Genomic DNA, 57,671 nt, shown 5'->3' on the forward strand with positions numbered 1-57,671 from the left:
TAGCAGATGTATGGACTCCTCCCCATTAACGGGAGAGTACGGTATAAAGAAATTGCAAAACATCTTTTACCAATTAAGGAGTCCATACATGACACAGTCTAATTTAATTGCTATTGATTTAGCAAAAAACATTTTCCAAGTTGCGCAGTTTCAAGGTAATAAACTTAAATTTAATAAACAAACCAACCGCAAAGCATTGCTTGAATTATTAGTTAAAGCAAAACCATCCGTTGTTGTTATGGAAGCATGCGCAAGCGCTCAATATTTTGCACGTACTGCGCAATCTTTTGGTCATAAAGTCATATTGCTTGACCCTTTATTTGTTAAAGCATTTAGACAAGGCCAAAAAACAGATGCAAACGATGCTATTGCGATAGCCATTGCTAGTAAAGTGCCTAATGTCCGCACCTGTAAAATTCTCTCTATCGAAGAGCAAGCATTGCAATCTCTTAGTAAGGTTCGGGCGCTCGCAGATAAACAAAAGATTCAATTATCAAACCAGATACGTGGTTTACTTCTTGAGTTTGGTATTGTGATTAACCAAAGTGAGGCCGCATTTAAAGCAGCCATACCCGATATTTTAGAAGATGCAGAAAACATGCTGCCATTAGAACTAAAACATGCGCTTGCGCTGAGTTACGCTCTTTATCAACAGCAGTGTGACAACAAAGTAGAGTTACAAAAACAAATCGAGCGTATTGCAAAACAAAATGATGGCTGTCAACGCTTAATGGCACTCGAAGGAGTCGGCCCAATCACTGCTATCGAACTCCTGTCTTTTTTAGGTGACACAACACAGTTTAGCAATGGAAGAAGTGCTGCGGCGTGTGCAGGTGTGACACCACTACAGCATTCGACCGGCGGTAAAGCAAAGATAGGCCGTATACCTAAAAGACGAGGTGGAGCATTAAGGCGAAATCTATTTTTAGGCGCTCGCTCGATAGTGAGTAAATTAAAAAACAGAGAGGCCTCGACTGAAAAAGAACGATGGATAAAAAGCCTTCTGGTAAGAAAAGGGGTTAAGTGCGCGGCGATTGCATTAGCAAACAAAACAATGAGAACCGCCTATGCCTTACTTAAAAATGGAACGGATTATGAGCCGACAATACTGACAGCATAAAGTAAAAGAATAAAAAATTAGTCAGCAGAAGAATTGAACAAGCCAAGATAGAGCATTAAGTGGTGAGACCTACCCTTGATAGCCTGAAAACCCGCTAGTGTACGAAGATACCGTGTAGCAGATAAGGCACAAGGGCGCGAAAACATCAAAGTGACCGAGGTAGCGCCTCATTAGAGTCCGTATATAAGTACGCAATCACATCAGCTTAATGTAAAAAGGCTTGTGCAATCGGAGGAGTCCATATAAGCGGGTTTACCCCGCGACTTTTACAAGATAATTTACCTAAACGCTGACACCTTAGTGTGATGTAAACGCTTTTCGCGATGTAAAATCGCGACTACTTATCATTAGCTACGGTAACAGATGTTGTGACAGTGAATGAGTTAAGTTGTACTTCAAACTGTTCGACACCTTTTTCACCTTTCCACATGCGAACCAACATGTAGTCCATTTCAGGGGCAAACCAAGCAAGGGCTTGACGTTTATTGTTGTCGTATAAGCGTTTTACTTTAATTGCATCTATATTACCGATTGGCAATGAAATCATTTCTGTACCAATGACTTCAAAGTCATAATTACGCAGGTTGCCTTTTTTATCTACTAGAGGATAAGAAAGCTGCGTTTTACCTTGCTTTAATTCTTCGCGAACCTGTACTTGATACGATAAAGAGTCTTGGAAATCATCTGACCAATCGAATTTCAGCGGGTATTTACTTTGGTTACTGTTGACCTGCTTGTGAACAGGATCGAACTTGAGCGTATATTCTTTATCTGGCCCTGTTCCTGTTCGCTCCATAGCGTAACTAAGAGGTGATATTTTATGATCTTGGTAACTAAATTCGGAGGTTTCTTTTCGTGAATCAGAAAAAATCATCCATTCAATTTCACTATGATAGGTAAGTACATAGTTGCCATCGTTGATTTTTTTTAGTTCACGTACCGCTTTACCATGGGTTTCACCTTTACGAAGTACATCGTATTTGGCTTGGTATTGAGTGAGGTCGCCAGCTAAAACACTGGTAGGAAGTAATAAAGTGCCCACACATGCGAGTAGGGCACTTCGTTTTTTATTCTGGGTAATGTGCGCCGTGTGCAGGAAGTTTCTTTTTGTCAAAAACTGCATAATCTGCTTCCATCTTGAGTCGTTGTTCACTGAACCACTTGACCACCAAAGGATAGATTATATGTTCTTGTTGATGAACACGTTGCGCAAGTGTGTCTGCGGTATCGTTTTCGAGTACCGGCACTTTGGCTTGAAGAACAACGGGACCGCCGTCTAGCTCTTCAGTTACAAAGTGAACACTTACGCCGTGAACCTCATCTTTTGCATCTATTGCTCTTTGATGGGTATTCAGCCCTTGGTACTTAGGCAACAAAGAAGGATGAATGTTCAACATTTTTCCTTTAAATTTTTGCACTAAGCTAGGTGTTAGAATACGCATAAAACCAGCTAATACAACCAGATTTGGTTCAAAACTGTCAATAATGTCCATTAACTCAGCATCATAGGCCTCACGCGAGTCAAAATCTTTATGGCTAAGTACACGTGTTTGTATACCTGCTTTTTTTGCTCGCTCAAGGCCATAGGCGTCGGCTTTATTACTAATTACAGCGGCGATGTCGGCCTTGATTTCACCGCGCGCGCAGGCGTCGATGATGGCTTGAAGGTTTGAACCGCTACCAGAAATTAATACAACAAGACGACAAGGGGTCATTAGTCACGACCACCTAAAATTTCTACTTGCTCTTCGCCTGCTTTTGCATCTTGGATCTCACCGATGTGCCATGCATTTTCGCCAAGATCTTTAAGAATTGTTAAGCTTTGCTCAAGTTTGTCAGCAGGAACAACTAAAACCATACCTACACCGCAGTTGAATGTACGGTACATTTCGTGAGTTGTGATGTTGCCGTTTTCTTGTAACCAGTTGAAAACAACAGGCCATTCCCAGCTGTCGCCTTTGATTACTGCTTTTGCAGACTCAGGAAGTACGCGCGGGATGTTTTCCCAGAAACCACCACCCGTGATGTGCGATAACGCGTGAACGTCAACCTGCTTGAATAACTCAAGTAGTTGTTTAACGTAAATGCGAGTTGGCTCTAAAAGGTGATCGCCAAGTGTTTTGCCTTCAAGCTCTGCGCTTGTGTCTGCACCAGATACTTCAAGTACTTTACGAATTAATGAGAAGCCGTTTGAATGAGGACCGCTTGATGCAAGTGCGATTAATTGGTCGCCTGCAGCCACTTTAGTACCGTCGATAATTTTTGATTTTTCTACAACACCCGTACAGAAACCAGCCATGTCGTAGTCTTCGCCGTCGTACATACCAGGCATTTCAGCAGTTTCACCGCCGATTAATGCGCAGCCAGAAAGCTCACAGCCTTTACCAATGCCTGTTACAACATCAGCCGCAGTATCTACGTCTAATTTACCAGTTGCATAGTAGTCAAGGAAAAATAGTGGCTCAGCACCCTGTACGATAAGGTCGTTTACACACATAGCAACAAGGTCAATACCCACTGTGTCGTGCTTTTTAAGATCAATAGCTAAACGTAGTTTTGTACCAACGCCGTCTGTGCCAGCAACCAGTACAGGCTCTTTATAGCCAGTTGGTAGTTCGCAAAGTGCGCCAAAACCACCGATACCGCCCATTACTTCAGGACGTCTGGTTTTTTTAACTACGCCTTTAATACGCTCAACAAGTGCATTACCGGCATCGATATCTACGCCCGCGTCTTTATAGCTAAGAGACTGTTTTTGTTCGCTCACAGGTTTTCCTCAAAAAAGTTGCATGTGGGTTGCTTAGAAACGCGCGTATTTTACAACAATTGCAATGGCGCGGCTAGTTGAAAAATCACTTTAACCGACTTGACAAGGACAGTTGTCCGCTAAAAAAGGAATTAGCTATTGGGTTTTAGGCTCTTGGTTTGTTCAGAGCCTAAAACCGAGAGCCAAGTTTGGCTTAAGCTTTCGCGGTTAAAATAGCGCGAAGAGGGGCAGGGTAACCTTCGATGGTTTTGCTGGTGTCATTTGGATCTAAAAAGTCAACCAGTGATTCGTTTTCCATCCACTCGGTTTTACGTTGTTCTTCAAGTGTTGTGATTGCGCAGTCTTTAACTTGTACATCTTTAAAGCCAACACGCTCCATCCATAGTTTTAATGCCGCGGTGCTTGGAATAAACCACACATTACGCATTTTGGCATAACGGTCGGTTGGCACTAAGACTGTATGCTCATCACCTTCAACAACCAGGGTTTCAAGTACCAGCTCACCACCTGGGCGAAGCTGCGCTTTTAACTGCGCTAAAAAGTCGATAGGTGAGCGGCGGTGATATAAAACACCCATCGAAAACACGGTATCGAATGCTTTTAGCTCAGGCAGAGCCTCTACACCTAGCGGTAATAAATGCACGTTTTCATCTTGGTGGTAGTGTTTAATCGCTTGGAATTGGCATAAGAATAAATCGGATGGATCAATACCCACCACAAAATTGGCGCCTTCACCACGCATACGCCATAAGTGGTAACCCGAGCCACAACCAATATCAAGCACAGTGCGGCCTTTCAACGGTTCGATATGCGGCAGTAAACGATCCCATTTCCAATCACTGCGCCACTCAGTATCAATCTCAATACCGTGCAAGCTAAATGGCCCTTTACGCCATGGCATCATGCGCTTTAATAAATGCGTTAACTGTTTTTGCTGACCTTCAGATAGCTCATCACCGGTGCCAATTTGTACTTTATTCTGAAGGTTTACATGGTTGGTGCTTACTTCAGGTAAGTTTTTCAGCACTTTTTGCCATTTCGGTAAATCGCCGTGGCTGGCTTCTAGTTCCCAGTGCTTTAATTGACCTGGCAAAGTTTCGAGCCAGTGACTAAGCGGGCTTTGTGCAATCGCAGCGTAAAATTGGTTAAACCATTGAGACATGAAATACTCTTTTATATCGTTGTGATGATTACTTGATTGCAATCATCGAGCAGAAGTTAAAACATTGATACCACACTTGCGTTTGGCTAAAACCAATTTCGCTTAATCGGTTTAAGTGGGTAGATAAATGATCAGGGCGCATGACATTTTCGATAGCCGTACGCTTTTGGCTGATCTCAAGCTCCGAATAGCCGTTATGACGCTTAAAATCATGGTGTAAATCAATGAGCAAATTATCGCATTGCTCATCTTCACCTTTAATTTTTTCGCTAAGCAACAAAACGCCGCCAGGTTTTAAATTTGCATAAATCTTTTCAAGCACCGCTTGGCGCTTTTCAGGTGGAATAAACTGTAGAGTAAAGTTCATCGCGACCACAGAGGCATTCTCGATGGCTAAATCGTTTATATCACCCAGCGTAACGGTGACCGGCACGTCAGAGCGAAAACCTTGTAAGTGTAATTTACAGCGTTCAACCATCGCTTGTGAGTTATCGACCGCAATGATATTACAGTTATCGGTGCGAATATTACGGCGCATACTTAACGTTACTGCACCAAGTGAACAGCCTAAGTCGTATAGGTTTGAATTGCTTTGCGCGTACTCGCCAGCCAGCTTACCCATGGTGCTTACTATGGTGGCATAGCCTGGCACCGAGCGCTGGATCATATCAGGGAAAACTTCTACTACATGTTGGTCAAAGCTAAAGTCTTTAACCGCTTGCTCAGTGGCATAAATACTGTCTTTTTGCGTCACGTGAACAGTCTCTTTAAAAAATAATACCGCTATTTTAGCATTTTTAACTGGATAGTCAGTGATAAATTCAGTAGCTTGGCTAGAATTATCAATAACAAGTACAAAAAAGAGAAGTTTAATGACAAAAAGCAAAGTGATCAGTACAGAAGATATCTTATCAACTCTGTGTCATTCAGTAACCGGCGTATTGTCATCAGCAAGTGGTAACAATATTAGTTATTCTGCGATGGTGCAAAAAATTACCCGTACCTGTATGCGCCCAGATATTGGCTGTTTTGTATTGTTCGATGGTGGCTTTACAGGCCTAGTTGTTACTAATTTCACAGCGCAAGCAGCCATGGAAATCTACCATGACTATATGCGTAATATGGGGATGCCAGAAGATGAAATTGCGCAAAGCCATTTATCAGATGATGTTGCTAATGTATTAGGTGAGCTGATGAACCAAATTGTGGGCGACTTTACCTCTAAGGTCAGAGAGCAGCTGCATACATCAATCACTCAAAACCAACCTAAAATGATGGCGATTAACAAGCAGGTGCAAATCTCTGTTGATACTACCATGGATAGACCACAAGCTCGCCGTGTAACATTCACTACAGCGAAGCAAAATATTTTCTATCTAGAACTAGCAATGGATAAAACTGAATTTATCAAACTACATGACTTTGATATTTCAGAAGCCGTTGACCCAGATGACATCATTGAAAACGAAGCTAAACAAAAAGCTGAAAAGCAAAAAGCATCATCACAAGCAGACGATGCAGATGATGATTTTATGGCAGAGTTAGGGCTGTAACTCAACGACTTTAGCTTTCAGCTGTCAGGGAAAATAGAGGCGCGGTCTAGACCGCGCTTTTTATGTTTAGTGTAGGGTGTTATAACACCTTCTGTAACCAAGTTTTGTCATCCACTTTAAGTAAATTGCGCTAGTATTTTTTGAAGCCAAGAATATTCCGTTAGGAAAATTAGTTACTCTAAAGTTAAATTGCTCGGTTTGCATCAATGAAAAAATTGAAACATATAAATCGTTTTTTGAAACTTGAACCTCTCCCTTAGACTCTAAAATAGTTAAGGTCATTTTAAATGCTTCATCGGGGCTCACTGATGAAGTTATTTTACTGGATGAAATTGCTTCTGCACCTCGACATTCTGAATGCAAAGTGGTGTCACCTAGTGGCATTGACTCTGCACATTGCTCTGCTTTTACATAACCAATAAAAAGTAATAGTGAAAATAGTGCGAGAATGTGTTTAATTTTAACCTTCATGAGCTACCTTATTCTCTTTAATTGATAAATAACCACCAATTTTGCTTCAACACTATTGTTCATTCATATTTGCATGGTTATTTTAAAGCGCAAAAAGCCACTATAAATTAAGCGAATAATGATTCGTAACAGAGGGGCTATTAACACGTATCGGAGAGCATATTGTTAATTGGTTACTTAAAGATATCTACTATATTGTATTAATTTGATTAAGCTTATCATCCAACATTCATCCAATTTATGCTTTAATCACATACTCTTAAACGGATTTTATGATTGCATGAATTACTTAAAAGACTTTATAACAAAATTTGTCATAGCAATGCAAAAGCGCCCAGGTCTGATGGCTGTGTTGGCTTTTTGCAGTGGGGTTGCAAGCTTTATATTCGTTGAGCGAAAAGAGTCATTCTCGCAAGTTATTTCTATACTTTTACTTGTAAGCTGGGTTTGGTTAATTCTAGATAACTGGTTACGGGATAAAGTTGAACAGCAATTTGGTTTGGCTGTGTCTCCCAATTTTATGCGTTTTGCATTACAGGTTGTGCAGCAAGAGAGTTTGTTTTTTGCACTACCGTTTTTTTTAGCGGTAACAACGTGGGATCACCCTCAGGCTGCATTTACTGGTTTAATTGCACTGTGCGCATTTATCTCTGTTGTCGATCCGCTTTATTATAAAAAACTCGCTAAACACAGTGTGTTATTTACTGTTTTTCACAACTTTTCGTTATTTGTTGTAATCTCAGTTACTTTACCTATTTTATTTCAACTTACCACCAGCCAGAGCTTTGAAATTGCGCTCATTACAGCTGTTATCTTTACCATACCAAGCTTAGGTAACTTAATGCCTAATGCAAAATGGTGGCGTTTTCCATTACTTGTCTTGCTATTAGGAGCGCTCAGTGCAGGTTTATGGCAGTTACGTAGCTTTGTGCCGCCTGCGGCACTGCGCTTAACCGATATGAGCATGTCGTATCAGCTTGACGAACAAGCCCGTAAACCAATAGAGCCGATTCAAAAATTAACCGAGCATGCTTTACATCAAAAAGGTCTATATAGCTTTAGCGCTGTTAAAGCCCCGAGAGGCTTGAATGAAAAAATTTACCATGTATGGGTGCATAACCGTAAAGAGGTTGAGCGTATTCCATTAGAAATATCGGGTGGACGGGAAAAGGGCTATAGGGCGTGGAGTCATAAAACGAATTTCCCTGCAGATTCATCTGGCAAATGGGTAGTTAAAGTGGTTACAGAATCAGGGCAGCTAATTGGTCAAAGAAGGTTTGAAGTTGAATAAAGCGCTGCCGATTTCACTTAAACTAGGCACTCTAGTAAGGATTTTTTCCTTCACCGACTAATACACTGAATATTCTTAAATCCAGTTCTAGTTGATGGTATTGCGGCTCCATGTGACAACATAGTTGATAAAATGCTTTGTTGTGATCTTTCTCTTTAAAATGAGCCAGTTCATGTACGACGAGCGCTTTGAGTAATGGCTCAGGTGCGCGAAGTAAATCGCTATTAATGGCTAGGTCGTGTTTACGGGTTTTACCTTGCATACGAAAAGTATGGGTACCTAACGCATTGGTGACCATATCGCCTTGTTTTTTGAACGCGGCACGGCCAAAAGGCAGGGCATTTTTAAGATAACGCTTTTTTAGCTCCGTAGCGTAATTGTATAAAGCTTTGTCGCTGGTAATGTTATGTGCGTCAGGGTATTTGCCCTTTAGGTAGTTTGCAGCTTTGTTGCCATTAAATAGCTGTGACACTTGCTCAATAATATGGGGCGGGTAACCTTGAAAATAACGGCTGTAATCTTTCATATGCACTCTGAAATTAAAATAAACTGCTTTGGCTTGCTTCGCGTTCACCTATAAAAGGCGCAAGCACGGGGTGATTGTAACCTAAATCTTGGCAAAACTGTCTTGCTAAAAGTGGCGACTGGCGATTATCTGCGGTATGAAAAAATACATAAGGTGATTTACCTTCTTCGAGCCACTGGTTTATTTTTTTAAGCCAAGGTTGGTAATAGGATTTGTATTCATGCTCTAAGCTTGCAATAACAAAACGCACCAGTGGATTATTGTTTGTAGCGATTGCATGCACAGGTAAATGAGGCTTTTTCTTTTGTGCATCAATCAATGCATCGTTATCGGCGGGTACAGCAAATAAAGCGCGAGTATCCATGCTGATGCGGTCTATATTATTTTCAATCAATAGCTGATTTAAACGAATTTCAGCCTCTCCTTTTTGGAAAAAGGCAGGGTGACGAACTTCTACGCCGTAATTAAGCTGTTTTGGTAATTGGGCAATAAAGTTAGTTAGTAGTGGCAGGGCATTCGGGCCAAAGGCACTGGGTAACTGCAACATAATTTGCCCTGTTTTGGCAAAAATTGGCTCAAATAAGTTTAGCCATGCATTCAGCTCACTATTTATATTAGTCAGTTGTAATTCGTGACTAAATCGCCGATGAAACTTAAAAGTAAATTTAAAGTCTTCGGGTACTGCATCATGCCAGCGTAACAATGACTCATGACTTGGGTCAGCATAAAAGCTGGTGTTGCCCTCAACTGAATTAAAGTATTGCGCATACTCACTGAGCATGTCGGCGCTTTTACAGTGACTAGAGAGTAAATTTCCTTTCCATGCGGTGCTAGACCACTGCGGACAACCTAAATACAGCATTAAATCAACCAATAAATTGAAACTGTGCTTAGTGTAACAAAAGAAATGTTTGCTCAGAAGTCGGGGTGTATATTTAGCCCCTGACAGGCACTGCTGGCACTCGCATTTTGCGATGGTTTGGGTATAATGCTCTGCCTTAAATGATTACTTTGTATAGTGGCTTTTGCTCTCAAAATAGCGAACTCTTAAGAGCAGGCGGCTATAAGTCTTTAACTGACAGGAATACTATGCGTTCTATATATTGCGGACAGCTAAATAAATCTCACGTAGATCAAGAAGTTGAACTATGTGGTTGGATCAACAAACGCCGTGACCTTGGTGGCCTTATTTTCGTCGATTTACGTGACAGAGAAGGTCTAGTACAAGTGGTATTTGATCCGGAAGTAGAAGGATTAATGGATACTGCTAATAAACTACGTCAAGAGTTTTGTGTGCAGTTAAAAGGTGTTGTTCGCGCACGCCCTGATAGCCAAGTAAATAAAGACATGGCAACAGGTGAAGTTGAAATTTTAGGCACAAGCTTAACTATCATCAACCGTTCAGAGCCATTACCACTTGATTTTAATCAGCAAAACTCTGAAGAGCGCCGTTTAAAATACCGTTACCTAGATTTACGTCGTCTTGAAATGAGCGACCGTATTAAACTTCGTGCAAAAGCGAGCAGCTTTGTGCGTCGTTTCTTAGATGACAACGGTTTCTTAGACATTGAAACTCCAGTGCTGACAAAAGCAACACCAGAAGGTGCGCGTGATTACTTAGTACCTAGCCGTGTTCACAAAGGTAGCTTCTACGCTTTACCTCAGTCACCACAGTTATTTAAACAATTATTAATGATGTCGGGCTTTGACCGTTACTATCAAATTGTTAAATGTTTCCGTGACGAAGATTTACGTGCTGACCGTCAGCCAGAATTCACGCAAATCGATTTAGAGACGTCATTCATGAGCTCTGATGAAGTGCGTGCAATGACTGAGAAAATGATCCGCGAAATGTGGCAATCATTACTAGACGTTGACTTAGGCGACTTCCCAGTTATGCCTTACAGCGAAGCAATGCGTTTATATGGTTCTGATAAACCAGACCTTCGTAACCCAATGCAGCTTGTTGATGTTGCTGATTTAGTAAAAGACGTTGAGTTTAAAGTATTCTCTGGTCCTGCTAATGACGAAAAAGGCCGTGTTGCGGTATTAACTGTACCAGGTGGTGCTGAGCTTTCTCGTAAACAAATCGACGATTACACTAAATTCATCGGTATCTATGGCGCGAAAGGCCTAGCATGGATGAAAGTTAACGACCGTGCTGCGGGCGTTGAAGGTGTACAATCACCAATCGCTAAGTTCTTAAATGAAGAGGTGATTAACCAGTTACTTGAGCGTACTAACGCACAATCTGGCGATATCATTTTATTCGGTGCTGACAAGCGCAACGTTGTAAACGAAGCGATGGGTGCGCTACGTCTTAAGATTGGTGTTGATTTAGGCATTACTGATCTAGATAGCTGGAAACCTTTATGGGTTGTTGACTTCCCAATGTTCGAAGAAGACGATGAAGGTACACTGCATGCGGTTCACCACCCATTCACTGCACCAAAAGGTATTTCTGCCCAAGAGCTTGAAGCAAACCCAGCAGGTGCATTATCAGATGCATACGACATGGTCTTAAACGGCTATGAAGTTGGTGGTGGTTCGGTACGTATTCACAATGCAGACATGCAAGAAACAGCATTTAGAATCTTAGGTATCGAAGCGCAAGAGCAACAAGACAAGTTTGGTTTCTTATTGGACGCACTTAAATACGGTACACCACCGCACGCAGGTCTTGCGTTTGGTCTTGACCGTTTAGTTATGCTGTTATGCGGTACTGATAACATTCGTGACGTTATTGCTTTCCCTAAAACTACTCAAGCATCATGTTTATTAACAGATGCACCAAGCAAAGCAAATGCAGATGCATTAACTGAGCTTGCCATTGATGTTGTAGCGAAAGACACTGAATAATTCATAATAAACTGAATTATAAGGTTTAATGAAAACCCTAAGGTGTATGCCTTAGGGTTTTTTTGTGCTTAAATGTTTATAAATATGTTCTTCAAGGAGTGGGCATGAGCGTAAGTGGAAGCTTCATCGGTTTTTTCATTTTGATTTTAATCCCGTTTTTTGCCGTTATTAGCTATTACTTAGGTAAACGTAAAACGACAACACCTGTAATCGTCGCCATAATCGGTGGGCTTTTAGGTTTTATGCCATTATTTGGCCTAATTTTTATTGCTGTACTGGCGCTTAAAAAAGATATTGAGACGAGCGCGTGATCAAAAGTCATTCACTTTATTTTGAACAAACCTTTGAGGTTAATTTAGCGGGAGAAACGTTTTCACATTGCGAGTTTGAGCAATGTGAATTTATTGACTGTGACTTTAGCAGTAGCCAGTTTGAAAATTGCCGATTTATAGAGTGTGAGTTCAAAAACTGCAATTTAGCTGCGCTTGGGCTGAGATACACCTCACTCGAAGAGGTCAGTTTTAAAGAGTGTAAATTAACCAGTGTGCGTTTTACTGATGTTGATTGGCCGCTACTCGCCAGCCGCGCCCCTGTGAGTTTTGTTGGCTGCGAGCTTAGCCACAGCAGCTTTTTTGAGCTTAGTTTAAAGGCTTTAAAAATGCGCAGCTGTTTTGCCAAAGATGTTGATTTTAGGCATGCAGATTTAACATCTGCTGATTTTACTGACACTGATTTTCGTGACAGCTTGTTTCAACAAACAAACCTCAGTAACGCTAATTTTATTGGTGCCAGCCATTTTACCATTGATATAACTGCTAATAATATCAGCAAAGCTAAATTTGAACGCTATGCAGCTTTGGATTTATTAGCAGGGCTCGATATAGAGCTGGTGGATTAAATATTATTGCTAATTAAGGTTAAGGAAAGTTATGGATTTAAGTCCCATCACCTTAGAAGGTCAATTTGTTAAATTAGTGCCGTTAACGCTTGAGCACCGTGATGCTTTAGTAAATGCCGCTTCAGATGGAAAGCTTTGGGAGCTTTGGTTTACCTCGGTGCCCAATGAAGAACGTGTTGACGATTATTTAAGTATGGCGTTTGAACAACAGTCACTTGGTCACGCATTACCATTTGCTGTCATCGATAAACACACCGATGAGGTGATAGGCTCAACTCGCTTTTGTAATATCGACAGTAAAAACCGCCGTTTAGAAATTGGCTATACCTGGTATGCCAAGCGTTTTCAGCGTACTGGGGTTAATACTGATTGTAAAAAACTGCTGCTGAGTTATGCATTTGAAACACTTAATGTGATTGCCGTTGAGTTTCGTACCCATTGGCATAACCAGGCTTCGCGCAATGCCATTGCTCGCTTAGGAGCGAAACAAGATGGGGTGCTTCGAAATCACCAAATAATGGCCGATGGATGCGTACGTGATACCGTGGTGTTTTCAATTATTGATGGTGAATGGCCTATGGTTAAACGTAGCTTAGAATTCAAATTAGAGCAGTTATAGTATGTTAAATATTAAAAAGGCGGCGCTAATGCTCGCGTTAACCCTTAGCGGGCAAACAGCTTTTGCAAATCAAACAGAGACGCTGTTTGATACTGAGCGGGCGCGCCATATTCCAGTGACCATTACAGCAGCTGATAGCACATGCACGGTAAAGAAAAAGTGCCCCGTGGCGTTTATTGGGGCAGGCTATGGTATGGCACATACAGACTATCAATTTGCCCAGCAAGTTTTTCATCAGCATGGTTATTTAACGGTTGAAGTTGCACATGAATTAAAAGGCGACCCGAGTTTAAATCCTGAGCCGCCATACATGACCACACGCATGGAAAACTGGCACCGTGGCGTGCAAACCCTTGAGTTTTTAGCCGTAGAACTTGCAAAGCATTATCCTGCGTATGACTTTAATCAGCTCACTTTATTTGGGCACTCAAATGGAGGTGATATTACAGCATTATATGCCGCTATTTATCCTGCTAAGGTCTCTAAGCTGATCACCCTTGATCATCGCCGTATGCTGATACCGCGGAACAAACATATTGCTGTGCTTACGCTACGTGGTAGCGATTACCCAGCGGATGATAGGGTGTTATTAACTGATGAGGAGCTAGCTGTGTATCCTGTAACGCAAACTGTAATTCCTAATTCTCGCCATAACGACATGTATGATGGCGGGCCGAAATGGTTAGTTGAAGAGATGACAAAGCAACTGACGCTTTTCTTACAATAAACAGTTAAGTAGAGTTAGCGCGTTATTTTTTAACGCGCTAATAGGTTATTTATTCACGAGTTCACTAATCACCAATGGATTGTTATGAAGTGTTTTATGCACGGGGCACTTATCTGCTATTTCGAGCAAACGCTGTCGTTGTTCATCCGTAAGGTCACCTACTAGTGTAATCTTACGCGTGATTGCTTCTAGCTTATTGTTGTGTTCACAATCATCGCAATCTTGGTGATAGTCACGTGTATGATTGAGCTCAACTTTAATATGTTCTAACGGTAAGTTTTTGCGGCTTGCGTACATTCTAAGAGTCATTGATGTGCAAGCGCCAAGGCCTGCAAGTAAGTGGTGGTAAGGGTCGGGTCCTAAGTTACTACCCCCTACCTTTAATGGTTCATCAGCAAGCCAAGTATGATCTTTTGTACTGACATATTGGGTAAAAACGTGATCTTTTTCTTCAACAAGCACACTCCCATTCAATAATTGAGCCGTGTAACTTTCTTTTTCATAATCAATATAACGCGTTGCCCATGATGCGATTACCCCTGCAGCATAATCAGCATCCACTTTGTTGCTGAGTAGGTGGTCGGCGTCATCTAAACTTATAAAGCTTTTAGGATGTTTCGCTGAGGCGTAAATTTTTTCTGCCTCGCTAATATCAACGGTTGTATCGATAGGGGAGTGCATCACTAATAAAGCACGTTTTAATTTACTGATATGGCTTCGATCATACTGTGCTATGTCATCCAAAAATTGCTTTTTAATGGTAAATTCACGACCTGCCAAGTTTACTTTTGCTTTTCCTTGGCTGTTAATTTCATCTATTTGGGCTGCAAAGTTATGACTTACATGCTGAGCATCTGATGGCGCACCAATAGTCACAATGGCTTGTACTTCATTAATTTTATCAGCGGCTGCAAGCACTGCAGCACCTCCCAAGCTATGGCCAATGAGTAACTGTGGTGCTTTAAAGTTTTCACGTAAATGCTCTGCGGCGGCGATCAAGTCTTGGATGTTGGAGGAGAAATTGCTGTTAGCAAAATCACCATCGCTATTACCTAAACCGGTAAAGTCAAAACGTAACACGGCAATACCTTGTTGAACTAGTGCGCGGCTTATTCTGGTTGCAGCTGCTATATCTTTTCCACATGTAAAGCAGTGAGCAAATAGAGCGTAAAACTTTACATCGTTTGCAGGGTACTCAAGTTGTCCTGCAAGTGTTAGCTCACCGCTTTGAAATGTTATTTTTTTGCGCATGATATAAACCCTACCTTTATTTAATATTTAAGAATAGACCCGTTGAACTTGTTTTTACTTTTGAACTTTTCCTTAAATTTTTGAAGTGGTTGATCTGTATCAAAACTAAGGCGTTAACAAAACAGGAGCGGACATAAGTCCTTATTTTTTTACTTGTGTTTCTCTATCCTCGCGAAGCGCTATAATGAAGAAATGCTAAGCTTAGCACAGACTTCTAGAACCTTATTCACTGGAAAAGACAATGCAACATTTACCTACCGTTGATTATAAAGCGAGCGATGCGGCCGCTCAATTTGTTGAGTCACTAAGAAACACAGGTTTCGGTGTATTAAAAAATCACCCAATTCCTCAGTCATTAGTTGAGTCTATTTACAAAAATTGGCAAGAATTCTTTAATTCTGAGCAAAAGCACGAGTTTTTATTTTCAAAAGAAACACAAGATGGTTATTTTCCACCATCAGTGTCAGAAGTTGCAAAAGGCTTTACCGTTAAAGATATTAAAGAGTATTACCACGTTTATCCAAAAGGCCGTGTTCCAGCACAGTTAGAAGAAGAAATCCGTGAGTACTACCGTTTAGCTAATGAGTTTGCAGCTACATTATTAAGCTGGGTTCAAGCTGAAGCACCAGAAGATGTGCGCGCTAAGTTCTCTATCGACCTTAAAGATATGATTGCTAACTCTGAGCAAACACTTTTGCGTATTCTTCACTACCCACCAATGACAGGTGATGAAGAGCCAGGCGCAATTCGTGCTGCAGCACACGGTGACATCAACTTATTAACTGTTTTACCTGCGGCCAATGAGCCAGGTTTACAAGTACAAAAAACAGATGGTGGTTGGTTAGACGTACCATGTGATTTTGGTAACTTGATCATCAATATTGGTGACATGCTACAAGAAGCGTCAGGTGGTTACTTCCCATCAACGATTCACCGCGTAATCAACCCAACGGGTAAAGCATCTACGAAATCACGTATTTCGTTACCATTGTTCTTACACCCGCGCCCTGATGTTGTACTTTCTGAGCGCTACACAGCCGACAGCTACTTACAAGAGCGCTTACGTGAGCTAGGCGTAAAGTAATTGTTTAAATTTAAAAAGGTGGATTAAATAATCCACCTTTTTATTAAATGAGACCGTTTTAGAATTTTGCGCTCAGACCAAAATATAGATTACGTTCAGGTGCTGGCTCAAAGTAACCGCGTTGGCTCACATCTCTATTAGCATTTGCGTTAATACGTACATTTGCAAAATAATCTTTTGAGAATAAGTTACGTATCCCCGCTTTTATCGATACAGAAGGTGATAGCGAGTAGGAAGCGCGTGTGTTAAATAGCCAATTTTGTTTTATTTGTGTGTCGTTACTATTTTCGGCATAGAACCGACCGGTATAACTCGACTCAAGTTCAATTCGCCATTTATTATACTGCCAGTTAATTTGACTGACCCACTGTTGCCTTGGTAAGCCAGGCATACGATTTCCGTTTACATTATCACCGCTTAGTGGAGTGAAGTTATCGAATTGATAGCGAGCCAATGTCAGCGCATTTCGCCATTGCCATTGTTCATTGAGTTGCCACTCAAAAGCTAACTCAAGGCCTTTTCGGTCAGTTTTGCCAGCATTTTCAAAAAATCTTAGACCGTCAATTTCATAGGGAATTATTTCATCAGTCACTTTGGTTGCAAACAAAGTGATGTCGTATTGAATGTCACTCAACTCACCTCGAACACCTAACTCACGGCTTAAAGAATCTTGAGGTTTTAAAAATGGGTTAAAGCCTGTACCTTGTGGGTTGGCAAACTCTGTAAAGGTTGGTGATTCATAAGAGGTGGCTAAATTAGCATACCACTGATGCCTTAAACCCAGCCGGTAGCTAAGCCCTAAATTGCCATTCCACTCATGATAGTTACGTTGACCTGAACCAACACCACTTTGCGCTAAGTGAGCGTCAATTGACATTTTTAAATCATCGTAGCGTACCCCAGTGGTTAAAATTACAGCGTCGTTAAGGTGCCAATCTACAATACTAAAGGCACTCATTGACCTTGCTTCTTGCAGCTCATCAACCGTTTGCCTTGTTATTTCAGCGTTAGGGGAGACGCTAAAGCGTTGCCGGTCATCCTCTTGCTTACGTATTTCAATCCCCGATGTATGGCGAATCGGTCGTTTATTTGCTCGTAAGTCTTGGGTTATTTCAAAACTACTTCCATAAAACCAGCGATCGTAAGCAATTAAACTACTGCCAGGAAATGGCAGTTGTTGTTCAAAATCGCGATGGGTTGCAAATAGATTAATCATCCACTGGGTATTTTCGAAAGAACTATCTCGTAAAGTTAAACCTAGGGTTTGTTGCTCGACCTGCTGTCCGCTGTCTAATCGTTTAGCCATAAAAGTGGCTTGACGTTGATCTTCATTAACTTGGGTTCTTGTTAGCCCGCCTGGGTCTTCGGATGTTGGCATATCCATGAGTGATGTGATTACGGTGAGTGTTTTACTGTCGTTAATATTCCAAATAAACTTACCGCGCAAAGTGGTTTTTTCAACCTGACTTTGCTCTCGATAGCCATTAAAGTTGAGATGGCTTGCACTGATATAGGCACTGCCAGTGTTGTTGCTGGTTCCTGCTTGTGCGTTTAACTTATATAAGTCATCACTACCGACATCAAGGTTTAGAGTGACACCTTTGAATGTTTCGCCATTTTTTGTACTGATATTAATTGCCCCTCCTGCGCCGTTACCGTATTGGACGGTTGCTGCGCCGCGAGTCACATGTAATTGGTCTATACCGTTAAGTTCAATATCATCTACTTGAGTTTGCCCATCGGGTAAAGTGTAGGGGATATTATCTACTTGTAATTGCATTCCTCTTACACCGAACGGTGCGCGAGAACCAAAGCCACGAATAGAAATACGTAGATTTTGCGCAAAATTATAGCGGTTTTGAAAGTACACACCAGGCACAAATTGCAGAGCTTCATCCAACTGTAAAGCTTCTTGTAGTTGAAATTCACGTTGCCCATCAACAAGTGTGACAGCTGCGGGAGTGTTGTAAAGCTCCCTTGGTAATCGTGACGCGGTGACATCAATAATTTCCAATGGCAGGGTGTGTGGTTGATTAGCTGCAAAAGCATCGACGGGTATTGACCAAGCGCAGATTATCGCTGATAAATACAAAGGTATTTTTTTATAATTAAGGGCCATGGTTGACCTCCTTTGTGTAAATCTTGTTGTATTTGGGTGTTTTATTCGTGTCGAAATTTAACGTGATGTCGTTGTAATTGACTGATGTTGGTGCAGCCCATGAGTTTCATATCTCGCTCAATTTCACTTTGCATCAAACCAAGTACTCGCTCAACGCCTGGTTGGCCTGCAGCTGCAAGTGCATAAAGATACATTCGACCAATCCCAACCGCTTTCGCACCAATCGACAGCGCTTTGAGTACGTGTGAGCCCCGTTGTACGCCGCTGTCAAATAACACATCAATGTCATTGCCAACCGCATCTACAATCTCAGCCAGTTGATCAAATGAGCTGCGTGAGCCATCTAATTGTCGCCCGCCATGATTTGATACCACAATACCCGTGCAGCCTATTTCAACAGCGCGCTTAGCATCTTCGACGCTGATAATACCTTTAAGGCAAAATTGACCATTCCAATACTTGACCATATCTGCGACATCTTGCCAGTTCATTGAAGGGTCTAGCATATTGGTAAAGTAGTCACCGATTGAAGAGCTATTTCCTTTCATATCTATGTGCTCTTGTAGTTGCGGGAGCGAAAACTTTTCATGCAGTAAATAGTTTATGGCCCAGTTCGGCTTACGAATAAACTCCCACATACCAGACATAGTTAACCTGAAAGGAATTGAAAACCCTGTGCGTAAATCTCGCTCTCTATTTCCACCTGTAATTGAGTCAACAGTCAACATCATGACTTCAACACCACAGGCTTTTGCACGGTCCATCATTGCTTTGTTTAAATCGCGATTTTTATGAAAATAAAACTGATAAACTTGAGGAATATCAAAATCTTTTGCTATTTTCTCCATTGATACGGTGCCTAGGGATGACACGCCAAATAGGGTGCCAAATTTTTCAGCTGCACCCGCGACAGCATGTTCGCCTTGGTGATGAAATAAGCGTTGCAAAGCTGTTGGAGAACAATAAATAGGTAGTTTAAGTTTTTGCCCCATAACTTCGGTGCTAAGGTCAACGTGCTGAACGCCTCTGAGTACATTGGGCACTAAATCACACTGATTAAATGCTTCAGTGTTGCGTCGCATGGTTACTTCATCATCGGCACCCCCCGCAATATAGTTATAAATAGGGCTAGGTAGGCGTTGTTTAGCGAGTTTTTCAAAATCATGATAGTTAACACATTGGTTTAAATTCATATTTATCAATTCCTTTTTATTTTCGATACTTTTTAAGGTTAGCTGTTAAGTCGGTAGTGATATAAATAAATTGATTGGCAGGTACATTTGTAAATGTACTTACTGTGTTTGTTTTATCAGGCCATACAATTTTGATCGTGTCAGCTTGCGAGGCCTGTCCTAAACCAAAGTGCAGGGTGGAAGGGGCGCCACTTAGAAAGCTTCCGCCTGCTTGAACTTCCTGTAATTGAGTTGTTTCGCCAACAGTAACGTACACTTTAGCGCCTAGTGCGCGCGTATTTTTTGTTGTATCGCGCAAGCTAATGGAAAGGTAACTGTCTTTACTTTCATCATTATGTCGATTTTTATAGAGCAAAGGAGCCTGTTGATGATTACTTATTACAATATCGATATCGCCATCCCGATCATAGTCGACACACGCAACGCCTCGGCCAGAGAGTTGATCGCCAATCCCCCAAAGCTTACTTTGTTCTGTAAAGGTGCCATCTTGATTTGAAATGAATAAGCGGCTGTGTGTTTTTTCAAACTCAGCCATAGCGAGTTTTAGTTTTTGATAAGCGCGAGGGTTAGCAAAGCGTTTGCTTAGCTGTTTTGGCAGATCAAAACCATTAACATGAAATAGGTCTAGCCAGCCATCGTTGTTAAAATCGGCAAAGCATGCTCCCCAAGCCCATAACCCTTTGTCTACACCCGCTTGTTCAGTGATATCTATAAACTGATTGTTTTGATTACTGTATAGACGATTACCTATCACTCCCCAGCTACCTTCAGGCTGACCATTTGGATCCCAAATACTGCTTACAAACCAGTCTAATGTGCCATTGTTATCAAAATCAGCTATGGCTGCGCCCATTCCATTTTGATCATGAATCGAGTGTTCATGCGTCACTTTTTCAAACCGTCCATTTTGCAGGTTTTTATAGACTTGGCTGGTTTCAAAGTCCGCAGTAAATAATAAATCTAGCCAACCGTCATTATTAAAATCCGAAAAATTAGAGGTAAAAGTAAAGTCGGTGCTTCCTATCAAATCAAGCAAACCTGCTGTCTCATCTTGCGCTTGAAATGTCAGCGTATTTACTTGGCTTGTGTTTTCCCATAAGTGATTAGGAAGCTGGCCACCAAGGCCAGGCCCACGCCAATGGTTGGTTAGCATATCGACATCCCCGTCTTTATCATAGTCGGCAAAAGCGAAAGACCAGCTAGTAAGCTGGGTATTCAAACCAATATCATGACTCACAATAAAGCCGTGTTGCTGCTCATTAAGATAGAGAGTGGGGCTTTGATGGTAAGGGTGTTTGTTTACTTGACTGTTAACGGAAGGTAGATGAGGGTGAAGCAAGTTTGAGGTGAAAATATCTAAATCACCATCGCCATCAATGTCCACCATCGCTGCGCCATTGGATAGCTCCTTTTTGGTAATCCCCCAAGAGCGAGTAATATCTGAAAAATGCCCATTACGCTGATTTTGATATAGTTTATCAGGGGCACCGTCACCCGTAGGAAAGAAGATGTCAGGCCAGCAGTCACCATCTATGTCACCCATAGCAACGCCGCCACTAAAAAGTAGCCGCTGCGCTGATGATAGGGTGTAGTTTTGCCAAGTTATATGGTGTTGATGACTTATGCCAGCATCCAGTGATACTTCATCAAAACGTTTTGCAGCGCTCGTGTTTTGTGGTGGGATTGAAGTACGGGATTTACAGCCAAATTCCATATCACTTAATAATAACGCCGGCTTAATATTCGCGTTGTCGAATGACATTTGCGGTAAATTACTTTCTGTGTGAGATATTCTGCTTATTGGCTGAGGCGGTGCTGTAAAAGGTTTAAACCGTGCGTTTAAACGGTGTATATCTGGCGCTTTATCCGTTTCAGTGGGGACCCATTTAGACATACACTCTTGACTATTGATGCAAGGGTCGGTGAGGCTATTTAAAAAGGCAATTAAATCAGAGAGCTGAGCATCAGATATGGTAATGCCTGATGCCAGTAAGCTGACCCCTTTTTGTTGTTCATTTTGTAATTGCTCTAGTGCACGGTGAGAATTGAGTTTGCTATTTGATAATAAGCTCGCGACATAACTTAGTTGTGGGTTGTCAGCAAAGCTGTAATCAAAATTTTGCAACGATTTGGCAGGATCAAGGTGGTGCTTAATGACCGATTCTAAATTTATAAACGCACCAGAGTGAGTGTAGGGTGCTGTTGCAGCAACATTTAACAGAGATGGTGTTCTAAATTTATAACGATCGTCGTCTTTTTGTGTAACCCCTCGCCGACCGTAGTCCTCACCACTTGGCTGTTTGCCGCGTCCTACCTGTACCGCAGCAATATTGTGAAATTTCTCGTCAGAAAAAATAGGGGGCGTATGACATTCTATACAGCCAGCACCACCTTGTTTAGCTGACTTCAAGAATAACTGTGCCCCCCGTTTTTGGCTGGGAGTCATTGCATCACTCTCTCCGTTAAGGTAATTAAACCATGGAGTGTTAATTAATAGTTGGGTTGATTGGTAGTAAGAAATTGCGGTTGCAATATTCTCAAAGGTAAAAAGCTGCTCTGGTGCGGCATATAAATCATTAAAGGCATTGCGAAATAGCTTAAGCCATTGTTGGTTTTTATCGTGCTGCTGTAATCGTTTTGTTAATTTGTGTCGGGTGTCTTCATTGGTGCTGGCAGCTGCGAATGTATAGCCTCGCATTTCATCACTTGAAACAACAGGAAAACGAGCTTGAGTTGCAAGTAAGTCTTTTCCCGCTAACTGATCTCCTTGCCATAAATTACTGTCAGGGGTGCGGTGTGGTAGGGGGGTATCCGCTTTGTTAGTATCATTTTCAAGTACAAAAATACGGCCATCATAAAACATGGCTTCTTTGTACAAAGAAGCATTAATAATTGTTTGTGAATGCCGTGCTACATTCGGGGCGCCATCTGCTTTTGGATCTGCTGAGCGTTGCCAATCATGCCAGCGGCCAGGGCCAATTATATCCTCATCATAGGGAGCTTCACCTATGGGTAGGCTAAGGCTGTCACCACCTGCTAGAAATGGGTGGTGACAGCTTGCACAGGCTACATCTTGATTGCCACTCAACGTTTTGCTAAAAAATAGCTCCATTCCTAGTGTAAACATGGGAGTATTTAAATGAGGAGCGGTGACGTCAATTGTTAACTTATAACTATCATTTAGGGTGTTTAGCAGTTGCTTAAGTGCTTGTTCTTCTTCATTGTCTTTGTTACTAGCCGCTGAGTAATTAAACAAACAAGCTGCTGCTAAAGCGCTTAGCGTGAAAGCAAGATAATAACGTGTGTCTTTCATTACTTACTCGCTTTGCATCGCAAGATCAGTACAGCTATTGCTACTGAAAAGTGCATTGTTAGCAAGACGTATTTTTAGGCTTTTAGGTGTTGCTTGTATGTGATTTATTTTAACTTCGCCTTGATAAATACTTTTTGTTTCACCTACTTCTGCGCCAATATTCCTACAATTAGGACTGTAATAAGCGCTATAGTGGGGTGTTTGCAACTGTTTGTTTTCAAATACTGTTATTACGCCTGTACCACATTCAGCCATGGCATAAATATCGTCACCTTCAGAATAAACAAGCGTGCGCTCTTTTTGTTGATCCCTTATCCAATGGATATGTTTATCTGGTGTAAGGATATAAAAGCCTTCTTGGCAGCTCACACCTGTTATAGGTTTAGCCGCACTAAGCGCTTTCATAGGCATTAAAATAATGATGATTAGGGTTGTTAAGTTGAGTGAACCTTTTTGAATATTCATGATGTTTCTCCATTATTTGGGTCTTTTGCCAAAACCAATCCAGCTATTAAATGTATTGGTTAGGATAATTTCATCGGCTTCAATTTTTAGCCCAATTGCAGGTAACCCTCGTGTAGCAGGACCAGACACAACCACGCCGCTATCTTTAGGATTAAAAACAGATTGGTGACAAGGGCACATGTAGTTTTTTTCATCAGCAACCCAGCCGGTGACAGGGCAACCGGCATGTGTGCAAATTGCTGAATAAGCGATAACACCTTGGTCTGAAAGTTTTTTTGTTTCTGCTGAGAGTAATTCACTGGGTAACTTTTGAAGTAGTATTTGGTTGTAGCGAGAGCCATCTTTAACCACATTATTTTCAACATCAAAAGGAACAACCAGCAGAGGTTTATCTAATTCTTTTAAATCCGACAGCTTAATAATTTGCCCACGTTTTGATTTTTGGAAATACGTGAGTCGATCTCCTGCTTGGGGTGGACGTCGTTCAGGTTTAGTGGTTGCATTTACCCCAGAGCTTAAAGGAAGATTCATTATTGGGATTGCGATAGCGAGATATTTTACAAAATCACGACGAAAATAATTGTCAGGGTGGTTTTGAGCTACATCGCCATCGTTAGTTTTTTGCGAGCATGGCAAATCGATGATTTTCTTTGAAAATGCATTTTGTGTCATAAGATACCTTTATTTTTATAAGATTAGCGTCTTTGTTATTTATACGTGAAAGCGAAAAGCACGCGTGCTTTTCGCTTAGTTGGTAAATTAATTAGGTAAAGCGAATACCCAAATCACGCCCCCTTCAGGTACATCAGCAATCCACTCGCCTGATTTATCTTTTTCTGCCAGCACGCTATTTGTCCAATGTGCATCCACACCGTAACCTGCGGTAATGGCAATGTATTGTTTACCGTCGACTTCATAGCTCACTGGTGGGGCAATAGCTGTCGAGTTAAGAGGGAACTCCCACAGCACATCGCCAGTTTGCGAATCAAACGCGCGTAAAATACGATCGTTAGTACCTGCGTTAAATACAATGCCACCAGCAGTGGATAGCACAGAGCCCCAATTCATGGTTTTGCCAAAGTCATGTTGCCAAACTTTTTTACGTGTATTGATATTCCACGCTTGCAGTTGACCTACTCCTTTTTTAGGATTGTCTAGGTAAACATCTAGATCGGGTATGTCGATACCAGCCCAGAACTGTCCTGAAGCAGGCTCGACATCATCTTGAAATTTACCAATAAAAGAATTACAAAGATTGTTGTTGGCGGGAACGTAGATGATGCCTGTTTCGGGGTTATAGGCTTCATATGGCCAGTTTTTACCGCCCCATAGACTTGGGCAATAATCAACGCGTTTGCCTGTTACAGGCACATGTCTGTAATCATAAGTAGGACGTCCAGTTTCTTTATCTAATGATTTAAATGCGTTATTTTTTACAAACGGCTGTCCTTCGACATAGCTAATTTTTCCCTCGTTGCTACGCTCTAGCCAATATAAATAACCATTTCGCTGGGGAGAGACTAAGCCTTTAACCGTCTTATTACCCTTTTTGAAATTAACGAGCATAGGCGCATTCATGGCTGCCCAATCCCACGAATCATTGTGATGATATTGGAAATGACCAACAATTTTGCCACTGTCGGGGTTCATAGCAATGGAGGAGGCAACGTATAAATTGTCCCCTGGGCGTTGATCACCTAACCAAGGTGAACCGTTACCCACTCCCCAATAAAGTACATCCGCTTCTGGATCATAGTTACCAGGCATCCACATGCTGCCACCACCATACTTCCATGCATCTGGGCGCTTACCTTCTTTTTTCCACGTTTCGTGTCCTGCCTCTCCAGGGCCTGGCACACTGTATGTGCGCCAGGCTTGTTTACATGTTTTAGCGTCCATTGCTTCCAAAAAACCACGGACACCATATTCACCACCCGAGGGGCCCACAAGAATCTTGCCCTTTACAGGTGTAGGTGCAGAGGTGATATATGCACCTGTACTCCAGTCGCCGATTTGTGCTTGGCAAACTCGCTCACCGGTTTTTGCATCAAGGGCATTTAACGTGCCATCAAGTCCTGCTACGTAAACCTTATCATCCCACAGAGCGATGCCGCGGCTAGTATTGTGCATAACTGATAAATCATAAGGGTTGTCGTGCGTATAGCGCCAAAAAACTTGCCCTGTTTTAGCGTCTAACGCAATTACATGATTGTAAGGCGTAGATACAAACATAACGCCATTGTTTACTTGGGCAGGGGCTTCGTGACCAGAATCTAAGTTTGTTGAGTACGTCCATACTGGCTTTAAAGACTTAACATTCTTTTTGTTTATTTGCGTCAGCTTGCTATACATCCATCCTTCGTAATTGCCTTTGGGTAGTAGCCAGTCTTTTGGGTCTGCTTCATTCAGCCTTTTTTGCGTAACTGGTTTATAGTTTTTAATTTCTTTTGTGAGCTTAGTTAAACTGGCCGCTGATGCGTGTGTGTTGATCAACATCCCAGTTAATATTAAACAGCAATTTAGGTAAGTCAGATTCAAATTTGTCATTTTTTTCATTGTAACCTCAGAAGGTGTTTTAGTTTGAATGACCTTAGTACCAAATTATATGCCAACAGTTTTTAGTAATTTCAAAGTCGTTAACTATCTGATATTTAGTTGATATTTTTCTTTTGGTGGCTATTGAGTGTATTTTTTCGTACGAAAAGAGAAACAGGTGTCGCAACTTAAATGCAACAATGAGACACCTATATGCAGAATAATTCATAGCTTGAAGAGAGGATGCTAAGAGTTTGGCGCTTGTCTCAAAAATAAATTAATGTGAGCGGCTTTTTTAACCGAGAGACATGTTTTTGTATTGCAAAATTATCATGAATAAAAATTAAAATAGGGTAAAAGGCGTATTGTTAGATTAAATTTCTGTGATAGTTTTAGAAACAAAGACTGAGGCTTTTATAGTTCCAGCCTAATGCTGCTACTTAAATTGCCCGACAACAATAGAACGGAGTAGCAAGGTGATGAAACACACTCCACAACCTATGGACGTTAGTAGTGCTCAGTCGTTTATGTCCACAGAATTTCAACTACGTAACATTCAACCATCTAAATATATCGCGCGATCATGGAAGCGAAGTTTGCTCAATTATGGCTTAGACCCCTATGCGTCTAATGAAGTTGAGGTACTTTCTTCCAGTGAAATGCGATCGCAACTCCAGCTTAGAGAGACCTTTTTAAATACGGGGAAATGCGGCCTTGTTGGTTTAGCTAATCGTATTGCCGATGCCGGCTACTCTGCAATTTTAACTGATGCCACAGGCTTAACCTTAGCAACGAGTTTATCTACTCAAGAGGAAAGTTTGAGTAAGCAATCAGGCCTACTTATTGGTGCAAGGTGGGCTGAAAACCAAGTAGGTACAAATGGTATTGGCACATGTCTTATTGAAAAAGCCCCTTTGATCATTCATAAGGCTGAACATTTTTATGCAAGTCATAAAGAGTTAAGTTGCTCCGTTACACCTATTTTTGATCCCATGGGAGAGTTGCTGGGTTGCTTAAACGCGTCGTGTATTGGCGCTGACCAAAATAAGCACCATCAGCTCATGACACTCAAAATGGTGATGTTATATGGGCGCATGATTGAAAATAGCTATTTGCATACAAGCTATAAAAACCAACTTATATTAAGTATAAAGTCGGCTGAAAGTTTTTTTGATATCACCCAAGAGCAACTCATCGCGATTAATGAGAAAGGTACAATTATTGGTGCAAATCACGCGGCATTTTTTTGTTTTATGTCTCATTTTCAATCGCATCAATCGTTGCTAGGTATTAATGTTGAGCAATTTATTGGTTTGTCTCTTGATAGTTTACTAAGTAAAACAAATGGAGGAAATAATGCGGTTAATGTGCAACTTCCATTGCTGTCAGAAAACGTCGAAATAACCTTAAAGGTGCCAAAAAGTAAGGCATTGCCATTGGCACAAGCAGAGCCAAAAGTGCAGAGTAAAACATTCACTAAACACCCGCCGATTAATGAATTGAATGGTGAAGATGCCTCTATGCAGCAGCTTGTTCGTAGGGCACTTTTGGTCGCTGATAAAGACATACCTATTATGATTACCGGTGAGACAGGAACAGGCAAAGAGGCGTTTGCGCGCGCTATTCATGAATCGAGTCCTCGTGCTGATAAACCATTTGTGGCGCTAAACTGTGCCGCGATACCTGAAACATTAATAGAAAGTGAGCTGTTTGGTTACCTAGGCGGTAGCTTTACGGGGGCACACAAAAAAGGTATGAAAGGTAAGCTTGAGCAGGCAAATGGTGGCACACTTTTCTTAGATGAAATAGGTGATATGCCGGTACAACTTCAAACTCGGCTATTACGAGTTTTAGCTGAGCGCGAAACTATGCCTCTTGGGGGGATTGAGCCTATCGCATTAGATTTACAAGTGATTTCTGCAACACACCAAGATCTAAAAACACTTATTGAATTAAAAGAGTTTCGAGAGGATTTTTATTATCGTCTTAACGGTATGGTTTTAAAGTTACCAGCACTTCGAGAACGGTCTGATAAATCGTTTATTATTGACAACATACTCGAACGAGAATGCATGGCGGTGCATGGTTTGAGCATAGCCGATGATGCAAAAAGAGCACTCGAATCTTATTTTTGGCCTGGCAATATAAGACAACTGATCAGCGTAATTAAGTATGCGGTAGCTGTGTGTGAAGGAGCTGAAATAACCATTAATTGTTTTCCAGATGATTTAATCGAACACTTTTCTTCACTAACAGATCATAAAACGGCGGGCTCTTTTAAAAAGGAAAAAGCCTTAGCTAAATTTACTGCCTGCCATGAAGAGCAATTACTAATTGAAACGCTTAAAAAACATCGTTGGAATATAACGTCTGTTTCTGAAGAGCTTAATGTGTGTCGCTCTACAGTGTATAGGAAAATGGAAAAGTATAAGATTGTTCAGCCTAATAATGCTTGCTAAGAGTGGGTTTTGTTTGCTGTCGATGTATGTAGCAAAATGTGACAATTGACCTGCGACATTAGTTTGATTTTAAGGAATTAAACTGAATACGCTTCAATGTATTTAATGCAAAAAATACTTTGAAATCAATTTGTTGTTTGTTTTCATTTCAATGGCATAGTCTTTGCCATCCCTTATGTTCGAAGTACACTTCATAAGGGAAACATAATAATGAAATTAAATAAAATAGCAGTAGCAACGTCGTTGAGTTTAGCCTGTTTTAGCGCTATGAGTGCGGAAAATTGGCTAGACAGAATTGAATTATCTGGTGGCATTATGCAAAGTTGGCAAACTGGAATGGAGGTTGAGGGGGCAGCAGCAGATCCAGGCAATGCTAAAACTGACTCAGGGTTTCATCGTTTACGATTTGGCCTCAATATTAATGCACAAGTCACGGATCAACTTTCTATTTTTGCAGAGCTTGCTGAAGAGCCGAATGATTGGAATGATGGCAGCGCGAGTATTAGTCAAGATTTAGCGTGGATCCAATACCAGATTAATCAAGATGTAGGTGTGAGGCTTGGTAATGTTGTTTCGACCACACAAAACTTTTTGCGTTATTCCGATGGCGCATCAGTGCAAACTAATCCGTTTGTGGGAAATAGCCTTGTCGATATGATCACTGCCGAAGAAGGTATCTGGTTTTATGGTGTACATGCATTAAATAATGGCAGTACAGTAACTTGGGATGGGACTATTTCAGTACCTGATTTTTTTGCGGATTTTTCAGATAATCGGGGGTACAACCTTGGCTTACGTGGTACTTATAATTTAACTAATGGCCTATCGTTTGGCGCAGGTGTTTTTTCCACCAATCACGAAATAAGTGCAGTTACAGGCAAATCTGCGGGGTCGTTAATTGCGGTTGGCGACGGCGATAATTATCAGTTTGCCAGCACAGCGCCTAATGCACGAGCTACACACCCTCTCATTGTCCCTGGGGTGGATGCGTTTATATGGCAAGCTGACATTCAATACATGACTGACACTATTTTACTGCATGCTTTGTATGGTCGAGCCGAGGACGATGTTAGTTGGGCTAATGGGCAGGGGAGTTTTCAGACTAGTTACATTGAGCAAGAGTCAGAAATGCAATTTTGGTCTATTGAGGGGCGATATACTTTTAACAAGCATTTTTATCTAGCCGCTCGCTATGCTGAGTCTGACAACGAGAGTGGCAATATCAACAATAATAATACTGCGACTCGACTCCAAGTTGGAGGAGGCTGGTGGATGAATGATTCCACCTTATTCAAATTAGAGTATGTTAGACAGGAAGAAGAACAATTTTCAGGGGGAGGAACGGCGTTATTTGGGGTTGGCGACGGCACAGAGTGGGATGGTGTTATTGTCGAAGCATCAGTTAGCTTTTAAGCTTAACTGGATGGCTTAAATGATTCAGTATTAGCCGCAACATGTGTTGCGGCTTTATTTTTTGATAAATTAACTTAGATTAGTTCTGCATATACACGACGTGCGTTTGCGTAAATTCATACAAACCGTGTTTGCCATCAGCGCCACCAATTCCTGATTTTCTGGTGCCTGCATGGAATCCCTGTATAGCTTCAAAGTTTTCTCTATTTATATAGGTTTCACCATAATTGAGTAATTCTATGGCACGCATGGCTTGGCTAAGACTTTGAGTATAGACAGAAGAAGTGAGTCCGTATTCTAATGAGTTCGCAAGTTCAATGGCTTCTTCTAAACTGCTAACGATTTGAATGGGCAGTACAGGACCAAAAATCTCTTTGCGCATAATTTCCATATCGGCATGGCAGTTAACCAACACAGTGGGTTGGTAATGGTAGCCACTGTCGGTGTCGGCTACCTTTGCGCCAGTTGCCACTTTTGCCCCCTCTGCAATAGCTTGTTCAACCATACTGGCTACTTTATTTAAGCAAGATTTATTAACCAGTGGGCCCATTTCGATATCAGGGTCTACTTGTGGGTCACCATAACGTGTTGATGCCATGGCATCGGATATTTTTCTAATAAACTCATCAGCAACCTTAGCGTGTACATAGACAAGCTCGGCGCAATTACATACTTGTCCTGTGTTGGTTATACGTGATGCTTTGATGGCACTTACTGCAAGATCTATATCAGCATCATCAAGCACAATTGCGGGTGCTTTCCCTCCAAGCTCCAAGTTTACTTTGGTGATATTTTTTGCTGCGGCAGACATAATAACAGAGCCCGTTTCTACACTCCCTGTAAAGCTAATCATGTTTATATCTTCGCTAGAAGAAAGGGCTTGGCCAACATTTCGTCCTGATCCGCATACCACATTAAACACACCTTTAGGTAAACCAACTTCATCGAGGAGTTGGGTGAATTCAAAGCAGTTATTAGGGGTTTCTTCACTTGGTTTGATGACGATGGTATTACCGGTAACTAAAGCGGGTGCCATCTTCCTTGCAATGAGAAAAAAGGGGAAATTCCAAGGTAAGATACCGGCAACAACACCTAGCGGTTTTCTGAATAGAAAAATATTTTCTCCTTTTCTATCACTGGTAATGATCTCGCCTTCGATATGTCTAGCCCAACTCGCCATATAATCGAGGTAGTCGGCAGTGAAGTTAACTTCTACCTTGGCTAAGCTCAACACTTTCCCCTGTTCTTGCGTTATCACACGTGCGAGCCGGTCAATGTTTTGCCGTATTTTTTCAGCAATTTTATGAAGGTATTGCGCACGCTCGATTGCGGGTCTACTTGCCCACTCTGGTTGTGCTTGTTTTGCTGCATGGATGGCTTGTTCTACTTCAACTTTGTCTGCGCTGGGAACTTTAGATAATACGTCTCCGTTAGCAGGGTTCATTACTTCGATATAGTTGGCTGAATGCTGCACAAACTGGCCATTGATATAATTTTGATATACTGGAATATTAGACATAGGTCATTCTCTTAAATTAGATAAAAAAGCTTCTGACACATGGATTTAGCTAAAACAGTTGTGTCGTTGCAAAGGGCATTCAGCAATCTGCGCACCATGTTTAACTATTTTTTGTTGGAGACTTCAACTGTATGATTTTTATAGTGTTTTATGATGTTCTAGTGAGGGCTTCACCGATTCACAAAGGTATACCTTGCAGCATGTGTAGCACTGCACATGTAGCATTTGTTTCACATTACCTTTGGAAAAATACACAAGGAGCGCAGCCCTAAACATGTACTTCAGGTGCTAAGGTTACATTTGTGCCGAAATTTCCTTTAATAAAATAATTCCATGCATTATTGACTATCCTAGGTATAATGCGCGCACTTCGGCAATTCAGCTGATTTTTTGAATTTGAGAGACACTATGAGTTTTGATGGCTTAGGATTATCACAGTCTTTAGTTAATGCGGTTTTAGAAAAAGGCTATGAAACACCTACGCCTATTCAAACACAGGCAATTCCTGCAATTATTGCTGGCCGTGATGTTATGGCGGCAGCGCAAACAGGAACAGGTAAAACGGCAGGTTTTACATTGCCACTCATTGAGTTATTAGCAAAGGGTAAAAAAGCAGGTGCAAACCGTGCGCGTGCACTTGTTCTGGCTCCAACGCGAGAGCTTGCTTTACAAGTGAGCGAAAACGTCGAGCAATATGCTAAGCATTCAAATGTAAGCTCATTTGTTGTTTACGGTGGTGTTAAAATTAATCCGCAAATGATGCGTCTACGCAAAGGCGTTGATATTCTTGTCGCCACACCTGGTCGCTTGTTGGATTTACATAACCAAAATGCGATTAAATTTGATGATTTAGAAGTGCTTATCCTCGACGAAGCAGACCGTATGCTTGATATGGGGTTTATTCATGATATTAAGCGCATCATTGCTAAATTACCTGCAAAGCGTCAAAACCTGATGTTTTCTGCGACCTTCTCAGATGAAATCCGTGCGCTGGCAAAGGGCTTAATTAACGATCCGGTAGAAATTTCAGTTGCAGCAAAAAATACCACTGCAAAAACAGTGACGCAATCAGTTTATGCTGTTGATAAGTCAAGAAAAACAGCTTTGCTAAGTCACTTAATTCGTGCCAATAATTGGCAACAGGTGTTGGTGTTTAGTCGCACGAAACACGGCGCTAATCGTTTGGTTAAGCAACTTGAGCGCGATGATATCAGTGGTGCAGCTATACATGGTAATAAGTCGCAAGGGGCGCGTGTCAAAGCACTTGAAGGTTTCAAAAATGGTGATGTAAGAGTATTAGTTGCCACTGATATCGTGGCACGAGGCTTAGATATTGTTGAGCTACCGCATGTAGTTAATTATGACTTACCAAATGTATATGAAGATTATGTTCATCGTATTGGTCGAACGGGTAGAGCTGGCGCGTCGGGACATGCAATTTCATTTGTAACCGCTGATGATGCAGATGACCTTTATGGGATTGAACGTTTTATTGGGCAATTAATTCCGCGTGCTACAGAGTCAGGTTTTGAGCCAACTAAGCCAGTTGCAGAAAAGCCACTTGATACACGACCAATAAAGCCTAAAAAACCAAAGAAACCAAAAAAGCCGAAAAGTCCAGATCAAGAGCAAACACAAAAGCCAAAACCTAAAACGGCAAAGCGGCCACAGCAAAATAAAGGGCAACAAGGCACAAATAAACCAACAGGTGGAAAGTCATCTGCGGCTAAAACTCAAAGTAAAAAACCTTTTAACAAGCGAACACGCGTGTCAGGCACTGCACATTCTCGTAAAAAGTCGACTGGCGAATAATATGACGATGAACCTTGAAGTGAACTTCTCACTTCAAGGTATTAATTCAAGCTATTAAAAGGATTATTAAATTACTTTAATCACCGTATTTTTATCTAATCGTGATTTTGGTAATGCCGCGTTGTAATCTTGTTCAGGTTCATGGTAGCCGATAGCAAGGGCTACTTCACAAATATACCCTTCTAATTCATCAGCGAATAACTCACTCAGCAGTTCTTTATCAACACCTTCCATCGGCGTTGAATCAATACCTAAACGCGCCACTGTGTGCATAGTATTACCCAAAGCGATGTAAGTTTGTGACTTGGTCCATGCAGCATTATTACCTTGCTCATCGGTATTTAAATCGACAAAGGCAAACGCCCCAAAGGCTTGCTCTTTATTTTCAGCTTTAGTTCGGCCGTTAGCGATATCAGCATCAATTACTTTTTCATAATCTTCACGTTTATAGCTTGGATTATAGGCAAATAAAATGGTGTGTGATGCCGCTTTAGCATGCACCTGATTAAATTGAAACTTGTTAGCAAAACTATCGTGAAGGCGTTGCTTTGCTTGCTCAGACTCAATGACAACAAATTTCCAAGGTTGAGAATTTATTGATGAAGGCGATAAACGTAACGCTTCTAAAATAATGTTTAAATCTTCTTGGCTAACGTGTTTTGATGCATCGTAGCGTTTACTTGTATAACGGCGTTGTAAGTCAGAAATAATAGGGTGTGTCATGTAATTGCTCCTGCATGTATAACATTAGGTGCAGTGTACGCCTTGCATACTTTACGATAAAGCGCATAATCAAATAAACATTATCAAAAAATTTTAGTTAATATGCAGGTTGAAGATCTCAAATTAGTCCTTAAGGTGGCGGAGTTTCGTAGTATAACCCAAGCTTCGGCTAAGTTAGATATGCGCGCTGCGACCGCGAGTGCTGCAATAAAGCGAGTAGAAGCAGCCCTTGGCGCAGAGCTTTTTGTTCGTACCACTCGTCACTTAAGATTATCAGCCGCGGGAGAGCGTTTTTTACCGCAATGCAAACAAGCATTAGCGACACTTGCGCTAAAAGGCGAGCATGATGAAATAGAAGGAGAGTTAAGGGTTGCACTTTCTTCAGATTTGGGGCGCAATATTATTACCCCTTGGTTAGATGAGCTTTTGGATGAGTATCCCAAACTCAGCATGCGACCGCATATCAGTGATAGTAATGTCGATTTTTATCGTGACTCAGTTGACTTTGCACTACGTTATGGCTCGCCATCCGACTCAAACCTATATGGGTTTAAAATATGTAATGTGCCAAGGCTGCTATGTGCAACACCAGAGTATATTGCTGAATATGGCGCGCCGACACATCCCGATGAATTAAATCAGCATCAAGGCCTATTTTATCAACTGCAAGATATCATCAATAATGTCTGGGAATTTACCAATGGAACCGAGCGTTTTAAGGTGAAAATGCAAGGCCGCCGTGCGTCTAATGATGGTGACCTAGTAAGGCGTTGGTGCGTGGCTGGTAAAGGTCTTGCTGTGAAATCATGCATAGATATCAGTGATGATTTATTAACAGGGCGGGTCGTACCTGTTATGCAAAATTACCCGCACCTTTGTGCAGAGCTTTGGCTAATTTGCCCAAGCAGGCAGTCAATCACACCTGCTGTTCGTTTAGTGAGAGATATATGTCGAGAAAAAACGAAGGCGATTCTCAATCAACTGATTGAAAAAGGCATTTTAGATAAGCGAGTACTCGATAACTAATTATTTTAGGTATAGAATGACTGAGCTTATTCGTCTTTATGATTAAGCAACATTCTCAGGGCGGGGTGAAATTCCCCACCGGCGGTATACTTATCGATGTTAAGTGAGCCCGCGAGCGCTTTAACTTTGGTTAAAGGTCAGCAGATCTGGTGAGAGGCCAGAGCCGACGGTGATAGTCCGGATGAAAGAGAATATAGTTAATCTATAAAACAGTAATTGGCTGCCCTCGGGTGGTCTTTTTTGCTGTGCCTTTCAATGTCCTGAATCTTTTCATATTTAATTTAATAGGTATTAAAAATGATGATTCAGTCTTCTTTACTAAGCCAGTTTGGCGAACCACTTGAACGCGTTGAGCGTGCTATTGCTGCATTGCAGCAAGGTGAGGGCGTGCTTGTGGTAGATGACGAAAACCGTGAAAACGAAGGTGATTTTGTGTATTCAGCACAGCACCTAACAACCGAACAAATGGCCATGATGATCAGTGAAGGCAGCGGTATTGTGTGTCTTTGTATGGGCGATGAGCGTGTTAAACAACTCGACTTACCGCAAATGGTTGAGCATAACACCAGTCAGAACAAAACTGCGTATACTGTCACTATTGAAGCTAAAACGGGTGTTACAACAGGCGTTTCAGCGGCTGATCGCGTCACCACAATTAAAGCAGCCACAGCAGAAAAAGCAAAACCAGAAGATTTATCTCGCCCTGGCCATGTGTTTGGTTTACGTGCACAAACAGGCGGGGTGCTTGTTCGTAGAGGTCATACTGAAGCGTCAGTTGATTTAATGCAGTTAGCGGGACTAGCGCCTTTTGGAGTTATTTGTGAATTAACGAATCCAGATGGCTCAATGGCTCGCTTACCAGAGGTAAGCACGTTCGCCATTGAGCACGCTATGCCTGTCGTCTCGATTGAAGACTTAGTAGCCTATATCGAGCTTAATCAAAAACAGGCGTGCTAAAATTAAAAGAAGCCACTTACGGTGGCTTCGTCTTTATTGAAGTTGCTTAATAGCGTTTTTTGCACTTTCACTTTCAGGATCTAACTCAAGGGCTCTTTTATAACTGATGAGCGCTTTTTGCTTTTCCCCAACTGCTAAATAGGCTTCACCTAGGCTGTCATGGGTATTGGCAGAGTCGGGATAATGCTGACTATTGAGTTCAAATACTGCCACCGCTGCATTTAATTTATTCATTTGCATTAATTCATAGCCAAAGTAATTAATCGTTCGTTCACGAGGCGTTTTATGATGAGTGACGAGCTCTGCATATTTTTCTTTTAGTGCAGCAATACCGCCAACCTTAAGTGCTTTGTATAGTATGCTATCAGCATGCTCAGTAGCCGCTTCATAAGGCTTTTCGTAATAAATATTGAGAAGCCCATTAGTCATGGGGGTTAATGGTGCACCACCTGTGTTATTTAAAATAACGATTAGGAGTTTATCTTCAATAACTCGGCTAATGAATGCATTAAAGCCATTAATACCACCGCCATGCTGTATTTGAGTCAAAGCTTTACCATATTGATCTTTATCTAACTTTTTAACCTCCCAGCCGAGCGCATAATCTCGTTGGTTAGATACTTGGTACATTTGCTTTTTATATTCAGCAGTCAACAGTTGGTTAGAGTAAAGAGCTTGATCCCATTTTAATAAATCACGTGCGGTTGAGTACATTGCACCTGCTGCATAAGGAATGGACATATCTAGATAGTCAGTGTTGCTATAACCTGCTAGGTTATTAGCATAACCCGATGCACGGTACTTTATTATTTTACTGTGAGAATCGTAGCCTGTATTAGCCATTTTAAGTGGTGTTAGAATATTTTCCTGCAAGACATCTTGGTAGCGTTTTCCTGTTATCTTTTCGATTACTGCCCCTAAAATAAAATAGCCTGAGTTGCTATAGCGAAATTGTGTGCCAGGCTCAAATAATAAATCATCACTACATAACAGACGAATAAACTGATCAACGCTATATGGGTTTCTACTGTATTTCTCGCCAAAGTCTTTTGTTTGTGTGTAATTACCAAGACCTGATGTATGGTTAAGTATTTGGCGAATAGTTATTTTATTAGCGGAATCTTGCCTATAATCGGGTAGGTAGGTTGCTAATGGTTCGTCAAGCTTGAGTTTGCCTTGTTGAGCTAGTTGTAGAATTAGCATCGCTGTGAACTGCTTTGTAATTGAGCCAATCCTAAACTTACTGTTTTTGCTATGTTTTATATCCCATTCGAAGTTGGCATAACCATAACTTTTTTCAAAAAGTATTTTGCCTTCTTTAGCAACTAAGACGTTACCATTAAACTGTTTATAATTATGAAACTCTTGAATAAAGTCAGCCATTTGCTGTGCTTTTTCTTTACTAAAAGCAAGGTTTGCAAAGAGCAATACTGATATCAGCATTAATGGCTTTAAATAGTTCTCTAATGTTTTCATTTTTTTCCCTTGTTGTGATTATTGTTCTATTTTATTTTTTAGGTTTAACTCCTTGTTTTTCATCTATTGAAAGTGTTTTTTACTATACGATTGATTAACTTTTATACCGTACCTGAGTTTTGGTGCTATGTCGCATTTATTTCTCTTTATATGACAAAACGCTTGGCAAAAAACTTACCAAGCGTTTTAGGTTGGGATGAGAAAGATTAGTGACTGCTTGTATGTAACTCCGCTTCAGGTGCAGCCTTTTTACCTTTTAGCTTGCTAATTAAGCGCTTAAAGTCTTCTAGTGCTACGTACTGACATGGAATTAAGATAAGTGTGATCACTGTGGCGAACAGCACACCAAAAGCGAGTGAAACCGCCATAGGGATGACAATTTTCGCTTGTAAGCTTGTTTCCATTATAATCGGTAAGACACCGATAAATGTGGTAATTGAAGTAAGTAGTATTGCTCTAAAACGACGAGCACCTGCTTGCATGACAGCTTCTTTTATCGCAACTCCTTCGGCGCGCGCTTTATTAACAAAATCAACCATAACCAGCGAGTCATTCACCACCACACCAGCAACAGCGATGATACCGAATACCGATAGGCTACTCATGGTCATACCTAAAATCATATGACCGAACATGGCACCTATCACACCAAATGGAATAACCGACATAATAATGAACGGCTGTGAATATGAACGCAGTGGAATGGCTAACAATGCAAAGATAATCAGCATAGATAAAGCAAAATCACGTATTTGCTCTGCCACACTGTCCATTTCTTCTTGAATGCGACCGGCTACATTACTTTCAACTCCAGGGTAGCTTTTCAGTAGGCTAGGTAAGTATTCATCGCGAATTTCTTTCGCAATGGCAAATGGTTCTGCTTGGTCTGTGTTAACCGCAGCCCAAACGTTTACAGTACGTTTTGCATTTTCACGACGAATACGGTTTACACCATCAACAATATTTACTTTTGCGACCTCTGCAAGGGGAACTTCTACACCGGTTGGTGTAATTATCCGTGCATCTGTGATGTCACTTACCGCGTTACGAGATTCACGAGGGTAGCGGATCATCACTTTAATCTCTTCACCGTCACGTAAGATACGTTGTGCTTCAAGACCGTAGTAGCTAAAGCTGACTTGTGATGCAACGTCTGATAATGTTAAACCAAGGCTGTAAGCAAGCGGTTTAAGCTCAAGTTGTACTTCATCGGTTGCTGATTGCAGTGAGTCATTAACATCACCCACACCTTGCATACCATTAAGCTTTTCTTTTAGTTTAGCGGCCACTTCTTTTAACTTGTTGATGTCTTTACCTTCTAAGCGGAAGCTAACATCGCCATCATCACGACCACCGTTCATGATACTGTCTTCAATGTTTAGTGTTTTCACGCCAGGCAGAGGCGGCATTTGCTCACGCCACATTGCACTTAATTGGAAGGTATCAATAGGGCGTAAGTCCGGTTCAACTAAAATAGCCATAATGCGTGCACTTGTACGACCGCGCAAACTAACCGATAAGTCGCGGATCATTGCTTGTCCATATTGCTCTTCAAGTTGCTTATCGACATCTAAAATTAGTTTTTCAATAGTTTGAGCTGTTTCGAGTGTAGCTTGTTCAGAAGATGACAGGTTCATTTCTATAGAAATTCGTGGAAAATCATGTGGGATCTTAGGGTTCGCCACAAATTTTACTAATCCACCTGCAAACATGCCGCCGCTGACAATCAATACACATATAAAGCCTACGATCACGGTATAACGGTAGTGTATGCAGTGACCAATAAATGGTGTGTAGTAATTATCAATAAAACTTTTTAAGCCATTATCCATCCCTAAGCGTAAGCGATGTAACGGATTTTTAGGATTCGCTGGTTTATTTTTCATTGCTGCTAAGTGAGCAGGCAGGATCAATTTTGATTCAATCAAAGAGAAGATTAAGCAAAGGATAATCACACCACCAATAGCTTTAGAGAAGGCTGAGCCTGGGCCAGATGCCAGCGTTTGTGGTAAGAAGGCTGCAATTGTGGTTAGCACTCCAAAGGTGGCAGGAATGGCAACGCGTTTTACGCCGCGTACTACGTTATCAAGGCTGTGGCCGTGTTTTTCAATTTCAGCACTGGCCGATTCACCGACTACAATGGCATCATCAACCACAATCCCCAGCACCAGTATGAATGCAAATAAAGAGGCTAAGTTGATGGTGATATCTAAAAAGCCCAAAGGCATCATTAAAAATGCGCCAAGGAATGAAACAGGCAGGCCCATCATGACCCAAAATGCTAAGCGTAATGGTAAGAATAGGGCAAGTACTACCATAACTAAAATACCACCCCAAACCATGTTGTCGATCATCATGTTTAGACGACCTTCAAGGTAGTAAGTTAAATCAACAATAGGCGATAGTTTTACACCAGCTGGTAACTGTGAGGCTTTATCTGCAAGGTATTTTTTAAGAACAGCGGCAACTTTGGTTATATCTTGATCTTTTGATGCATTGACTTCGAACGTCAGTGAGTTTTTGCCATTGTATTTAGAGTACTGTAAACCCTCTTCAAAGCCATCATTAATCGTTGCTACGTCGCCCAGTAATACTTGTGCGCCATCTGGAAGGTGTAATAAAGGCAGGTTTTCGAACTCTTTACCACGATACGCTTGGTTTTCAACTCGCATCGAAATATAACCATTTTCAGAGCGAATTTGACCTGCGGACATATTCGCTGAAAAACTACGCACTGCGGTTGCGATATCACGGAAAGTTAAACCATATTCACGCAGTTTATCTGGGCTAATTTCAATGCCAATTTCGTAGTTTAAACCACTATAAAAGTTGACCAAGTTGATTTGCGGTAAAGCTTGTAGCTCGTCTTTTATGTCGTTACCAAGTTCTTTGAGTTGGTAGTTGCTCATATCGCCATACAGCGCAAGGATCATCACTTCTTGTTCAAACTTGTCGCGGCGAACAATAGGGCGTTCCATCTCGGCAGGGAAGGTGTTTATTGAATCCACCTGCATCTTGATTTCATCAAGTACTTCTTGCGGGTCGTATTTTTCTTCTATTTCGACCCATGCTTGTGAAAAGCCACGATTTGAATAAGTGATTAAACGCTTTATGCCTTCGAGCCCTTCTAAAGACTCCTCGACCTTAATGGTAATTCCTTCTTCAACCTCTTGTGGCGCAGCACCTGGGTAAATTGCTTGAATGCTGATCCAATTACTTTCGAATTGTGGAAACATTTGTTTTCGAACTGACATTGCAGTAAGCAAGCCGCCCACTAAGATGAAAATCATCAGCAGGTTTGCCGCAACAGGGTTACGAGCAAACCACGCTATCAGGCCTTTTTCTCTATGTGTGGTCATGGCTTTATTCCTCTTTCAGTGCTAATTGTGTTGTAGGTACACTCAATTCAGCGTTATCGAGTTTTACAGCCATACCTTCTGTGGGATACTCAAGTGCAGAGGTAATTAACTTTTCACCATTAGCCAAGCCATTATCAGCGATCACCATGCCATTTTGCTCACGCACGATATTCAGCGTTTTGAATGTCAGTGTTTCGCCATCTTGTAATACAGCGACTTTTTTATCTTTAACTAAGTGGTGCGGTACGACAATAGCATTATCGAGGGCACGGCCTTCAATCGTCGCATTAATATATGAGCCAAAGCGTAAAGGTTGTTTTTGCTCATAAGGCGTTGCGACTTGAGCAACCAAGTAGTTCATACGGCTACGTTGGTCAACAACGCCTTCGCTGCGAACAATAGTTGCTTGCCATGTTGTTTGTTTACCTGCAAATTCAGCACTGATTGACACATTTGCACCAATGCCCTGGTTGTTTAGGTATTGCAAGTCTTTATCAGCAACTGGAAGACGAACCTCTGCTATAGAGGTTGAGCTTAAGCTACCAAAGCTACTGCCAGGGTTTACCACACTGCCTAAGCTAATTAATCGCTCGTCGATAATGGCATCATAAGGTGCTTTAATGTAAGTGCGCTCTAAATTACGTTTTGCACGTTTTACACTCGCTTGTGCAGCGCGGTAGCTTGCTAATTTTTCAGCAAGCTGAGGTTTGCGTAAATATAACTTTGACGGAATAACTTGGTTTGAGTCACCTTTGATGCGATCCCATTCAGCTTGCGCTACAGATACCTGCGCACGTTCAATTTCAAGAGCCGAACTGGCTTGAGCAAGGCCTGCTTCTGCTTCGATTAATGCTGCTTCGTAATCATTTGGATCAATACGTGCTAGAATGTCGCCTTGCTTAACAAATCCACCTTGTACAAATTGTTCAGACAGTGACACAACTTGGCCACTGACTTGTGCGACTAACTCCGTGTGGTTTTTTGGCTTCACGATTCCATGTGATTTTACATCGAGCGTAATAGCATCAAAGTTCAATGGTTTTATTGATACAAGCGGACGGTTGTCTTGTTCTGGTTTTTCGACCGGCGCTTGTTTCATTGAAGCAAACGCAAAAGCCATTCCTAGGCCACCGAGTAATACGGCGATAGGAAGAATGATTTGTTTTTTACTAGCCACGGGATAGTCCCTCACGGTTGACGGTAATTAAAATAAACTTGATAGGCTAAGCATACGCAATAAAGTGTTTACAAGGCGTTTGAAGATGTAACAAAGCATTGCACATATTACAAAGACGCTACAAAGGTTCTATAAGAGGTACCCAATGACAGATAAAATGGCATGTAGATTAGGCTGTGGCGCCTGTTGTATTGCACCTAGTATTAGCTCACCTATTCCAGGGATGCCAAACGGGAAAGCAGCGGGAGAGCGCTGTATTCAACTTGATGATAATAACCTATGTAAATTATTTGGTGATGAATCAAGGCCTAAGGTGTGTAGCGACTTTTCTGCCACTATTGATGTGTGTGGCACCACTAACGAACAAGCACTGTATTTAATTACTGAACTTGAGCAGATGACTTAAAAAAGATTAAACCTTTAACATTTTTTAACGGTTACTGGGATCAGTTGTGTTTTTTATAACCAAAGTTTTATTTATGGCATTTAATATAATTTTGGTTATGGTTCGTTAGATATCTTAGACGGTAACGCGATAGGAGAATGCCAGTCAATTGACTGGCATTGTTGTTTTTGGTTACCAAGTATAAGTCGCGCTTAGCGTGTATTGCTCGCCGCGGCCTGGGGTACCTGGAACTTCTTCAAATGATTCATCCCAAATGTTGTCAGCAGCAAAAGTGATAAACACATTCTCAAGCTGAGCTGGCGTGAATTTTAGCGTTAATTGAGTAAAGAAGGCTTCATCGTCAGAGCTACGTAGGCGGTTACTATGTTGCTTACGCCATTCGTTATCAATGCGCAGTTCAAGTACATCCATAGGCTGCCATACTGCACCTAGTGTTACACGGTGGTCAGGGTAGTTAAGCGCATAAAAGCTGGCATCAATATCAGCCGTGCCATAGTCTTCTGACTTTTCTAAATAGGTGTAACTGGCAATTAGCTCTGTGTTTTCAAACGATTTATTCGCTAAAAACTCAACGCCTAAGGTGTCTATGTCAACTGGGTTTGCAAAACGTGCTGAGGTTGCATCAAAGCGATATGTCCAATCCGTTAGGTTTTTATCTTTACGATAGAAGATAGCTGAATCTAAACGCCAAGATGATTCTTCAATCAATAAACCTAGCTCGAGGTTATCGGTCGTTTCGCGCTCGAGGTTGTAATTACTTCTAAATAATCCGCCCGTTTCACTGCCGCCAATTGCGGTGTAACCAGGCACTTGTGTTGCTTCTGCGTATGATGCATACCAAGTATGTTCATTGCCATTTTGATTAACTACTTTCAGGCTTGCATCGGCAATAAAAGAGGTATCTGAGCTATCACGGTTAGTATCATCAAATGCAGCACCAACACGAACAGTAAGTTCTTTATTAGATGCAAGGGCAGTCTTGTACTCAGGCAAGATACTTAGTTTAGTGTAGTTGCGTGAGGTAAAGTTGTTTTCAAGAGATGTTGATTCAATTGAATCAGCAATAAACTGTCCTGAGTAGTTAACTGCAAAGCTGTTATTGAGCGAATGACGACCCGACAAACCCAATGATTTAACAGTGGTTTCATGAAACGCTTCAAACATAGCTGGGTTTTCACGAGACAATATGTAATGGTCGTTATGTTTACGACAATAACCTGTTACTTCAAAACTATTGTTCTCACCATACATTTGTTTGTGGTTTAGCATCAATAGCTTGGTTTCAAGATCTTCGGTTTCGTTAAAATTAAATGGTGTGTAAAGGTTCGGCCAACCAAAAAATTTCTCTTGGCGTCCGAACATTAAATCAGTTTGTGATGAGTCACTGGCAAGTTGAATGCGCGCTGAGGCACGTTCAAAGTCGTGGTCGCCATTATCAATTGAGCCATCACTTTGCGAGTTTGAATATTCACCTTCAAACCCTAACCGCCAATCGGGCATACTTTCAAGCTTTTGGCTGTGGGCAGCATGAATGCTTAATAAGTTAAAGTCATTTGTGCCAGTGCCAAGTGAAACACTACCAGTGCTTGTAATAGGACGCCAGCCAAATGAAACTGTACCAACGGAGCTGTTCATGCCATACAGTGCGTTATCAGCACCTGTTAAAATGGCAGGGCCAGTAAGCATTTGTGGCGCAATAGGAATTTCAGCGAAGTAGTGGCCCGATTGTGGGTCGAATAAGGTACTACTGCCAACACGAAAGCCGGTATTTTCGAAAATACCTCCACGAATGGTTACATCAGCTTGTGCTTCAGCCATATTACGTGACTGCAAATCTACACGCGGGTCATATTCTAGATTTGATACAGGCGCATCAAAAGTGCCGACAGGCTCCTTATTTGCGGTTGCTGAGACTTCAACGGTGATTTGTTCAATATTGTTTGCGTCTTCTGCTAGCACTGAGCAAGTGACGAATAAAGCGGGAAGTGTAAGCTGTACTGCGCGTACCATCTAAAACTCTCTTGAATGTATTTGATTTACCTAGGGCAGTGAACACTATAGGGGCTCACTGCAAAATTGCGGCTATTGTATCTGAATCACTCAGTTATACCACTCCAACCAGATTTCAATAGGTAATAAAAAAACCATGCTGGGGGTCACTTCAGGGCGCGATCAACTAAAATGGCGTTTAGTTTTAGTAAACTTATTTTGTATTTCTGTGATTTGATTTTTGGTCTTTCTTGCGGGGAAAGTGTTTTCTAAAAAGATAGGGCGCTGCTAAACAATAAGCGCCACCCCCTAAGTAAAAAAGGAGATTAAATACATATGAAAAGGGGGTCGTCGAGAAAAAATAAATGTCAGAGTCGGTTCGGTAATCTGTAGGAGTCAAAATATAACCTTCATAGATGAATCTTATAGCAAGAGTTATTAAGGTAACTCCCGTGACCCATAAAAATAATGTAAAGGCGATTTGATTCAGTAGTACTCTAGTATCACTGATATCAGCATACTTTACTTTTAACTTTCTTTTATTTTTTAACCGCGTCATATTTACCAAAGAAAGTGATGATGAGTGCAATAAAAATGCCTATAAAACCAATGATCGAAAAAGCTAGGCTATATTCAGTTTTAATATTAAAAATATTAAGTAAGCTAGTTATTAACAATAAAGAAATACCAACGATTTTTAAAATCGTCTGTGTTTTATTTAAGCAAAACCATGCTTGACAAGAGGGACATTGATTTTCAATAAAGAGGCTGTCTTTGTTAACCTTTTTTATATCTTTAGTCGCTATTATAGTTTTACAGTTTGGGCAAGTTAATTTCATTTTATTCCTTTTTGGGTCTTTCTCTAAGACCCCTAATTCCATTTAGAGTTACTTTCAGCATCATAGCAAACTTTAATCATCACAAACAAAAAAGCTCACAATTTGCGAGCTTTTAAACGATGTGTGTTAACACTCTACTGCTGAGGTTTAGGTGGGAAGTTACTTAGAATATTAGCAACTGTCTCTTTAATTATCTCAGTGCGTTTTTCAGGTGTTTGGTTTTTTTGCAAACGACCTTCTTTTGCACCACGCCAAACTAGTTGGTTAGAAGCGCGGTCCACTACGTCTAAAATCAGTGTGCCTACTTCATACTCACGAGTAGTTGTTTGCGTGTTGTAACCCATACCCCAATAGTTCCAACGTGCGCCGTAACCGACATTAAAGGTATCAACGTCGATTTTTTTATCAACTGATGCATGGTAGTTAATAAGTACATCTGCTTGTGCCATATCAACAAGTTTCATACCGTTTTTTTCAAGCTCAGCATTAACGGCTTCACGTACACGTTTTTCCATTAACGGGCTAATTTGGTAGTTTGCAACATTCTTAGTTAGGCTCGCGTTAGGAACCCAAGAGAAAGTTTGATAGTTGCTAAAGTCTGCTGATTTGTCGTAATCCCAATCAGGGGTTTTGGCACAAGCCGCTAAAAGTAATACAGCCGTGGCGATTAATAAGTTTTTCATACTGTTTGCTCCTTGGCAAAATTTCCACTACTTATTTGATAACATAACACAAAAATAATTCAACTGAATGATTATTTATTTACTATGGCACATTTCAAAAAAAGTACTGTAATTGATTGTAAATACAGTCATCCATGACATGTTGTATTAAGTACTGTGTTCTACTTCGATCCAGTCTTTTTCGTCTACCCAGTTTTGCGCGCCATCTTTTACTGTACGAATAGGTACAATGTAGTCGCAACTTACTTGTGGTTTAACAGAAGCAAAAATAGGCACAAAACCAAAGCTCAGAGCCGTTTCGATAATTGCTTTTTGGTTTTGTGGGTCGATATCTGCCGCTTCATCAATATAAATAGGAATACGATACAGGTTTTGTTCTTGATCACTTAATAGATAGCGAATGAATAGCATGCCGCATAATAGTTTAATAGTGATACGTGTACCGTTAGAACCTGCTGAATCGATTTTTTCGAAGTGCTCAGTGTCACCAGCACGATTCACCACTTCAAAACGAATATCGAATAAGTCGGTCAGTGTTAAACCGGCTTTTTCTGAAGCAAGCTTAATTAAATGATCTTTTGCTTCGTTTACCGCAGATTCGCTATAAGGCTCTTGGCTTAATAAATCGAGGGTATCGCCTTGCTCAAACTGATTTGAGGTACTGATAATGGTATCAATACTATCAACCAGCATCTTGCGCGGAATAACATTAATTTTGAATGCTTGAAGGTTAGAGATTCGGTGCTGGCTAATTCCTTTATTAAAGCTATTCATTTCGCGGCGTAGGCGGTCTAAGTCTTCGCGCAAGCCTTTAATGGTGGCGGCGACTTCGGTTAACGCAACGCGGCCTTGACGCTCAACGGCATCACGCTCGTTATCAATGTTATGAAACGCGCTAATCAGCTTTTCGTATTTAGTAAACTCATCGTTTTCGTTATCAAATTTAGTAATACCCGCATTGTAAATATGCATGTAGGTGTTACGTACGTTGATATCAAAGTTTCGTAGCTCTTGGCAGTCTTTGTTAAAGTGATGGATGAGATCGCTTAAGTTATCAAAATCAATACTGATTTCAATCATGTATGGAGTCACTTTGCCAGAGTAAAAATCAAGCGTGTGATCAATACGTTCAGATTTAACTTGACGTAAACGGTCAGCTTGGCGCGCAAGCAAATCTTTTTTCGATTTGATAATTGAACGACGGTCGCTAATTGAGCCACTGTTCTTTTGAATGTCTTGCAGGTAGTCGTCAACTTGTTCGCGCTCTGCATTTAACTGCTCTTTTAGCAAAGTTTGCGCATCCACAGATTGCTGCATCACTTCAAATTGTTCAAAGCGTTTTAAGGCTTCTTCAGAGGCCATTAGTTCATCATATAAGGCATCTTTTTCTTTTTGCTTTTCGGCGACATTAGCAGCCACTTCGCGCTGTTGTTTAAACTCTTTTAATGAATTTTCAAGTGCAGCGAGTTGCGCGGTTAGTTGCTCTTTATTTTCGCCCGTTTGCATTTGCACAGGACTTAGTTTTTTCAGTTTAATGCTTGCGCCAGGAAGAGTCAGTACTCCGCCTTTCACGTTTGCTGATAACAGCTCTAAAAACTCACCAAAGGCATCTTCGTCTGTGATATCAACATCACCATTGCTGGTGGTGGCAAATGATAAGATATCAGGGTTTAGAATACGCGAAATTTCTTCCACTTCTTTTAAAGACAAATCTTCCCGCATACGGGTGAATAAATTGAACTCGAGGTTCTTCAGCTGTAGTTTTAAGCTCTTAATTTGCTTTTGTGTTTCGCTAATACGGTAATCTAGCGTGTGCAAGCTTTGACCTTGAGCACTGCTTAACGAATGCGATAGCGATTCATAATCTTGCTTAAGCTGCGTAAGGCTTACTTTTAAAGTGGCCTTGTTAACTAGTTCAAACTCAGATTTAAGCGCTCGATAGTCTAAAAACCATTGTTCAATTTGAGTTTGTTTACGCTCAATATCACGCGATTGCTGAATATACAGCTGTTGCTTTTGGTCAAACTCATGCTTTTCGTGCTCGATATCTTCAAGGGCAATATTTAGCTCAGTGAGTTGCTCTTGTTGATAAGTCTCAAAGTCAATCAGTGCTTGGTCAATTTTTGGCGCATAGGCAGCAAGCTTGCCTTTTAAAACCGTTTGGTTTTCAAGCATTGATTCAAGGGCGGCGATTGGCTCTTGCATTGACTCAAGGGCTTTCAATTCACGTTTAGCGCGATTCACTTTATCGAATGAACGTCGCCACACTTCATAAAAGTCGACCCGTGAGTTTGACATATGACGCTCAAATACTCGTAGCATAAAGCGTTTAACATCACTGGCACCTAACTTATGCAAGTTAAGGATACGGCGAAAAATTTCTTTATAAATCGCTGAATCTTGCACGTTATTAAGCGGGATCATCTTTAAGTTGATATCGCCATCAAACGGGGTTGCGCCGCCAGTGAGTAGGGCGTTTAGCTCTTGCGCTTTTAATTCAATTGGATTGAAACCTTGCTCTTTTAAGTGATTAAAAAGCTTGGTGAATTTTACAATGGTTTTGCCTTGGGTGTAGTGCTCAAGGTCTAATTTACCTTGATAGCAAAAAAACTGATGCGCGTAACCTGCAATTTTACCAAGGCCAGCAACACCAATCACCACTGGGCCGTTTGGTAAATCGGCTTCGAGTAAAATATAGGATTGATCTGACGAAAAGTAGAATTTTCGGGTTTCGTCTAAATCGTGGCCATCCCATTCTGTTAAACGTAAATCATTGATCAGTGGAAATTGCAGGGCATTAATTACCGAGCTTTTACCGGTATTATTGGGTGCACAAATTGAACTGCTTTTATCCAGAGGGATCACGCATTTTGCATAGCCAGCGGTATTTAAAAGTGCAAGTTTGCTGAGTCCGTAAAGGCTTTGGCTTTGCATTATTCGTCCTCTCCTAGGTAGGTTTCTTCGTTTACTTCCATTAATGCATCGATATAACGATAAATGGATGCTTGCAGCATAAAGCCGTTTTCTACTTCGCGAGCAAGGCCTAAACGCACCATGCGAAGGTACACGTCTTTGCGTAAATCTGAGCCTGAAAAGATTTCTAATTGATCAAACAAGTGCTTGTTGATTTGCACTAAGGTTTGCATCAGTTCAAGGTCGTTTACTTCGTCAAACAAGGCACGCATTGGATCTTTACCGGTATTGGCATAGTGCTCAATCAAGATGTAGATAGTCAGTGCGATGGCACGCGAAATTTTCCCCATATTTGGGGTACTTTCGTCACTGCCAAAATAGTAAAAGCCACGGCTATCATGTTGTAGATCATGGCCAAGGGCGTTAAATAACGCGCGATAAGCATCAATGTGTTGATCAAGCTCTTGCCACATCAGCGTGTCTTGTTCGCTAATGTGGTAGCCTGATGTGAGCTTTTTATTAATAGCTTGCAGATGCGTCAAATCATCTAAGTTAATATCTGTCATGGTTATTGCTCTGTTGCTTTTTTATCGTCAGCAATCGATGAGTTAAATGGGTAAAGAGAGAAGTGTTGCTGGGCAATTTTTATTTTTACTTTCTCTTGGCTTTGGCTAATTTCAAGGTCGCCATCGCTAATTAATTTTTGATACAAGAACAGCATTTCGTCAGCTTCTAAGTCTGGGTAGCTTTCATCTAAGAAACTAAGCAGCGGCTGAGCATTTTTGCTGGCTTTTTTAAAGCGTTTTCTAAATTGTGTTTTAACGTCGTTGTAATCAGGAATATGCGGGCTTTGATAGGCGGGCACATCATCATGTTCAGGAAGCTGATATTCATCGTGCTCAAAGTCAACTAAGCCTGCCATATAGGCCACGATATGACGTTGTTGCCCGAGTGAAAAACGCTGTGCGTCTGAGACAAAGTTAGGCTGTACAGCACTTAACATGTTATCGACGCCATTTTTACGCACTAAACCAAGCACTTTGGCCGCTTGGCGAGTAATTAGGTTGTTGCGGCGCAATTCTTCACGCAGTGGCATCAACATATCGGCGCTTTTGCGTAAACTTTCACGGCCAACTAAATGCATTTCTAAAATACGGGTACGTAATTGCTCAAGCATCCGCTTGTCTTGATATGACTTACCAAGACGGTCAATTTGCTCGATTTGCGCGCTAATTTGCGCTTCGATGGTGTTAAAGCACGCGTGGAAGTCACCACGAATATCAACCATTTCAAGCATAGGTTCAATGTATTCATCAAACGCTTCAATTACTGCTTGATAACGTTTTTGCAAAGATTGCACGGCGTTGTCTGCTTTCGCTTGCTCAACAATGTTTAATATCGCGTTTTCATTGTGGGCAAACAATTTCATTATTTTGCGTACCCGATCATCCATAATACGGCTAAAGCGACGGAGCTCGTCGTAATCTTCAATTTCACCCGCTTTGGCAAGGCGGTTGCCTAGGCGCGCTAAGTCATCAACTAATACGCTGATTTCTTGGGCAAGACCTAGGTGCTCTTCTTGTAGTAAGAAAGTCGCAAAATCAGCGATAGCACGGTTGATTTCTAATTGTGACGACTTCGCAAGAGGAATAATGATATCTTGATTCAATAAACGATTTGTTTCTTTATAAATACGTTCATTTGACCAGCTTGGCTGTTTTTGTTTTATCGCATTTTGTACGTCTTTTAAGCTGAAATCAGCCATCTTAAAACGTTTAAATAATAGTTCTAACACCCCCCAATGCTCTGTAAGGGTATTTAATAACTTTTTAGCTGGGATCATATGGCTCCAGTAAATCAAAATTTTGGTGTTAGCGTTTAGTAGTAATTTATCTAATTGAGAATAGTTTTATGACTTAGATACTGCTAGAATCCGCGCCGAAACACTCGAATTACAATTTTTACATTATTATAAAGGTTGTTCAAACACCATGGTAACCCCACTTATCCTAACCCTGATAGCGGTGGCATTTTTGCTTATCGTTATAGAGGATATTATCCATGTAAACAAGGCCAAAACGACGCTTTTTTTTGGTACTTTATGCTGGATTATCTTGTTTATCTCTCCAATTCATGGGCAAACCCCAGAAACTATCCAACATCAACTTGATCATAATATTTTAGAAATAGCGACGTTGTGGTTATTTCTTATGGCTGCAATGACCTTTGTCGCTTATTTAAACTCGAAAGGGTTTATTCAAAATATTGTGCATAAAATTATGCCAAATCAAATCAGTGAACGGAAGCTGATGTTTTTGATTGGTGGTTTTGCGTTTTTATTTTCATCGATTTCAGACAATATAACCGCAACTTTGATCTCGCTTGCGGTGGTAATGTCACTGAAGTTAGACCCTAAAAAATTAATAAAATACGCAACCTTAATTGTATTTAGTGTGAACTCGGGTGGGGTATCGCTTATTACAGGTGATGTAACGACCTTAATGATTTTCCTCGATGAAAAAGTCACTATTGGTAACTTGTTATTACTTATTGTGCCTTCGCTTGCAAGCGTTGCGTTACTGGCTGTGATGTTATCAGCAGGAATGTCGGGTAATGTGGTATTTGAAAAGCAAATGGCTCGTCGTATTGAAAAAACCGACATTACCATTGCGGTTATCTTTTTCTCGACCATTATTGCCACCTTAACTTTGAGCGTATTTTATAGTGTGCCACCGCTATTAACCTTTTTATTTGGTTTATCGCTGATGTTTTTGGTTGCGCAATTCTTGATGCGCAAAAAAGACGTAAACAAAAAAATCATCGATTATATTCGTGAGATTGAATACGACACACTGTTGTTCTTCGTTGGGGTATTACTGTTAGTTGGTGCACTGAAAGAAGTGGGTGTGTTATCTCAATTTACACATTTATATGAGCTTATGGCTCCTGAGTATGCGAACTACTTAATGGGCTTGTTGTCGGCTGCGGTTGATAACGTGCCACTAACAGCTGCATTACTTAAAGCTGACATTATTATGAGCCCTCAGCAGTGGTTGTCATTTACCTATGCGACAGGAGTTGGTGGTTCAATGCTCATTATTGGCTCTGCCGCGGGTATTATTGCGATGAGTAAAGTCAAAGCATTAACGTTTATGAGTTACTTAAAAATGTCGCTGTATTTATTAATAGCCTACACAGCGGGTTATTATGGCTCACACCTAGCGGGAAGTTTTATTTAACACTTGACAGCTAGACGTCTAAACGATAACTTTCAAAGCCTGCTTTTAACAGCAGGCTTTGTTATTTTAACCAAGTGTTAACTTAACATTCAGAAGAGGTGCGATACTTAGGTAATTAATGTGAGGTGACGAACGCCAATGACCATTAATGAGGGAAGTACTCGCCGAGAAAAATAGCTGGACGTCACGGTTATTTTTCGGTTTATGAGGCTGAATCCTCAAAACTGTCACCAAACTAGGTGGAGAGCTTCTGGCATGGACTACTCTTTATTTTCAAAGCACCCCCTTGCCGAGTTCTTCTTGAATTACTGTGGATAGTTTTCCACAAAAGGAGACGACATGAATACCCAATTAGCCGCCAACACAAAATCAGATTACGTTGTTGCAAAATTTGGTGGCACCAGTGTAGCTAATTTTGATGCTATGAGTCGCTGTGCGGAAATTGTATGCGCAGATAACCAAGTACGTATTGTTGCTGTGAGTGCCAGTGCGGGCGTTACTAACCATTTAGTTGCATTGTGTAAACGTGATTTGAGCGCTGCTGAGCGCGATGAACACATCACGGGTGTTATTGCTATTCAAGAGAGTATTTTAGCTGAGCTATCGCTTGATGCCGATTTAGCTCATGGCTTTAATGAGACTTTAAGAGCATTTCAGGTGCTTGCTACTGAAGGGGTTAAATCAGCGGCAGAGCAAGACGAGCTGCTAAGTTTTGGTGAGCGCTTATCATCGTATTTATTTACGCAAGTGTTGCGTGGCCAGGGTTTAGATGCGGTGCGATTTGATGTGCGTAAAGTATTAAAAACAGATAGCCAATTCGCTAAAGCCACACCAAACATTGCTGCAACAGCTGCTGCTGCAAAAAAACATTTAGTGCCATTGTTAGCTGAGCAAGTTGTAGTAACACAAGGGTTTATTGGCAGTGATGAATATAACCAAACAACGACTTTAGGCCGTGGCGGCTCAGATTACAGTGCGGCATTACTAGCAGAAGCAATCAACGCAAAGAGTGTGCATATTTGGACGGATGTGGTGGGTATTTTCAGTACTGATCCGCGTTTATGTGTAAAAGCTACACCTATTGCAAGGCTAAGCTTTGATGAAGCTGCTGAAATGGCTACCTTTGGGGCAAAAGTGCTTCACCCTGCTACTATTTTACCGGCAAGCCGTAGTCATATTAGTGTGTTTGTTGGTTCGAGCCGTGAGCCACAATTAGGCGGCACATGGATTGAAAAAGAAAAGTCAGAGCAGCCAGGTATTCGAGCGGTCACACAGCGTAAAAATCAAATTCTTTTAACGGTTAAAAGCCCAGAAATGCTCCTTGCGAGCGGTTTCTTAGCGCGTGTATTTACTATCTTAAGTGAATTTAATATTTCAGTTGATTTGGTCACTACCTCAGAGATCAGTGTGGCAATCACGTTAGATAACGCACCGAATGCATCACGTCCTGAGCTGGATCAAGCCTGTTTAGATAAGCTTTCTGAGTTTTGTCATGTGTCGGTTGAAAACAACTTAACACTGGTGGCTCTAATTGGCTCTGAGATTCAATTACGTCAGCAAGAGACCAACTTAATGCAAGTATTGAGTGATTTTAATATTCGTTTAATTTGTCATGGTGCAAGTAAACATAACCTGTGCTTTTTGGTGGAGCAGGGCGAGTCTGACCTTGTTGTTCAAGCTATTCATAGTCGATTATTAGAAAGCCAAGTCGCGGCATAGGTCGTTAAAGTTAATAAAAGAGCACTGCCAGTCAGTGCTTTTTTGTGCCACCACGCTTATGTCAAAATCATTCAGTGTGTTACTTGAGGCCGTGAGGTTATGTTTTTCGATTTCAGTAAACACATTTGGGCTCAAAAGTTTAGCGATAGGTTGCGATGTTGCTTTGGCAAGTGCTTCTTTCAGAGTCCAAATCCTAAAAAAGCATCCAGCTTGCTCATTTATATCGCAAAAGCCACTTATTAAATTAACTTCATTGTGATCGTAAAAATGTTTGGCGAGCTTCACAAAAGGGCGTGTTTTCGAACAGTGTTCTATATCAAAACCAAATTGATCTTGCTCAGGGTTTAGCGCTGCACCAATAAAACCACGGGAATGTGATAAGCAGGCCCAAATTGGTTCACTTACAGGAAAGTGAAGTTTCAATTTGTTGTCTACGTCATCAAATTGGCTCGAAATTGCGCAAAGTGGTGTATTTTTGAGTAAAGGAATGCTGCGTTTTAGTAAATACTTAAGTACTAAGCGCGTGGCAATATACTCTTGCTTAGCGGCTGGCATTTTGCGTTTTGTAAGTACACTGAGTTCGAATTCACTGAGTAACTTTTCAACGGGCAAGGTGCTGATATCGATACGTGAAGCATCCATAAGTACAACTTGTTTATCAGTTGAACTTAGCGCCGAATCAATTTTTAAGGTGTTAGAAAAATAGTGACTGCTCATGGTTTGTGGCTTTTACGAAACCCTACAATTAGATTTGTTTATTTTTACAGCAAATGCTCTTGTATGGGCACGAACAAACGCAAATTGTTTACGCAGTTGACTGTAATTATGGTTTAATGAGGAAAAATAATAACAGAAATGTAGATGTATGGCACAAGTTCGTGATGGCTTCCAAAGTCGTATTGGTTTTGTACTTGCCGCTTCTGGTGCGGCAGTAGGTTTAGGTAATATTTGGGGGTTCCCAACGCAGGCGGCAAACCATGGCGGCGGTGCATTTTTACTTGTTTATTTTATCGTTATTTTCTTGTTAGCACTTCCTGCTTTGTATACTGAGCTGTATTTAGGCCACCAAGCGCAGGCAAACCCAGTCAAAGCGCTATCAAGTGCATGGCAAGACACCGCACCCAAAGTGGGAGCCGCAGCCGGCTACATAGGCCTGTTTGGTGCTGTTGTGATGCTGAGCTTTTATTCAATCGTTGCAGGTTGGATGCTCGCGTACGCATTTGAGCCAATTGCCAACTTTTTTGGCCTGACTGAGTTAAGTCATTTTTTACATAGTGATTCAATGGCACGCAACTTTGTGTTTACGCCATTGATGCTTATTCTAACCGCAAGCATTATTTTAAAAGGGGTTAAATCAGGTATCGAAACCTGGTCACGCCGTTTAATGCCATTATTGTTAGTATTGCTAGTGGCTTTAATTGGCTACATAGGTACTCTTGATGGTGCAATGGATGGTTTTGCTGCTTATTTAGTGCCTGACTTTAGCCAAATTCTCGATGCGAACTTAATTATTGCAGCAATGGGGCAAGCGTTCTTTTCATTGTCACTAGGCGTCGGCTGTATGATGGTATACGGCTCATATTTAAAGCCTGATGCGAACTTACCAAAACTAACAGGCACCGTTGCATTACTTGACACGGGTGTGGCATTTTTAGCGGGTTTATTGATTATTCCGGCTATTTTTGTTGCCCAACATAACGGTGTAGAGGTATTTAGTGGCGGTAAATTGGTCGGTGAAGGGCAGTTAATTTTTGCGATTTTACCTGAGCTATTTAGCACTATGGGGCAAGTAGGCTTAGTGGTTGGTTTATTATTTTTTGTGTTGATGTCGATTGCATCGGTGACCTCAACCATTTCATCAACCGAAATTCCAGTCGCATTTTTAGTTGAAAACCACAGTATTGAGCGTAAACAAGCAACCTTATTTGTTACCTTAGTGGTGTTTATTGCTTCATCGCTGATCATCCTTAACTTTGATTGGTTATTTGGCTTAGTGATTATGGTGCTCACGCAGTACCAATTACCCTTGATGGGACTATTTTATTTCATTACTGTTGGCTGGTTATGGCAGCGTGGTAATAAATTGCATCAAGTATCGAGTGGCCCACATTATTGGTTTGCTCAGTACATTCGCTTTGTGTGTCCATTATTGATGACGGCGGTATTTGTGAACGTGGCGTTGTTGAAATAAAGTATCGAGTTGCAAGTTAGTAAGTAAAAAGGCGTGGGGTTTAAACCTCACGCCTTTTTTTAATTTAAAGGTGCTTTTGCCTTATATAACTTCGTTAGTTAATGGTAAACCTTGGCTAAGTTCGTTGGCGCTTTGTAATGTTGTGCAAGCAATTTCGCTAAGCGCTTCTTGAGTGAAAAAACCTTGGTGCCCAGTAACAAGCACGTTTGGAAAACTAACCAAGCGAGAAAAAATGTCATCCTGCATGATTTCTTCGCGGTGATCTTTAAAGAAAAGCTCTGACTCTTGCTCATAAACATCAAGTCCTAAGTGACCGAGTTTTTTGGACTTAAGTGCTTGAATACATGCTTGTGTATCGAGCAGTGCACCACGAGAGGTGTTAATCAGCATGACACCGTCTTTCATTTTTTCAAATGCCTTGGCATCAATTAAGTGATGAGTATGTTCGTTTAGTGGGCAATGCAAGGAGATGACATCACTTTGCGTGAGCAGTGTGTCTAAGTCGCAAAGTGTGTAATCGCCTTTTTTAGCGACAGGATCGCACACTAACACTTTTGCACCGAAACCATTTAAAATATTCACTAATGCTAAGCCGATTTTACCGCAACCTATAATACCGATGGTTTTTTGAAACAGGTTAAAACCCAGCAGGCCATTTAAATCAAAATTTCCTTCGCGTACTCGGTTAAAGGCTTTATGGGTTTTTCGGTTGAGTGTTAGCATAAGTGCTACACAATGCTCAGCAACGGCCTCAGGGCTATAAGCGGGCACACGACAAACCTTGATGTTGTGCTCTTTGGCGGCTGCTAAATCAACATTATTAAAACCCGCGCAACGTAATAATATGGCTTTAATACCTAAAGTGGCCATATTGGCTATGACATCTTTATCGACAGTGTCGTTTACAAATACGCATACTGCATCAAAACCATGGCATAAAGGTGTTGTGGTACTGTTGAGAGATTGCTCAAAATAACTGAGCGAAACCGACTCAGCGTATTCCGTTAGATTCCTTTCAAAAAACGGTTGTTCATACTTTTGCGCACTGAATAAGGCCAGTTTCATCATTTAAATTACTCTCTATCACCATTTTGAGGGCTTCAGGTTTAGTGCGCGGGGCATATCGCGCAACAAGTTGACCCTCTGAGTTTATAAGAAATTTGGTGAAATTCCATTTAATTGCGCGGTTTTGCGCAATTCCGCGGGTATGGCATTTTAAATAATTAAATAACGGATGCGCCTCAGGCCCATTGACTAATACTTTATTAAAAATAGGAAAGCTAACATCAAAATGCTGTTGGTAGAAAGTCTGTAGCTCCTGCCCATCTAACGGCTCGTTATGACCAAACTGATTACAGGCGAAAGCAAGCACTGTAAATCCGCGTCCTTGATACTCATTATAGAGTTTTTCAAGGCTGGCCATTTGCATTGAAAAGTTACATTTACTGGCGGTATTTACGATAAGTGCTGTTCTTCCTTTTAACGATTCAAGGCTGAAATTTTCACCGGATGTAAGCTGGGCATTGAAACGATATATACTATCCATGTTTTACCTGTGTGTTTTTAAACGGTTTAAATGAACTTTTTTTCATTCGCTTTTTAGTTATTCGATTGAGATAATGAAATTGTTACTAATTTATCACTCAAATAGGTCAGTTTTATGTCAATGAAAGTCGCCTTCATCGGATTAGGTGTAATGGGTTACCCTATGGCAGGTCACCTTGCCAACGCAGGTCACAACGTGACTGTTTACAATCGCACAACAGCAAAAGCGCAAAAGTGGGCTTCAGAGTATCAAGGTCAATATGCTCAAACGCC

48 protein-coding genes and 2 riboswitches (1 of these 50 running past the window's edge) are annotated in these 57,671 nt (G+C 41.2%); of the genes, 19 read left to right on the forward strand and 29 right to left on the reverse strand.

All coding sequences use genetic code 11. The features are described from left to right. The first annotated feature begins 88 nt into the window (after nucleotides 1-88). Complete coding sequence (locus NYF15_RS06650) at nucleotides 89-1,120, forward strand: IS110 family transposase (protein WP_371352441.1); 1,032 nt, start codon at nucleotides 89-91, stop codon at nucleotides 1,118-1,120. A gap of 337 nt (nucleotides 1,121-1,457) precedes the next feature. Here the strand turns inward: NYF15_RS06650 and NYF15_RS06655 are convergent, their stop codons facing one another. From NYF15_RS06655 to cmoA, 5 genes are all read right to left on the reverse strand, one after another. Further along, nucleotides 1,458-2,234, reverse strand: coding sequence for a DUF3108 domain-containing protein (locus NYF15_RS06655; RefSeq protein WP_371353179.1), 777 nt, complete (start codon nucleotides 2,232-2,234; stop codon nucleotides 1,458-1,460). Further along, nucleotides 2,188-2,835, reverse strand: coding sequence for a phosphoribosylglycinamide formyltransferase (purN, locus tag NYF15_RS06660; protein WP_130150163.1), 648 nt, complete (start codon nucleotides 2,833-2,835; stop codon nucleotides 2,188-2,190). The genes NYF15_RS06655 and purN overlap by 47 nt, the downstream gene beginning before the upstream one ends. Further along, entirely contained in the window at nucleotides 2,835-3,887 is a 1,053-nt protein-coding gene (gene purM, locus NYF15_RS06665; RefSeq protein WP_054551593.1) for a phosphoribosylformylglycinamidine cyclo-ligase, read from the reverse strand. Before purM ends, purN begins: the two co-directional genes overlap by 1 nt. Before the next feature lie 193 nt (nucleotides 3,888-4,080). Then, a complete protein-coding gene (gene cmoB, locus NYF15_RS06670; RefSeq protein ID WP_237118314.1) occupies nucleotides 4,081-5,049 on the reverse strand; it encodes a tRNA 5-methoxyuridine(34)/uridine 5-oxyacetic acid(34) synthase CmoB in 969 nt (322 codons plus the stop codon). Nucleotides 5,050-5,077: 28 nt separating this feature from the next. After that, nucleotides 5,078-5,803, reverse strand: a complete 726-nt coding sequence (gene cmoA / locus NYF15_RS06675) for a carboxy-S-adenosyl-L-methionine synthase CmoA (RefSeq protein WP_193988968.1) — start codon at nucleotides 5,801-5,803, stop codon at nucleotides 5,078-5,080. Between the two features lie 118 nt (nucleotides 5,804-5,921). Here cmoA and NYF15_RS06680 point away from each other — a divergent pair, with 118 nt between their 5' ends. Beyond that, the gene (locus tag NYF15_RS06680) at nucleotides 5,922-6,602 is read left to right on the forward strand and encodes a DUF3334 family protein (protein WP_341802914.1); all 681 of its coding nucleotides are present in this window, start codon (nucleotides 5,922-5,924) and stop codon (nucleotides 6,600-6,602) included. Nucleotides 6,603-6,668: 66 nt separating this feature from the next. On the opposite strand, the gene NYF15_RS06685 is transcribed toward NYF15_RS06680, so the two are convergent. Further along, on the reverse strand, nucleotides 6,669-7,073 hold the full coding sequence (locus NYF15_RS06685) for a hypothetical protein (protein WP_371353128.1): 405 nt from the start codon (nucleotides 7,071-7,073) through the stop codon (nucleotides 6,669-6,671). 280 nt (nucleotides 7,074-7,353) lie between these two features. Between NYF15_RS06685 and NYF15_RS06690 the strand changes: the two genes are divergently transcribed. Beyond that, on the forward strand, nucleotides 7,354-8,364 hold the full coding sequence (locus NYF15_RS06690) for a DUF5924 family protein (protein ID WP_371353129.1): 1,011 nt from the start codon (nucleotides 7,354-7,356) through the stop codon (nucleotides 8,362-8,364). Between the two features lie 31 nt (nucleotides 8,365-8,395). On the opposite strand, the gene NYF15_RS06695 is transcribed toward NYF15_RS06690, so the two are convergent. Both NYF15_RS06695 and NYF15_RS06700 read right to left on the reverse strand, forming a co-directional pair. Beyond that, on the reverse strand, nucleotides 8,396-8,890 hold the full coding sequence (locus tag NYF15_RS06695) for a M48 family metallopeptidase (RefSeq protein WP_371353130.1): 495 nt from the start codon (nucleotides 8,888-8,890) through the stop codon (nucleotides 8,396-8,398). 13 nt (nucleotides 8,891-8,903) lie between these two features. Next, entirely contained in the window at nucleotides 8,904-9,752 is an 849-nt protein-coding gene (locus tag NYF15_RS06700) for a DUF72 domain-containing protein (RefSeq protein ID WP_371353131.1), read from the reverse strand. Nucleotides 9,753-9,979: 227 nt separating this feature from the next. Here NYF15_RS06700 and aspS point away from each other — a divergent pair, with 227 nt between their 5' ends. The 5 genes from aspS (at nucleotide 9,980) to NYF15_RS06725 (ending at nucleotide 13,993) form a co-directional block, all read left to right on the forward strand. After that, nucleotides 9,980-11,749 (forward strand): aspartate--tRNA ligase, encoded by a 1,770-nt coding sequence (gene aspS, locus NYF15_RS06705; protein WP_130150157.1) that lies wholly within the window; start codon nucleotides 9,980-9,982, stop codon nucleotides 11,747-11,749. Between the two features lie 104 nt (nucleotides 11,750-11,853). Next, on the forward strand, nucleotides 11,854-12,060 hold the full coding sequence (locus NYF15_RS06710) for a hypothetical protein (protein ID WP_130150156.1): 207 nt from the start codon (nucleotides 11,854-11,856) through the stop codon (nucleotides 12,058-12,060). Beyond that, the gene (locus tag NYF15_RS06715; RefSeq protein WP_371353180.1) at nucleotides 12,060-12,647 is read left to right on the forward strand and encodes a pentapeptide repeat-containing protein; all 588 of its coding nucleotides are present in this window, start codon (nucleotides 12,060-12,062) and stop codon (nucleotides 12,645-12,647) included. The genes NYF15_RS06710 and NYF15_RS06715 overlap by 1 nt, the downstream gene beginning before the upstream one ends. A gap of 31 nt (nucleotides 12,648-12,678) precedes the next feature. Next, a complete protein-coding gene (locus NYF15_RS06720) occupies nucleotides 12,679-13,266 on the forward strand; it encodes a GNAT family N-acetyltransferase (protein WP_371353132.1) in 588 nt (195 codons plus the stop codon). 28 nt (nucleotides 13,267-13,294) lie between these two features. Beyond that, nucleotides 13,295-13,993, forward strand: coding sequence for an alpha/beta hydrolase (locus NYF15_RS06725; RefSeq protein WP_371353133.1), 699 nt, complete (start codon nucleotides 13,295-13,297; stop codon nucleotides 13,991-13,993). 45 nt (nucleotides 13,994-14,038) lie between these two features. Here the strand turns inward: NYF15_RS06725 and NYF15_RS06730 are convergent, their stop codons facing one another. Beyond that, nucleotides 14,039-15,244, reverse strand: coding sequence for an alpha/beta fold hydrolase (locus tag NYF15_RS06730; RefSeq protein ID WP_371353134.1), 1,206 nt, complete (start codon nucleotides 15,242-15,244; stop codon nucleotides 14,039-14,041). Between the two features lie 241 nt (nucleotides 15,245-15,485). Here NYF15_RS06730 and NYF15_RS06735 point away from each other — a divergent pair, with 241 nt between their 5' ends. Further along, nucleotides 15,486-16,328, forward strand: a complete 843-nt coding sequence (locus tag NYF15_RS06735) for an isopenicillin N synthase family oxygenase (RefSeq protein ID WP_062569368.1) — start codon at nucleotides 15,486-15,488, stop codon at nucleotides 16,326-16,328. Nucleotides 16,329-16,386: 58 nt separating this feature from the next. Here NYF15_RS06735 and NYF15_RS06740 read toward each other — a convergent pair whose 3' ends face one another. From NYF15_RS06740 to NYF15_RS06765, 6 genes are all read right to left on the reverse strand, one after another. Next, nucleotides 16,387-18,447: a TonB-dependent receptor gene (locus NYF15_RS06740; protein WP_237118324.1), complete on the reverse strand. Its 2,061-nt coding sequence runs from the start codon at nucleotides 18,445-18,447 to the stop codon at nucleotides 16,387-16,389. 41 nt (nucleotides 18,448-18,488) lie between these two features. Next, the gene (locus NYF15_RS06745; RefSeq protein WP_371353135.1) at nucleotides 18,489-19,640 is read right to left on the reverse strand and encodes an alpha-hydroxy acid oxidase; all 1,152 of its coding nucleotides are present in this window, start codon (nucleotides 19,638-19,640) and stop codon (nucleotides 18,489-18,491) included. Between the two features lie 16 nt (nucleotides 19,641-19,656). Next, nucleotides 19,657-22,953, reverse strand: coding sequence for an FG-GAP-like repeat-containing protein (locus tag NYF15_RS06750; RefSeq protein WP_371353136.1), 3,297 nt, complete (start codon nucleotides 22,951-22,953; stop codon nucleotides 19,657-19,659). Between the two features lie 3 nt (nucleotides 22,954-22,956). Continuing rightward, the gene (locus tag NYF15_RS06755; RefSeq protein ID WP_371353137.1) at nucleotides 22,957-23,418 is read right to left on the reverse strand and encodes a hypothetical protein; all 462 of its coding nucleotides are present in this window, start codon (nucleotides 23,416-23,418) and stop codon (nucleotides 22,957-22,959) included. Nucleotides 23,419-23,430: 12 nt separating this feature from the next. Continuing rightward, a complete protein-coding gene (locus tag NYF15_RS06760; RefSeq protein ID WP_371353138.1) occupies nucleotides 23,431-24,090 on the reverse strand; it encodes a ubiquinol-cytochrome c reductase iron-sulfur subunit in 660 nt (219 codons plus the stop codon). A gap of 87 nt (nucleotides 24,091-24,177) precedes the next feature. Then, nucleotides 24,178-25,965, reverse strand: coding sequence for a PQQ-dependent dehydrogenase, methanol/ethanol family (locus NYF15_RS06765; RefSeq protein ID WP_371353139.1), 1,788 nt, complete (start codon nucleotides 25,963-25,965; stop codon nucleotides 24,178-24,180). A 467-nt stretch (nucleotides 25,966-26,432) separates the two neighbouring features. Between NYF15_RS06765 and NYF15_RS06770 the strand changes: the two genes are divergently transcribed. Beyond that, nucleotides 26,433-28,412, forward strand: a complete 1,980-nt coding sequence (locus tag NYF15_RS06770; RefSeq protein WP_237118760.1) for a sigma-54-dependent Fis family transcriptional regulator — start codon at nucleotides 26,433-26,435, stop codon at nucleotides 28,410-28,412. Nucleotides 28,413-28,622: 210 nt separating this feature from the next. Further along, nucleotides 28,623-29,825, forward strand: coding sequence for a hypothetical protein (locus NYF15_RS06775; protein WP_237118333.1), 1,203 nt, complete (start codon nucleotides 28,623-28,625; stop codon nucleotides 29,823-29,825). A 79-nt stretch (nucleotides 29,826-29,904) separates the two neighbouring features. Here NYF15_RS06775 and aldA read toward each other — a convergent pair whose 3' ends face one another. Then, on the reverse strand, nucleotides 29,905-31,344 hold the full coding sequence (gene aldA, locus NYF15_RS06780; protein WP_371353140.1) for an aldehyde dehydrogenase: 1,440 nt from the start codon (nucleotides 31,342-31,344) through the stop codon (nucleotides 29,905-29,907). 408 nt (nucleotides 31,345-31,752) lie between these two features. On the opposite strand from aldA, the gene NYF15_RS06785 reads away from it, so the two are divergent. After that, complete coding sequence (locus NYF15_RS06785) at nucleotides 31,753-33,156, forward strand: DEAD/DEAH box helicase (protein ID WP_371353141.1); 1,404 nt, start codon at nucleotides 31,753-31,755, stop codon at nucleotides 33,154-33,156. A gap of 66 nt (nucleotides 33,157-33,222) precedes the next feature. On the opposite strand, the gene NYF15_RS06790 is transcribed toward NYF15_RS06785, so the two are convergent. After that, complete coding sequence (locus tag NYF15_RS06790; protein WP_130150143.1) at nucleotides 33,223-33,879, reverse strand: nitroreductase family protein; 657 nt, start codon at nucleotides 33,877-33,879, stop codon at nucleotides 33,223-33,225. Nucleotides 33,880-33,981: 102 nt separating this feature from the next. Here NYF15_RS06790 and NYF15_RS06795 point away from each other — a divergent pair, with 102 nt between their 5' ends. Both NYF15_RS06795 and ribB read left to right on the forward strand, forming a co-directional pair. After that, nucleotides 33,982-34,905 carry a LysR family transcriptional regulator gene (locus tag NYF15_RS06795; protein WP_371353142.1) on the forward strand — a complete coding sequence of 308 codons (924 nt, stop codon included), beginning with the start codon at nucleotides 33,982-33,984 and terminating at the stop codon, nucleotides 34,903-34,905. A gap of 47 nt (nucleotides 34,906-34,952) precedes the next feature. Then, a riboswitch (FMN riboswitch) is annotated at nucleotides 34,953-35,102 on the forward strand. Nucleotides 35,103-35,208: 106 nt separating this feature from the next. Further along, entirely contained in the window at nucleotides 35,209-35,862 is a 654-nt protein-coding gene (gene ribB / locus NYF15_RS06800) for a 3,4-dihydroxy-2-butanone-4-phosphate synthase (protein ID WP_371353181.1), read from the forward strand. Between the two features lie 33 nt (nucleotides 35,863-35,895). On the opposite strand, the gene NYF15_RS06805 is transcribed toward ribB, so the two are convergent. The 3 genes from NYF15_RS06805 to NYF15_RS06815 all read right to left on the reverse strand — a co-directional run bounded on the left by NYF15_RS06805 (nucleotide 35,896) and on the right by NYF15_RS06815 (nucleotide 41,874). Continuing rightward, nucleotides 35,896-37,338 (reverse strand): serine hydrolase, encoded by a 1,443-nt coding sequence (locus NYF15_RS06805; protein WP_371353143.1) that lies wholly within the window; start codon nucleotides 37,336-37,338, stop codon nucleotides 35,896-35,898. 206 nt (nucleotides 37,339-37,544) lie between these two features. Beyond that, on the reverse strand, nucleotides 37,545-40,697 hold the full coding sequence (locus NYF15_RS06810) for an efflux RND transporter permease subunit (protein ID WP_371353144.1): 3,153 nt from the start codon (nucleotides 40,695-40,697) through the stop codon (nucleotides 37,545-37,547). A 4-nt stretch (nucleotides 40,698-40,701) separates the two neighbouring features. Next, entirely contained in the window at nucleotides 40,702-41,874 is a 1,173-nt protein-coding gene (locus NYF15_RS06815) for an efflux RND transporter periplasmic adaptor subunit (protein ID WP_237118339.1), read from the reverse strand. Nucleotides 41,875-42,031: 157 nt separating this feature from the next. On the opposite strand from NYF15_RS06815, the gene NYF15_RS06820 reads away from it, so the two are divergent. After that, on the forward strand, nucleotides 42,032-42,280 hold the full coding sequence (locus NYF15_RS06820; protein WP_054562006.1) for a YkgJ family cysteine cluster protein: 249 nt from the start codon (nucleotides 42,032-42,034) through the stop codon (nucleotides 42,278-42,280). Between the two features lie 171 nt (nucleotides 42,281-42,451). Here the strand turns inward: NYF15_RS06820 and NYF15_RS06825 are convergent, their stop codons facing one another. The 6 genes from NYF15_RS06825 to NYF15_RS06850 all read right to left on the reverse strand — a co-directional run bounded on the left by NYF15_RS06825 (nucleotide 42,452) and on the right by NYF15_RS06850 (nucleotide 50,547). After that, nucleotides 42,452-44,290 (reverse strand): TonB-dependent receptor plug domain-containing protein, encoded by a 1,839-nt coding sequence (locus tag NYF15_RS06825; protein ID WP_371353145.1) that lies wholly within the window; start codon nucleotides 44,288-44,290, stop codon nucleotides 42,452-42,454. Between the two features lie 518 nt (nucleotides 44,291-44,808). Further along, nucleotides 44,809-45,150 carry a hypothetical protein gene (locus NYF15_RS06830; RefSeq protein ID WP_371353146.1) on the reverse strand — a complete coding sequence of 114 codons (342 nt, stop codon included), beginning with the start codon at nucleotides 45,148-45,150 and terminating at the stop codon, nucleotides 44,809-44,811. Between the two features lie 92 nt (nucleotides 45,151-45,242). After that, the gene (locus tag NYF15_RS06835) at nucleotides 45,243-45,791 is read right to left on the reverse strand and encodes a DUF4136 domain-containing protein (protein ID WP_130150137.1); all 549 of its coding nucleotides are present in this window, start codon (nucleotides 45,789-45,791) and stop codon (nucleotides 45,243-45,245) included. 147 nt (nucleotides 45,792-45,938) lie between these two features. After that, the gene (locus NYF15_RS06840; protein WP_371353147.1) at nucleotides 45,939-48,725 is read right to left on the reverse strand and encodes an ATPase; all 2,787 of its coding nucleotides are present in this window, start codon (nucleotides 48,723-48,725) and stop codon (nucleotides 45,939-45,941) included. After that, complete coding sequence (locus tag NYF15_RS06845; RefSeq protein ID WP_371353148.1) at nucleotides 48,725-49,270, reverse strand: hypothetical protein; 546 nt, start codon at nucleotides 49,268-49,270, stop codon at nucleotides 48,725-48,727. The genes NYF15_RS06840 and NYF15_RS06845 overlap by 1 nt, the downstream gene beginning before the upstream one ends. Before the next feature lie 2 nt (nucleotides 49,271-49,272). Beyond that, nucleotides 49,273-50,547 (reverse strand): hypothetical protein, encoded by a 1,275-nt coding sequence (locus tag NYF15_RS06850; protein ID WP_371353149.1) that lies wholly within the window; start codon nucleotides 50,545-50,547, stop codon nucleotides 49,273-49,275. A gap of 148 nt (nucleotides 50,548-50,695) precedes the next feature. Here NYF15_RS06850 and nhaD point away from each other — a divergent pair, with 148 nt between their 5' ends. Both nhaD and lysC read left to right on the forward strand, forming a co-directional pair. After that, nucleotides 50,696-51,943, forward strand: a complete 1,248-nt coding sequence (gene nhaD / locus NYF15_RS06855) for a sodium:proton antiporter NhaD (RefSeq protein ID WP_371353150.1) — start codon at nucleotides 50,696-50,698, stop codon at nucleotides 51,941-51,943. A gap of 85 nt (nucleotides 51,944-52,028) precedes the next feature. After that, a riboswitch (Lysine riboswitch) is annotated at nucleotides 52,029-52,201 on the forward strand. A gap of 81 nt (nucleotides 52,202-52,282) precedes the next feature. After that, on the forward strand, nucleotides 52,283-53,662 hold the full coding sequence (gene lysC / locus NYF15_RS06860) for a lysine-sensitive aspartokinase 3 (protein ID WP_237118343.1): 1,380 nt from the start codon (nucleotides 52,283-52,285) through the stop codon (nucleotides 53,660-53,662). On the opposite strand, the gene NYF15_RS06865 is transcribed toward lysC, so the two are convergent. After that, nucleotides 53,639-54,379: a 4'-phosphopantetheinyl transferase superfamily protein gene (locus NYF15_RS06865; protein ID WP_371353151.1), complete on the reverse strand. Its 741-nt coding sequence runs from the start codon at nucleotides 54,377-54,379 to the stop codon at nucleotides 53,639-53,641. The two genes, lysC and NYF15_RS06865, sit on opposite strands and share 24 nt — an antisense overlap. Nucleotides 54,380-54,527: 148 nt before the next feature. Between NYF15_RS06865 and NYF15_RS06870 the strand changes: the two genes are divergently transcribed. Next, nucleotides 54,528-55,853, forward strand: a complete 1,326-nt coding sequence (locus NYF15_RS06870) for a sodium-dependent transporter (protein ID WP_371353152.1) — start codon at nucleotides 54,528-54,530, stop codon at nucleotides 55,851-55,853. Between the two features lie 81 nt (nucleotides 55,854-55,934). Here the strand turns inward: NYF15_RS06870 and NYF15_RS06875 are convergent, their stop codons facing one another. Together NYF15_RS06875 and NYF15_RS06880 are read right to left on the reverse strand one after the other, a co-directional pair. After that, nucleotides 55,935-56,918 (reverse strand): 2-hydroxyacid dehydrogenase, encoded by a 984-nt coding sequence (locus NYF15_RS06875; protein ID WP_371353182.1) that lies wholly within the window; start codon nucleotides 56,916-56,918, stop codon nucleotides 55,935-55,937. Next, on the reverse strand, nucleotides 56,884-57,399 hold the full coding sequence (locus NYF15_RS06880) for a glutathione peroxidase (protein WP_062569340.1): 516 nt from the start codon (nucleotides 57,397-57,399) through the stop codon (nucleotides 56,884-56,886). Before NYF15_RS06880 ends, NYF15_RS06875 begins: the two co-directional genes overlap by 35 nt. Before the next feature lie 114 nt (nucleotides 57,400-57,513). Between NYF15_RS06880 and NYF15_RS06885 the strand changes: the two genes are divergently transcribed. Continuing rightward, on the forward strand, nucleotides 57,514-57,671 hold the start of the coding sequence (locus NYF15_RS06885) for an NAD(P)-dependent oxidoreductase (protein WP_062569339.1). The gene runs 724 nt beyond the window's last position; 158 of the gene's 882 nt are visible here — the first part of the coding sequence; its start codon is at nucleotides 57,514-57,516; its stop codon lies off the right edge, out of view.

It is taken from the genome of Pseudoalteromonas sp. 68 DY56-GL68 (assembly GCF_041414825.1).
GTDB lineage: Bacteria > Pseudomonadota > Gammaproteobacteria > Enterobacterales > Alteromonadaceae > Pseudoalteromonas.

What these genes read in the sequence shown, in the direction of transcription:
- NYF15_RS06650 (WP_371352441.1), top strand. Translation starts at nt 89, where the DNA reads ATGACACAGTCTAATTTAATTGCTATTGATTTAGCAAAAAACATTTTC.
- purN (WP_130150163.1), bottom strand. Translation starts at nt 2,835, where the DNA reads ATGACCCCTTGTCGTCTTGTTGTATTAATTTCTGGTAGCGGTTCAAAC.
- cmoB (WP_237118314.1), bottom strand. Translation starts at nt 5,049, where the DNA reads ATGTCTCAATGGTTTAACCAATTTTACGCTGCGATTGCACAAAGCCCG.
- NYF15_RS06680 (WP_341802914.1), top strand. Translation starts at nt 5,922, where the DNA reads ATGACAAAAAGCAAAGTGATCAGTACAGAAGATATCTTATCAACTCTG.
- NYF15_RS06685 (WP_371353128.1), bottom strand. Translation starts at nt 7,073, where the DNA reads ATGAAGGTTAAAATTAAACACATTCTCGCACTATTTTCACTATTACTT.
- NYF15_RS06690 (WP_371353129.1), top strand. Translation starts at nt 7,354, where the DNA reads ATGAATTACTTAAAAGACTTTATAACAAAATTTGTCATAGCAATGCAA.
- NYF15_RS06695 (WP_371353130.1), bottom strand. Translation starts at nt 8,890, where the DNA reads ATGAAAGATTACAGCCGTTATTTTCAAGGTTACCCGCCCCATATTATT.
- NYF15_RS06700 (WP_371353131.1), bottom strand. Translation starts at nt 9,752, where the DNA reads ATGCTGTATTTAGGTTGTCCGCAGTGGTCTAGCACCGCATGGAAAGGA.
- aspS (WP_130150157.1), top strand. Translation starts at nt 9,980, where the DNA reads ATGCGTTCTATATATTGCGGACAGCTAAATAAATCTCACGTAGATCAA.
- NYF15_RS06710 (WP_130150156.1), top strand. Translation starts at nt 11,854, where the DNA reads ATGAGCGTAAGTGGAAGCTTCATCGGTTTTTTCATTTTGATTTTAATC.
- NYF15_RS06720 (WP_371353132.1), top strand. Translation starts at nt 12,679, where the DNA reads ATGGATTTAAGTCCCATCACCTTAGAAGGTCAATTTGTTAAATTAGTG.
- NYF15_RS06725 (WP_371353133.1), top strand. Translation starts at nt 13,295, where the DNA reads ATGCTCGCGTTAACCCTTAGCGGGCAAACAGCTTTTGCAAATCAAACA.
- NYF15_RS06730 (WP_371353134.1), bottom strand. Translation starts at nt 15,244, where the DNA reads ATGCGCAAAAAAATAACATTTCAAAGCGGTGAGCTAACACTTGCAGGA.
- NYF15_RS06735 (WP_062569368.1), top strand. Translation starts at nt 15,486, where the DNA reads ATGCAACATTTACCTACCGTTGATTATAAAGCGAGCGATGCGGCCGCT.
- NYF15_RS06740 (WP_237118324.1), bottom strand. Translation starts at nt 18,447, where the DNA reads ATGGCCCTTAATTATAAAAAAATACCTTTGTATTTATCAGCGATAATC.
- NYF15_RS06745 (WP_371353135.1), bottom strand. Translation starts at nt 19,640, where the DNA reads ATGAATTTAAACCAATGTGTTAACTATCATGATTTTGAAAAACTCGCT.
- NYF15_RS06750 (WP_371353136.1), bottom strand. Translation starts at nt 22,953, where the DNA reads ATGAAAGACACACGTTATTATCTTGCTTTCACGCTAAGCGCTTTAGCA.
- NYF15_RS06755 (WP_371353137.1), bottom strand. Translation starts at nt 23,418, where the DNA reads ATGAATATTCAAAAAGGTTCACTCAACTTAACAACCCTAATCATCATT.
- NYF15_RS06760 (WP_371353138.1), bottom strand. Translation starts at nt 24,090, where the DNA reads ATGACACAAAATGCATTTTCAAAGAAAATCATCGATTTGCCATGCTCG.
- NYF15_RS06765 (WP_371353139.1), bottom strand. Translation starts at nt 25,965, where the DNA reads ATGACAAATTTGAATCTGACTTACCTAAATTGCTGTTTAATATTAACT.
- NYF15_RS06770 (WP_237118760.1), top strand. Translation starts at nt 26,433, where the DNA reads ATGAAACACACTCCACAACCTATGGACGTTAGTAGTGCTCAGTCGTTT.
- NYF15_RS06775 (WP_237118333.1), top strand. Translation starts at nt 28,623, where the DNA reads ATGAAATTAAATAAAATAGCAGTAGCAACGTCGTTGAGTTTAGCCTGT.
- aldA (WP_371353140.1), bottom strand. Translation starts at nt 31,344, where the DNA reads ATGTCTAATATTCCAGTATATCAAAATTATATCAATGGCCAGTTTGTG.
- NYF15_RS06785 (WP_371353141.1), top strand. Translation starts at nt 31,753, where the DNA reads ATGAGTTTTGATGGCTTAGGATTATCACAGTCTTTAGTTAATGCGGTT.
- NYF15_RS06790 (WP_130150143.1), bottom strand. Translation starts at nt 33,879, where the DNA reads ATGACACACCCTATTATTTCTGACTTACAACGCCGTTATACAAGTAAA.
- NYF15_RS06795 (WP_371353142.1), top strand. Translation starts at nt 33,982, where the DNA reads ATGCAGGTTGAAGATCTCAAATTAGTCCTTAAGGTGGCGGAGTTTCGT.
- NYF15_RS06805 (WP_371353143.1), bottom strand. Translation starts at nt 37,338, where the DNA reads ATGAAAACATTAGAGAACTATTTAAAGCCATTAATGCTGATATCAGTA.
- NYF15_RS06810 (WP_371353144.1), bottom strand. Translation starts at nt 40,697, where the DNA reads ATGACCACACATAGAGAAAAAGGCCTGATAGCGTGGTTTGCTCGTAAC.
- NYF15_RS06820 (WP_054562006.1), top strand. Translation starts at nt 42,032, where the DNA reads ATGGCATGTAGATTAGGCTGTGGCGCCTGTTGTATTGCACCTAGTATT.
- NYF15_RS06825 (WP_371353145.1), bottom strand. Translation starts at nt 44,290, where the DNA reads ATGGTACGCGCAGTACAGCTTACACTTCCCGCTTTATTCGTCACTTGC.
- NYF15_RS06830 (WP_371353146.1), bottom strand. Translation starts at nt 45,150, where the DNA reads ATGGAATTAGGGGTCTTAGAGAAAGACCCAAAAAGGAATAAAATGAAA.
- NYF15_RS06835 (WP_130150137.1), bottom strand. Translation starts at nt 45,791, where the DNA reads ATGAAAAACTTATTAATCGCCACGGCTGTATTACTTTTAGCGGCTTGT.
- NYF15_RS06840 (WP_371353147.1), bottom strand. Translation starts at nt 48,725, where the DNA reads ATGCAAAGCCAAAGCCTTTACGGACTCAGCAAACTTGCACTTTTAAAT.
- NYF15_RS06845 (WP_371353148.1), bottom strand. Translation starts at nt 49,270, where the DNA reads ATGACAGATATTAACTTAGATGATTTGACGCATCTGCAAGCTATTAAT.
- NYF15_RS06850 (WP_371353149.1), bottom strand. Translation starts at nt 50,547, where the DNA reads ATGATCCCAGCTAAAAAGTTATTAAATACCCTTACAGAGCATTGGGGG.
- nhaD (WP_371353150.1), top strand. Translation starts at nt 50,696, where the DNA reads ATGGTAACCCCACTTATCCTAACCCTGATAGCGGTGGCATTTTTGCTT.
- lysC (WP_237118343.1), top strand. Translation starts at nt 52,283, where the DNA reads ATGAATACCCAATTAGCCGCCAACACAAAATCAGATTACGTTGTTGCA.
- NYF15_RS06865 (WP_371353151.1), bottom strand. Translation starts at nt 54,379, where the DNA reads ATGAGCAGTCACTATTTTTCTAACACCTTAAAAATTGATTCGGCGCTA.
- NYF15_RS06870 (WP_371353152.1), top strand. Translation starts at nt 54,528, where the DNA reads ATGGCACAAGTTCGTGATGGCTTCCAAAGTCGTATTGGTTTTGTACTT.
- NYF15_RS06875 (WP_371353182.1), bottom strand. Translation starts at nt 56,918, where the DNA reads ATGAAACTGGCCTTATTCAGTGCGCAAAAGTATGAACAACCGTTTTTT.
- NYF15_RS06880 (WP_062569340.1), bottom strand. Translation starts at nt 57,399, where the DNA reads ATGGATAGTATATATCGTTTCAATGCCCAGCTTACATCCGGTGAAAAT.